A 57,671-nucleotide genomic window follows, 5' to 3' on the forward strand; every position below is an offset into this window, starting at 1 on the left:
AAAAAGTATTGTTGTCAGAAAGTTTATATAACTTGCCTGGAAACAGCCTTTGCAAGGTTTTCACCCCATCAAAAGGATCTGTTACCTGCAGTGTTCTTTTAGTACTTATGATCGTATCGTTAACATTTTTTAGCTGTACAATGTCTTGATCCTGAGCAGTACAAATAGAAGAAAATAACAAGAAAAAAATACTAAAACGAATCAGGCGCATATGCTAAGATTATAAATTTGTGTAAAAGTAAAACGAATTTACAAAGAAACTTTTAATATGAACTTATATCATTAAAATGGTTTGAAAATTAAAAGGAATTAAATTATCACAATAATTACCACTATTGTTTTAAATTATCTATAAATGAGATAAATTTGCAGCAAACAAAAATTACAAATGAAAAACTTTAAAATGAAACCATTGCTAATTGCAATATTCGCATCAGCAATTGGTTTTTTGACATTATCCTGGGGAATTGTTGGCCACGAACGTATTAATAAAGCTGCCGTTATGGCTTTGCCTCAATCACTACAGGTGTTTTTTTACAATCACATCGATTTTATTACACAGGAAGCTTCTGTACCGGATATCCGAAAGTATGCTTTAAATTACAAAGACGAAAATCCAAGGCATTATTTCGACATGGAAAATTTTGGAGCTGTAGACAGTATTCCGCAGACTTTAGAAGCAGCAAAGAAAAAATACGATGCTAAATTTCTGAACGATAATGGTATTTTACCTTGGTATATCGAAGATATGATGGTGAAATTAACCAAAGCTTTTAAAGATAAAAACAGAGCCGAAATTTTGTTTTTGGCTGCTGATTTAGGACATTATATTGGCGATGCACACATGCCATTGCACACTTCTGCCAATCATGACGGTCAATTAAGCGACCAAAAAGGAATTCACTCTCTTTGGGAAAGCAGATTACCGGAATTATTCGCTAAAAATTATAAGTTAAACGTTCCGCAGGCGCAATATTACCAAGATGTTCATAAAGCAACCTGGGATATGATCAATGATACTCATAGTTTAGCTCAGCCGCTATTAGACATCGACAAAAAACTAAGAACTACAACTCCGGAAGGTCAGGTTTTTAAAATGGATGCTGACGGAAAAGTATTGAAAAGCAAATACAACACAGCTGTTTTCTCTGATGAATATGCTAAGAAACTGCACGAACAGTTGAACGGAATGGTCGAAAGCCAAATGAAAAAAGCCATTACAGCAACTGCAAGTTTTTGGTATACTGCATGGGTAAATGCCGGAAAACCAGATTTGAGCGATTTAGATGCGCCATCAGTTACACAAAGAAACTACCAATCTTTAAGAGACGATTTAAAAATGTTCCAACAAGGAAACTTATTCGGAATGAAAAATCAAAACGACTAAGAAAATTTTTCAGTCGCAGTTTCTGTTACAGATATAAAGAAGCCTCAGATTCATTTGAATTTGAGGCTTCTTATTTTAATTAGGAGCTATTTCCTGCTATTCACTTGTATCTTTTATTTTTTTAAAGAAAAAAAATAAAAGGATACCGCTTCTATCAGGGCTATGGCATTCGTTTTCAAAAGATATTAATCTAAAAATAAAGACATAACAATTACATTATCAGAATAAAACCTGCGTAAATCAGTAATAATCCGCATGCCATTCTGCCCAAAGTTTTTGGAATTTGGAATTTAAATTTTGGATTTTCAACTTCAATCTACTTCTGATATTTCTTTCTCTTCAACATATCCGAAGCTGTTTGGTAAAAGGAGATGGTTTCATTTACCAAATCAGTTCTTTCCTTTTTCATGTATTTTTCGCTATAATCAATTTGATATTCAGGTGCAATACCGTCTTTTGGTTCTGGTTTCAACCTAAACTGTTTCACCTGTTGTTTGGGCGATAAAATTGTCAGTACATTATCTTTTATCAATCCCAGATCCTGATAAGTTGCAATAAAAGCACGTGGTTTGTAATCCGGTTTCAGCGCATCCTGACCAAAAAACTTACTTTCATAACTAAAATGCAATAATCCAAAAAGCGTTGGCATAAGATCAATTTGAGACATCAGTTTATTGCATTTTTCAGGTTGGCCTGCTGGCTCATAAATAAAAGCAGGAATTCTGTATTTGTCCAACGGAAGTTGTGTTTTTCCTGCACTCGATGCACAATGATCTGCAACAATTACAAAAACAGTATTCTTAAACCAAGGCTGTTTACTTGCCATCGCAAAGAATTTTCGCAGCGAATAATCAGTATATTTTACGCCGCCATTACGCGACTTTATATCACCCGGAATATCAATTTTATCATTAGGGTACGTAAATGGCCTGTGATTGCTTACTGTCATGATATGATTAAAGAAAGGCTTATTTTCCTTCTCTTCGGCATTCATTACTTTTATTGCTTTGTTGTACATATCTTCATCGCAAACTCCCCAAACATTCTCAAAAGTGACTTCTTCAGCAGAAAAACTGGATTTGTCTACAATATCATAACCGTTTCCGGAATAGAAATCCTGCATATTATCAAAAAAAGCATCGCCGCCATACATGAATTTTACACTGTATCCCCTTTGTTTAAAAATAGCTCCGGTCGAAAATTTATTTTTATTGTCTTCTCTTTTCAAAACACTTTCACCTGCAGTTGGCGGCAAGCATAAAGTAACCGCTTCCAGTCCGCGAACCGTTCTGTTTCCTGCCGCATAAAGATTAGTAAACACCAAACTTTTTTGAGCAAGACTGTCTAAAAAAGGAGTAATGTTTTCTTTATTTCCGTACATTTTCATGTAGTCTGCACTTAAACTTTCTATTGTAATCAATACTACATTTTTGTGATCTTCAGGCGAATCACTCGTAATTGTTCGTGTTGTGTTGTCTCCGGAAATAGCAGGTATTTGTTGTTTTAAAAGCTGAAATGCTTTTTTAGCCGGAAGTGTTTTATAAAATTTAAAATAATCTAGTTTATTGTTCTCAAAAGCAAGATAAAATTTATACAAACCATTAGCTTGTAGTTCATTAGTGAAAACATTTTTAGAGTTTTCAGTTTTTGCTAATGTAGGTATCGCTATCAAAGAGAGAATAAATAATACAAAATAGATTCCTGTAATTTTCATTTTCTCTTGTAAAGACGGAATAGCATCGATATAATTTCGTGATCTTTTTACAATGAAATAAGTAAAAATTGCCGTTACCAGAAACAATACAGAAAATATAGGAACTACAGGATATGATTGCATAATATTCCCAATCACTTCATTCGTATAAATTAAATAATTTACAGCAATAAAATTGTATTTCACACCAAATTCATTCCAGAAAAAATACTCACTTATTCCGTTTTGAAGAATGAGCAAAACATATAGAAAAATGACAAAAGCAAATAGCCAGTATCTGAGTTTGTCTCTTAGTTTTGGTAGAAAAAGCAAAAGAGCAAAAAATGCTGTTTTAATTCCAATAAAGATCAAAATAATTCTGGGTAAAGCACCGCCGTATTCATCAAAAATACTTTTTCCTGAAGCTACGTAAAGAAACAAAGCTGCAAAAGCACTCAAAATGATATAACCTGAAGGTTTGTTGTATTTAGAGTTTGAAATAAAAATAAGATAAAGCCATAAGAAAACGCTTGCCACTATAAAAGTAAATACATCTGAAATAAGTCCTAAAGCAAAGATTTTCAGATACTCAGTAATACTAAAAGAACTTTGTGTAATCGGGTGAAGTATTAAAACAATTCGGAGTAAAAAGCTAATAATACAATAAAATACAGTGAGATTATAAAATGGAGAAAGCTTCTTGTAAAAAGTCATTGGAATAATTTTTTTGCAAAATTAATTGCGATAGATGAGTTCTGCATGAAGTTATGCTTTTACCTTGCTTAGTGTAAACTTAAAGTTTTCTTAAGATCATAATGTTTTGGCTATTCTAATGGTTTTAAGCTATTTCTGAATAGTAAAATCTCTATCTTTGAATGATAAAATAAGATACAATCGTAATTAAAAAAGGACAAATGCATATTTTAATAGTCGAAGATGAGTTAGGAATTGTTCAGTTTTTGCAGCAAGGTTTGCAGGAAGAAGGCTATCAGATTACCACTGCAAATGATGGTTCTAAAGGTTTTGAATTGATTCAGAATCAGAAATTTGATTTGATTTTACTCGATTGGATGCTTCCTAAAATTAATGGTCTGGATTTGTGTAAGGCAATCAGAATAAAAGACCAAACCACGCCAATCATTTTTTTGACAGCAAAAGATACCGTTCAGGAAACAATAGAAGGTTTAAAAGCCGGAGCAAATGATTATATCAAAAAGCCTTTTAGTTTTGAAGAATTGGTAGAAAGAATAAAAATTCATTTTAGAAATCGTAAAGGTTCAGAAAGTTTAACTCTCGGAACCATCAAAATTGATTTATCAAAACATATTGTGCTTAAAAACGATGAAGAAGTAGCTTTGACGCAAAGAGAATTTGAATTATTGACTTATTTAATTCAGAACAAAGGAAAAGTTTGCACCCGAAATCAGATCTTAAAAGACGTTTGGGAGATTAATTTTGAATATGATACAGGGGTAATTGATGTTTTTATGAATGCCATTCGAAAAAAACTCAATTTAAAAATTGAAGAAGATTATATAAAAACCATTCGCGGCATTGGTTACATTGCAAACGACTTATAAATGATACAGCTTTCTTTTAAAAACAGAATTGCACTCAACTATATTATTACCACAGGTTTATTAATTGTAGTCGTTTTTTCGGTAATTTATTCTATTGTAAAACATACAGTTTACAATCATATTGATAAAAAAATAAAGGTTGAAATTGAGAATCATCTGGCTGAAATTAAAATAGTTAATGGTAAGGTAATCCTTATTGATGAAGAAGAATGGAACGAGCGTGAACACAATACAGTAGATGTAAATCCTGTATTTGTTGAATTTCTTGATGTAAATAAAAACATTATAGAAAAAGCGCCAAACCTTAAAACAAAAATACTGCCGTTTAATAATGCTGTAAAGGATTATGAATTATTTGATACTAAAATGGGCGATCATACTATCAGGCAAATTCAGGTTCCACTGCTCATTAAAAACAAAAAAATAGGATATATTATTGTAGCAATGTCTTTGGCAGATTCGAAAATGGTATTAAACAATTTGTTTGATATTATGATTTTGTCATTTTCAGCTATTTTGTTGTTGCTGTTTTTTATTGCCAGATTCTTTGCCGGCCGAAGTATAAAACCAATAAATGCCATTATAAATACTTCGAAAATTATAACGAAGGACAATTTGAAAACACGTATTGCGCTGCCTAAAACGAGAGACGAATTATACACACTTTCTAAAACAATAAACAATTTGCTTAACCGCATTGAAGATGCAATCGAACGCGAAAAACAATTCACTTCGGATGCATCGCACGAATTAAGAACGCCGCTTACAGTTATTAAAGGAACACTTGAAGTTTTAATTCGTAAACCCCGTGACAATAAAGAATATGAAGAAAAAGTAAATTATTGCATCAAAGAGGTAGATCATTTAAATATGTTGGTAGATCAGCTGCTTTTAATGGCTCGTTTCGAGAATCAAAAACAAAATGTAAATACTGAATCTGTATACTTAAATGCTTTAATTCTGGATGTTTTGACATTGAATTCTGAAAAAATAAAAAACAAAAATATCAACGTTAAATTTGATGCTGAACAAGATTATTATATTCAATCTGATAATTTTTTAGTGATTACGATTTTGAGAAATATTATTTCGAATGCAATTAAATACACCAATAATAGTGGAGAAGTTTTAATTTTACTTTCAAAACAAAACGGACAAATAATCTGTAAAATTTCAGATAGCGGAATCGGAATTGCAAAAGCAGATTTAGATTCTATTTCTAATCCTTTTTTTAGATCAAATTCTACGGATCATCCTGAAATTAAAGGAACTGGATTAGGCTTGTCTATTGTAAAAAGAACTACAGAATTACTTGGAATCAAGTTTACAATTGAAAGTGAAATTGAAGTAGGAACTACTGTCATTTTGGGTTTTAGCGAAAATATGAAAACGTTATAGTAAATTGAAAAAATGTAATAAAAAGGGAATGTGAAATATTTTTTAACAATAAACTATCGTTAAGTTAAATAAAAAATAGCGCTTTTATGAAATTAACTATTATATTTGCAACCGAATCAAAGAATTATAAAACAAACCAAACAATGATTTCAAATCAATTACATCATCATCATTTTCATTATTGCTCTCAGGCGATGTGTTAATGGTATGCATGTAAATCATCATATTTTAAAACCCGTTTGAGTACATCAAGCGGGTTTTTTAATTCCAATTCTTTGTACTCAAACTATTAATCAGCAAACAACTAAAAAATGAGTACTTTAAAAATTGCAATTCAAAAATCAGGACGTTTAAACGAAGACAGCATTCAAATTCTAAAAGATTGCGGTATTTCGATCAACAACGGAAACGATCAGTTAAAAGCAGAAGCTTCCAATTTTCCTTTAGAAGTTTTATACTTGAGAAATTCAGACATTCCTCAGTATTTAATTGACGGAGTAGTAGATTTAGCCATTGTAGGCGATAATTTATTAGTAGAAAAAGGAAAACATATCGAAGTAATTCAGAAACTTGGATTCTCTAAATGCAAAGTTTCAGTAGCTGTTCCTAAAACTTTCGAATACAATTCTATTCAGGATTTAGCAGGTTTACGAATCGCGACTTCTTATCCAAATACCGTTAACGAATATTTCAATTCTTTCGGGTTAACAGTTGATATTCACCAAATTTCAGGTTCTGTAGAAATTGCACCCAACATTGGTCTTGCCGATGCGATTGTAGATATCGTTTCAAGCGGAAGCACTTTATTCAAAAACAATTTAAGAGAAGTTGAAGTGATCTTGAAAAGTGAAGCTGTATTAGCGGTTTCACCAAAAGTTTCTCCGGAAATTCAGAAACACATCGATACTTTAAAATTCAGAATTCAATCGGTTTTAAGAGCGAGAAATTCAAAATACATTTTGATGAACGTTCCAAACGATAAAATTGATGAAATCGGAAAAATTTTACCGGTTTTAAGAAGTTTAACCGTTTTGCCATTAGCACAGGAAGGTTGGAGTAGTGTTCACTCCGTAATCGATAAAGATACTTTTTGGGATGTAATAGACAAATTAAAAGAGGCTGGAGCCGAAGGAATTTTAGTTTGCCCAATTGAGAAAATGGTTCTTTAGAAGGAAATTCCAGTTTTTTTAAATTCCAAATTCCAATTGAAATAAAATTCCAATATAAAAATTCCAAATCCCAAACTTCGACAACAGCTTTGCGAACTTAATTAACGTTTTTAAAAGTAAGAATACTAAAAAACCTTGCGCTCTTTGCGGTTAAAAAAACACAAAGCATTGGAATTTGTAATTTAAAAAATTGGAATTTATAAATTAATAACAATTATGAATAAGATAGACAATCCAAAACCAGATACCTGGTCAGAAATATTAAAAAGACCAACCAAAACGATCGATGATATCGAAGTTACGGTAAAAGAAATTTTTAAAGAAGTAAAGAAAAAAGGTGATGAGGCGGTTGCTAAATACACTTCTATTTTCGACGGAATTACTTTAGACAATTACGAAGTTACTCCACAAGAAATTGAAGATGCTATCAATTCAATTTCAGATGAATTGAAGCAGTCAATTCAATTAGCTAAATCAAATATATTAAAGTTTCACACCGCTCAAAAAACAGATCGAATTTCAGTTGAAACCATTGAAGGGGTAAATTGTTGGCAGGAAAAGAGACCAATTCAAAAAATTGGTTTATACATTCCGGGTGGAACGGCGCCTTTGTTTTCTACGGTCTTAATGCTGGCAGTTCCAGCAGAAATTGCGGGTTGCAAAGAAATAGTTTTGTGTTCACCTCCGGATAAAACAGGAAAAATAAATCCGGCGATTTTATATACCGCCAATTTGTGCGGTGTAACCAAAATATTAAAAGTAGGCGGAATTCAGGCAATTGCAGGAATGACATTTGGAACACAATCCATTCCGAAAGTGTATAAAATTTTCGGACCAGGAAACCAATTTGTAACAGTAGCAAAGCAATTAGCAACACAATTTGGAGTAGCAATCGATATGCCGGCCGGACCGTCAGAATTATTAATTGTAGCTGATGATACTGCGGTTCCGGCATTCGTAGCGTCAGATTTATTATCTCAGGCAGAACACGGAACCGACAGTCAGGTAATTTTGGTTTCAACGTCAAACAAGTTGATTGATGCTGTTGAAAAAGAAATTCAAATTCAGATTGAAGCACTTCCGAGAAAAGCAATTGCAAAAAAAGCGATTGAAAATTCGAAATTGATTTATGTTGAAAATGATCAGATTGCATTGGATTTAATCAATGAATATGGACCGGAACACTTTATAATCTGTTCAGAATTTGATGATTTTTATTGCAATGGAATCGTAAATGCTGGTTCGGTTTTTATTGGAAATTACACACCGGAAAGTGCTGGCGATTACGCTTCAGGAACGAATCATACGTTACCAACAAACGGATACGCTAAGAATTATAGCGGTGTAAATCTGGATAGTTTTATGAAATCAATGACATTTCAAAAAATATCAGAAAAAGGAATCCAAAATATAGGGAGAGCGATCGAAATTATGGCTGAAGCCGAAGGATTGCAGGCTCATAAAAATGCTGTAACGCTGAGATTAAAGAGTATAGAGTAAAGAAAATAGAGTCAAGAAGCAAGAAGCAAGAGAAAGGGAGTTAAAAGTATAGATTTAAATCTTGCTTCTTGCCTCTTGATTCTTTCTTCTCCTTAAAACAAAAAAAATGGAATTCAATATAAATACAATAACACGCGAAAACGTAAAAACATTAAAGCCCTATTCATCTGCACGAGATGAGTTTGAAGATTTTGATACTGCCGAAATGATTTTTTTGGATGCCAATGAAAATCCGTTTCAAAATGGTGTAAATCGCTATCCGGATCCGCAACAGAGTTCGGTAAAAGCGATTTTGGCGAAGAATAATAACGTAAAATCAAGTCAGATTTTACTTGGGAACGGAAGTGATGAAGTTTTAGATTTGCTATTTAGAGCTTTTTGTGAACCTAAAGTTGATAATATTATTTCATTGCCGCCCACGTACGGAATGTACAGTGTTCTGGCGAACATTAATGCAGTAGAAAATAGAGAAGTTTTGCTTTCAACAGATTTTCAGCCACAAGTGGAGAAAATTTTAGAAGCCGTAGATGAAAACACGAAAATCATTTTTTTATGTTCTCCAAATAATCCAACAGGAAATTCTTTTAGTGATGAAAGCGTGGTGAAATTACTTCAAAACTTTAAAGGTTTGGTTGTAATTGACGAAGCTTATATTGACTTTTCGGATAAAGAAAGCTGGTTGACAGAAATGGATGAATATCCAAATTTAGTAATTACACAAACGCTTTCAAAAGCGTATGGTTTAGCCGGAATTCGTTTGGGAATTTGTTATGCATCTGAAGCTGTAATTTCAGTTTTAAATAAAATAAAGCCGCCTTACAACGTAAATGAATTGACACAACAGAGAGCGATTTCTCGTTTGAATGATTCTGATAAAATTAAAAAGGAAATAGCTTCTATTATTGAGCAAAGAGAAGAATTACTTAAAGTTTTACTTGATGTAAGTTTTGTTGAAAAAGTGTATCCAACAGAAGCTAATTTTATTTTGGTTAAAGTAGATAATGCCAATAAAAGATATGATGAATTAATTGCAAAAGGAATTGTAATTCGTAACAGAACAACGCAGCCTTTATGTGAAAATTGCCTGCGTTTTACGATTGGAATTCCAGAAGAAAATGCAGTTCTGATTAAAGAATTGAAGTTATTAAAATAGAAGAAAGATTATAGAGCAAAGAAGAAAGAAAAAATTGAAAGAGCTTTTTTGGATAGAATTAAAAGTCTATTTTCTTTACTCTTTTTTCTTTATTCTCAAAAAATAAATTATGAAAAAAGTACTTTTTATCGATCGTGATGGAACGATTGTTTTAGAACCGGAAAATTTACAATTAGACAGTTTGGATAAATTAGAATTTTATCCAAAAGCGTTTCAATATTTGTCTAAAATCGCCAGTGAATTAGATTACGAATTAGCAATGGTTACCAATCAGGACGGATTGGGAACGGATAGTTTTCCGGAAGATACGTTTTGGCCTACGCAGAATTTCATTCTAAAAACCTTTGAAAATGAAGGCGTTTTATTTGATGATATTTTTGTGGACAGGTCTTTTCCTGAAGATAATGCGCCAACACGCAAGCCAAGAACGGGAATGCTGACGAAATATTTGAATAATCCGGAATATGATTTGGCAAATTCGTTTGTATTAGGAGATCGTTTGACCGATGTAGAATTGGCAAAAAATTTGGGTGCAAAAGCAATTTTCATGAATTTGACAGATGGATTTGGGACTAATGAAATTTCGTTAAAACGTGAAGAATTAAACGATACGATTATCCTGCAAACAACAGATTGGAAAAGAATTTATGAGTTTTTGAAGTTAGAAGCACGTTCGGCATCAATCACACGTAAAACCAATGAGACCGATATTTTTATTGATCTAAATCTGGACGGAACCGGAAAAAGTAAAATCGAAACCGGAATAGCATTTTTTGATCATATGTTAGACCAAATTTCACGTCACGGTCAAATGGACTTGGAAATCCTAGTTAAGGGTGATTTAGAAGTGGATGAACACCACACGATTGAAGATACTGCTATTGCTTTAGGAGAAGTTTTTGCAAAAGCACTCGGAAATAAACTAGGAATCGAGCGTTACGGATTCTGTCTTCCAATGGATGATTGCTTAGCGCAGGTTGCCATTGATTTTGGCGGAAGAAACTGGTTAGTTTGGGAAACCGAATTCAAACGCGAAATGGTAGGTAAAATGCCAACAGAAATGTTTTATCACTTTTTTAAATCCTTCTCAGATGGTGCCAAAGCGAATATCAACATAAAAGCGGAAGGCACAAACGAGCACCACAAAATCGAAGCAATTTTTAAAGCTTTCGCAAAAGCAATAAAAGTAGCAGTGAAAAGAGATACAGAAAAAATGATTTTGCCTTCGACGAAGGGAATGTTGTAAAACGCTATAAGCAATAGGCTATAGGCATTAGGCCTAAAGCTTAGAGCTTAAAGCTTAAAGCTTTTTTAATGAAAATAGTAATTATAAATTACGGCGCAGGAAATATTCAGAGCATAATGTTTGCTATTGAAAGGCTTGGTTTTAAAGCCGTTTTGAGTAATAATCCCGAAGAAATTCAACAAGCTGATAAAGTGATTTTTCCCGGAGTTGGCGAAGCAAGTTCGGCAATGAAAAAACTGAAGGAAAGTGGTTTGGATAGTTTGATTCCGAATTTAAAACAACCGGTTTTAGGAATTTGTCTGGGAATGCAATTGATGTGTAAATCATCTGAAGAAGGCGATACAAAAGGTTTGGGAATTTTTGATGTTGATGTAATTAAATTCACCTCAAAAGTAAAAGTGCCACAAATGGGATGGAATCAGATTTACGATTTAAAATCGGATTTATTTAAAGGTATTTCTGAAAATGAATTCATGTATTTGGTTCATAGTTTTTACGCTCCAAATTGCTCCGAAGCGATTGCAATAACGAATTATGAACTAGAATACGCATCAGCATTGCAAAAAGATAATTTTTACGGAACGCAATTTCATCCGGAAAAAAGTGGGGCTGTTGGTGAGAAAATACTAGAGAATTTCCTTAAATTAAATTTCAAAGAATAAATTCCAAATTCCAATAACAATATCAATTTTAGAAAATCAGGAATAAGCGATTTTTAAAATAATCTCAAATCTGAATTCTAAAATCTAAAATATCAAAAAATGAGAATAATACCAGCCATAGATATCATTGACGGAAAATGTGTTCGTTTGTCAAAAGGTGATTATGATACGAAGATAATTTACAATGAAAACCCGCTTGAAGTCGCGAAATCCTTCGAGGCGCATGGAATCGAATATTTACATTTAGTAGATCTTGACGGTGCGAAATCAAGTAAAATTGTCAATTATAAAATTCTGGAGCAAATTGCAACTCAAACGAGTTTGCAAATTGATTTTGGCGGAGGCTTAAAATCCGATGAAGATTTGAAAATTGCTTTCGAAAGTGGTGCAAGTCAGATTACCGGAGGTAGCATTGCGGTAAAAAACAGGGCAATTTTCGAAAAATGGATTTCAGAATACGGTTCTGAGAAAATTATTCTGGGTGCTGACGCAAAAGATGAAAAAATAGCAGTTTCAGGATGGTTAGAAGATTCAGATGAAGATTTAATTCCGTTTATTCAGGAATACCAGATAAAAGGAATTCAGTATGTTATTTGCACTGATATTGCCAAAGACGGAATGCTTGAAGGGCCAAGTTTTGATTTGTACGGCAAAATTTTGAAAGAAGCAAATGGAATAAAACTAATTGCCTCAGGAGGAATTTCAACTTTCGATGAATTACCAAAATTAGCACATTTAGGATGTGAAGGAACGATTATCGGAAAAGCAATTTACGAAGGCAGAATCAGTTTGAAACAACTGGAGAACTATATAATTAGGAAATAGTATAAATAAGATAATGTGCCAATTAGAAAATTAGATAATTTCTAGTATTGAGCAAAAATTATCTAATTATCTATTTCCGCATTGACACATTAAAAAAAAAGATTATGATAACTTGTCATTTAAAATACGTTATAGATCCTTATCAATTAGGGGTATTTGAAGATTATGGTAAAAGATGGATTAAGATAGTGAATCGTTTAGGAGGCCAGCATCACGGTTATTTTATGCCTTCGGAAGGAGCTAATAATATTGCTTATGCACTGTTTTCTTTTCCAAGTTTAACTGATTATGAAAATTACCGAAAACAAATGTATTCAAAAGACGATAAGGAGTGTGTAGAAGCTTTTAAAATTGCCGAAGACACAAGATGCATTATAAGTTACGAGAGAACGTTTTTAAGTCCTGTATTTGAATAATAAAATTAGAGCATTCCGCAAAGAGACGCAAAGCAAAACACAAAGATTCACTAAAAATCTTTTGTGGATCTCTGTGAAATCTTCGTGAATCTCTGTGAAACAACTAAAAAAATGCTTGCAAAAAGAATCATTCCTTGTTTGGATATAAAAAACGGAAGAACCGTAAAAGGCGTTAACTTTGTTGACTTGCGCGATGCTGGAGATCCAGTAGAATTGGCTGAGATTTACTCCGCTGAAGGTGCAGACGAATTGGTTTTTCTGGATATTTCAGCTACTGAAGAACGTCGTAAAACCTTGGTAAATATGGTGCGTAGTGTGGCTGAGAAAATCAATATTCCGTTTACGGTTGGTGGTGGAATCTCATCTGTTGAAGACGTTGAAATTCTGTTGAATAATGGAGCTGATAAAGTTTCAATTAATTCATCGGCAGTAAAAAATCCGCAATTAATTAATGATTTGGCACAGAAATTTGGAAGTCAATGTGTTGTTGTCGCAATCGATGCCAAACAAATTGATGGACAATGGATTGTGCATTTAGTTGGCGGAAAAGTACCAACTGAGTTAAATTTATTCGATTGGGCTGTAGAAGTTGCAGAACGTGGTGCGGGAGAAATTTTATTCACATCTATGGATAACGACGGAACTAAAAATGGCTTTGCGAATGAAGCTTTGGCGAAACTTTCAGAATTGATCAATATTCCTATTATTGCCTCTGGTGGAGCAGGAAATATTCAGCATTTTGTAGATTCTTTCAAAAAAGGAAAAGCAGATGCGGCTTTAGCAGCAAGTGTTTTTCACTTTAAAGAAATCGAAATCAAAGCTTTGAAGGAGGAATTGAGAAAGAATGATATTGAGGTCAGGCTTTAGATAATAGAATCAAGAGTCTAGAAGCAAGAAACTAAATAAAGAGATCAGTAATCTAAAATCTGAACTCGAAAATCTAAAATAAATATGAACATAGATATTAAAAGCTCACACGGATTAATTCCGGCAATAATTCAGGATTCAGAAACAAAAAATGTTTTGATGTTGGGATATATGAATGAAGAATCACTTCAGAAAACAATAGAAACTCAAAAAGTTACTTTTTTCAGCCGTTCAAAACAAAGACTTTGGACAAAAGGCGAGGAGAGTGGTAATTTTTTAGAATTGGTCAATATTAAAAATGATTGCGACGGCGATACACTTTTGATTCAGGCGAAACCTGTTGGACCAACTTGTCACACAGGCGCAGATACTTGCTGGCAGGAAGAAAACAAAGAAAATTACGGTTTTATCTCTAGCTTAGAAAAAACAATTGCAATACGTAGAGAAAATGCTGATTCTGAGAAGAGTTATGTAGCTTCGTTATTTGAAAAAGGAATCAACAAAATTGCACAAAAAGTTGGTGAAGAAGCTGTAGAAGTAGTTATTGAGGCCAAAGATGATAATGACGATTTATTTTTAAGTGAAAGTGCTGATTTATTGTTTCACTATTTGATTTTATTGCAGGCAAAAGGCTTTCAGTTGAATGATGTTGTGAATGTTTTGAAGAAACGCCAAAAGTAGTTTAAGGTATTTTCTATACAATCTTGTCAGACTGAGCGAAGTCGAAATCCTATTTGCTAAATCACTTTCCGGGACTTCGACTTCGCTCAGTCTGATAAAAATTATTACTTTAGCTAAAAGCAATAATTTTATGAAACTATTTTTATACCTGTTTTTATTTTTGTTTCCAACATTAAACTACGGATTCAAAAAACGTGAATTGCCCTATTCAATTGTTATTTCAAAAGCAGAGTTAATTGTGGATGGAACCATTTCTAAAGTTTCAAAAAATGAATATGAATTTACAATAAATCAGTTTGTAAAAGGAAATTCACCTTTAAAAATTAAGGTTCAAATCTGGAAGGAATGGATTTGTGATCCAAGAATTAAAGAGTTAAAATCTGGTCAAAGATTAATTTTGTTTTTAGAAAAAAGTGCTTATGGGAGTTTTAGTCCAATTAATGATAGCACTGGAGAGATATACATTGATAATGATTCTTTTATAAACATATTTCTTCCTAGAGAGTTTACTAATCCTAAAGTTTTAAAGGAAGGAATTTCTATGTTTTTACAAACTTATAAAGTTTATGGAGATTTAAATGATAGGTTCTTACAAAACATTCATATTCAATCCAATAAATCTATATTTGAAATTTATAAAATGAAAGAAGATAATAAAGTTTTTAGATTTTTAGTGGGTAACGATGTGCATTATTCTGAAGTTAAATTTAATTTGATACCACAGTTTATCAATTAAAGATTAGAAAAAAGTACTTCACAAATACAAATTCCGGTTTATTAAATCACTTTGCGGGACTTCGACTTAGCTCAGCGTGCTAAAAATTTCTATTAATAAAAAAGAATAAAAAATCCGTGTAAGATCCGCGTCTTCGCGTAGCGAATCCGTTTCATCTGTGTGCCATCTCAACGCTACTCCACAAACTCAAAAACCGCAAATTCATCCGGTTGGTGAAAACCATGTTTTGAACTTTTATAATACTGTAATGCAAGATATTCGGTTGTGTTACCGTAATCAATTCTAAAAGCATTTCCTTTCCATTTTGTTCCAACTTTTGGTGGTGTAAAATTGCCATTTTTGATGGTTTGCAAATTCGAAAAGGGAATTTTAATTTCGGTAGTATAACCTTCTGAAGTTATTATACTAATAGCTTCTAATTCTTTAATATCAAAATTCATGTTGGTATTCCAGCCGCCACAATTTGGTGATATACATTTCAGTAATAAATCATAATTAGAGGAAAAAGCATTTACTCCAATTTCTATATAATTTTGACCATCGCCATCAGGATCGATAAAAAACTCTACTAAATCATCTGAATTAAAAATTGGAGCATCTTTTTTTTGAGCTGTCCCAATTATTTTAGAATCATCAGAACGGTAGGCGATATATAAATTTTGATCATTCCACGAAAGTGAAACAAAGGTATGCTGACTGGCGCTTTCTCCGGAACTATGAACTACAAATGGTCCTGAAAAAGGCGCTTTCCAATCTGATAAATCACCATCGATAGTGATTTTTTCGGTTGTTTTGTAAATGGGGTGTGTTTGTGAATATGATAGTCCGGAACCAATTAAGCCTATAAATAAAAAAAATAAACTGTGTTTCATAAGCGAATTGTATGCTAAATTACTGAAGCTAAAATAGACAAGAATAATTGATTTCATACTAAAAAATTCCATGTTTAAATTAAACTAAAACTGTTTGAAAATGTTTAATTTTGAAAAGTTAAGTTTCTGTTTTCAGGAAATCTATTTTAAAATCATACTATACCCTATGAAAAAACTCTTCTTTGGCGTTTCTATCGCTTTTTTAATTGGTTTTACGGCCAAAGCACAAGGACTTATGAATAAGTCTGAAACAGTTTTTACACATCAGGATACTTTGCGCGGCAGCATTACAAAAGAAAGAGCGTGGTGGGATTTAAAATATTACCACTTAGATGTAAAAGTAAATCCAAAAGAGAAAACAATCACCGGTTCAAATACTGTTCGTTATACTGTTTTAACAGAGTCTGATAAAATGCAAATTGATTTGCAGGAACCAATGAAAATTACGAAAGTAACCCAGAATGGGAAAGAATTAAAATTTGAGCGGGACGGAAATGCTTTTTTTATTACTTTAAATGAAAAACAAAAAGTAGGAGAGACCAAAGATATTGTAATTTCATTTGGAGGAAAACCAAAAGAAGCTGTAAATCCACCTTGGGATGGCGGAATTACATGGAAAAAGGATAAAAACGGAAAAGATTTTATTGCTTCGTCTTGTCAGGGATTAGGTGCCAGCGTTTGGTGGCCAAACAAAGATCATATGTATGATGAAGTAGAAAATATGCTGATCAGCGTAAATGTTCCTGGAGATTTAACGGATGTTTCAAACGGAAGATTACAAAGCATTAAAAAAGAAAAAGACGGAACAAAAACTTTTAATTGGTATGTTTCTAACCCAATTAATAATTATGGCGTAAACATTAATATTGGTGATTATGTTAACTTTTCTGAGAAATTTAAAGGAGAAAAAGGAGATTTAGATTGTAGTTATTATGTTTTGAGTTATAATTTGGCTTTGGCCAAAGAACAATTCAAAGATGCTCCAAAAATGCTAAAGGCTTTTGAAAACTGGTTTGGACCTTATCCGTTTTACGAAGACAGTTATAAATTGGTCGAAGCTCCTTACTTAGGTATGGAACATCAAAGCAGTGTGACTTACGGAAATGGCTATAAAAATGGTTATTTAGGTCGTGATTTAAGTGGAACCGGTTGGGGACTAAAATTTGATTTTATCATTATTCACGAATCCGGACACGAATGGTTTGCCAATAACATCACCTATAAAGATATTGCTGATATGTGGGTACATGAAAGTTTTACCAACTATTCTGAAAGTCTTTTTCTTGAATATTATTACGGAAAAGATGCAGCTGCAGAGTATATTATTGGATGCAGAAAAGGTATTAGAAATGATAAACCTATTATTGGAAATTATGATGTAAATAATGAAGGATCAGGTGATATGTATCCAAAAGGAGCAAGTATGCTGCATATGATGCGTCAGGTTATCAATGACGATGCAAAATGGAAATCTATTTTAAGAGGTTTAAATAGTACTTTTTATCATCAAACCGTTACGGGAAAGCAAATCCAGGATTACATCAATACACAATCCGGAATTAACTTTAACAGGGTTTATGCGCAATATTTGACTACAACTCAAATTCCTGTTTTTGAATATATGTTTAAAGATGGAAGTTTTGGCTATCACTGGACAAATTGTGTTGCCAAATTTGATATGCCGGTAAAAGTAACCCTAAACGGTGAAGAGATTTGGTTAAAACCAACTACAGAATGGAAATCAGAAAAAACGTATAATGAAAACAGAAAAGTAGAAGTGAGTAAAGATTTTTATGTTACGTCTTCTAATATTGTGGAATAACTTTTTTTGAAATTCAAAAATTTTTGAAATCCCAAATTCCAATTGATTGGAGTTTGGGATTTTTTATTTGAATAACTTTACGCAAAGACCTCTGTCAAAGTTGATCACAAGCCATCTGGAATTTGGAATTTTAAAGTTTGTTTTTTTTCTATATTAGAATTGCCTGCTAATGTTAATTATATAAAATGTACGAATATTACCGTTTTAATTTTCTATTTTAGATTGTATTAATTTGATAATGAATGAGTAAAGCGTAATCCGAAAAGCTTAAGAGTAGGAAAACAAATCAAATCAAACTATTATGAAAAATTTAAAAGACCTAAAAAACGCTGAAATTCTTAGTAAAAATGCTCAAAAGTCAATTTTTGGCGGCGGACTTCCGTATGTAAATCCAACAATTGGATTATGCGACAGATTATGTGGCGAAGCCGGAGGAGTTATTTCGAATACACCGGGTAGAGGAGATGTTTGTCTGGCAGGAACTTCTACTTGTTGTTATTGTAGATAAAAAAGTATTGAAGTTAATCTAAACACGTTTATAAAACATGTAGATTTGTTGTATACAGACAATCTTGTTATTTCGACGGAAGAGAAATGACAAAAATCCTGAAAAGATTAAGATCTTTTCAGGATTTTTTATTGGAATTTGGAATTTTGAAGAATTTGGAATTTCACCTTCATCGACTATTCAGCTTTGCCTTTTCCTTAATGATATCAGCAATTTTTCGATTCTCAATTTTACTTTCAAGCCATGAAATAATATCTAAATAAAGAAAAGCTCTTTTTTCATAAGTATTCTTTTCTAATTCAATAAAACGCAAACGCATTTTGATGAATTCTTTTTTGATATCTGCAGGATATAGGTTGTTCAGATTCCTTAAAAACTTGATAATCTCCTTTTGAACCTCATGAAGGTCATTCATTTTTATTAGAAACTTATAAGTGTTTTTAAGATGATTTTCAAGGTAATAATCTTTTCCTAATTCATAATGTGCAATTAAAGACAAGAGCCTTGCAAAACACATCAAATCTTCCCGCATTGATAAGTTTTTATTATTAATGATTTTATCCAGATAAAGAATGCATTCATTATACTTTTCGCTTCCAAAATAAATAGAGGCAATTTTGTAGAAAAACAACATTTCGTGATGTTCATCCAGATGTTCGCTGTGTATTTTAATCTTCTCTAAAATCTCAGGAATCAAATATTCGCTTTCTGCAAAAGTACCTTCAAGAATATGTAGGTTTAATTTATTATTATAAACATATAAAAATGATAGCGATGCAATGTTATCGTTTACAGGAAATTTTTCATCCTGAATGGTTTCTTCTAAAAGCGATAGATATTTTTTAAAATTCGACTTGTACTTTAGCATATAAAGTGATTCCAAAAAGTAATGATTTCCTTTTAGAAAAAATACCGGATTCTGGTAAATCATATTAGGATTACCGTAAAACAATGTAACCCATTTATAGGCATATTTATAACTTGCCAGGAAGTCCTGTACCAAAAAACTACGCCATAAATTAGCGTTATAAAACCAATATTTTTCGCGAAAACCAAACTTGCTTTCGTCTAATTTGGCAATATGTTTGTTGAAATAATCGTCAATATATTTATATTCCTCATCATTCTTTACATAACCTGTCTTAAGCATGATTCCGTAAAGCTGAAGCGATAAATTGGATAGTTTACTTGAAATTGTATTTCGATAGTTTAATTCTTTGGCCTGAATAACCAATTCGTCAGCACGTCCCTGAATACTTCGGGTAATATATTGTGATTCGATCAATTTTTCGAATTCTACAATTTCATACGCCATATATTTTTCATCATTTTCCAGCGCAATGATTTTTGTTTTATCCAGAATCTTTAAACTCTGTTTATACAAACCTTTATTATATAAAATACCTGCAAAATCTATTTGTTCGCGCAATTGATAACGAATGTTCTGGCTCGGAATATTCAGTCGAATACTTACCAGAATTTGTTTGTATAAGTATGATTTTAAGTTAGATAACTGTACTTTTTTAATGATACCGCTCTTAAGAATAAGCTTTTCATCATAGTTTTCAGACTTATCTAAAATATTGAATAATTCGATGAATTTCGTATTTGAACTCGTCTCTAAACGGCTTGCAAAAATCTTAAACTGTCTTTTTTCGGATTTAGAAAGCGATTTTATTAATACAAATAAGAAATCTTTTTGATGGTTAGCCATTGTAAAATATAATAGTGTAACTTATTGGTTTTTAGTTATTTAATACGTTATAAATTGCTTTATGAACAGTATAATTTCATTAAAATGAATTTCGTACTGAAGAAGTACAATATATATTTGTTATCAAGATGTGAAATTACATTAAATAAATGAATATGAATAGAGAGAAAGTTCAAATTTTTGACACCACTTTGCGCGACGGTGAACAAGTTCCAGGATGTAAGTTAGATACTAAGCAAAAATTAGTTATCGCAGAACGACTTGATAAAATGGGAGTTGACGTTATCGAAGCAGGTTTTCCTGTCTCAAGTCCGGGCGATTTTTTATCGGTCTCTGAGATTTGTAAAATCGTAGAAAACGCCACTGTCTGCGGACTAACAAGAGCCGTAAAAAACGACATTGATGTTGCTGCAGCTGCCTTAAAGTATGCTAAAAGACCTAGAATCCACACCGGAATCGGAACATCTGAATCTCATATTCTTCATAAATTAAATACCACAAGAGAAGATATTATTGCCAGAGCAAAATTTGCCGTATCACACGCAAAATCTTATGTAGAAGACGTTGAGTTTTATGCAGAAGATGCCGGCAGAACTGATAACGCTTTCCTTGCAAAAGTTTGTGAAGAAGTGATTAAATCAGGTGCAACAGTACTAAATATCCCTGATACAACAGGATATTGCTTACCGGAAGAATACGGGGCAAAAATTAAATATCTAAAAGAAAACGTAAAAGGAATCGAAAACGTAATCCTTTCATGTCACTGTCATAATGATTTAGGAATGGCAACTGCAAACTCTATTGCAGGTGCGATAAATGGAGCAAGACAAATAGAATGTACTATTAATGGTATTGGAGAAAGAGCAGGGAACACCGCTCTTGAAGAGGTGGTAATGATTTTTAAACAACATCCTTACTTAAATCTTGACACAAACATTAATACAAGAGAATTGAATGAAATGAGCCGATTAGTTTCTGAAAGTATGGGAATGATCGTGCAGCCTAATAAAGCTATTGTTGGAGCGAATGCTTTTGCACACAGTTCCGGAATTCACCAGGATGGTGTAATCAAAAACAGAGCAACTTACGAGATTATGGATCCGCTTGACGTGGGTGTGAATGAATCATCTATTATTTTGACAGCAAGAAGCGGAAGAGCTGCTTTGGCTTACCGTGCTAAAAAAGTAGGTTACGAGCTTACAAAAGTACAATTAGACATTGTGTATATTGAATTTTTGAAGTTTGCTGATATTAAAAAAGAAGTGATAGACGCAGATATACATCAAATTATTGAGGCTTCAAAAATTGAAGGTGATTTAATCAGAAGTTAATTAAAAGAGAAAAAAAATAAGGATTTAAATACATAAAGAACGAGACGTTATGAATTTGAAAATAGCAGTTTTACCAGGAGACGGAATTGGACCAGAAGTAATTTTACAAGCCAAAAAAGCATTATATGCTATTGGTGAGGTGTACAATCATGAATTTGTATTCGAAGAGGCGCTCATGGGAGCCATTGCTATTGACAAAACAGGAAATCCATTACCGGAACAAACCCTGAATCTGTGTTTAAATACTGATGCAGTTTTGTTTGGTGCGATTGGAGATCCTAAATACGATAATAATCCAAATGCAAAAGTTCGTCCTGAGCAAGGATTATTAAGGCTTCGTAAAGAACTGGGTTTGTTTGCGAACATTCGTCCTATAAAACCTTATAAATCACTAATTGATGCTTCTCCTTTAAAAAGAGAAATTATCGACGGAGCTGATTTTACTATTTTTAGAGAATTAACAGGTGGTGCTTATTTTGGAGCTAAAACACTAAATGAAGAAGGAACACATGCTTCGGATTTATGTGAATATTCAGAAGAAGAAATTACCAGAATTGCACATTTGGCTTTTAAATCGGCACAAAACCGACGCAAAAAGCTGACAATGGTAGACAAAGCAAATGTTTTGGAAACCTCAAGATTATGGAGAAAAGTAGTTCAGAAAGTGAGTTTAAATTATCCTGATGTTGCTTTAGATTTTTTATTTGTGGATAACGCAGCAATGCAGATTATTTTAAATCCAAAACAATTCGATGTGATTTTGACAGAGAATTTGTTTGGAGATATTTTATCAGATGAAGCAAGCGTTATTACAGGTTCAATTGGTTTATTGGCATCAGCATCTTTAGGAGAAAAAAATGCTTTGTTTGAACCAATTCACGGTTCTTATCCTCAGGCAAAAGGAAAAAATATTGCCAATCCAATTGCTTCGATTTTATCAGCTGCAATGTTGTTAGAGCATTTTGGTTTATTCAAAGAAGCGAATGTAATTTATCAGGCGGTTGAAAAAGCAATCGAATATAAAGTTGTTACTGTTGATTTAAAACCAGATTCAAAATTCGGTACAAATGAAGTAGGGGAGTTTGTTTCTAATTTTATTTTCAGCAAGGATGACTTGCTATATTTTAATAATGACAATGTTCATATCGGTCAGTCGACAATTGTTTAGTTTTTTTATTAAAATAATGAAATAAATAACAAGAAGTATGTGAAATGTTGAGATTTTATTTTTTTAGTCCTGTAAGTTTTCATACTTTTGTGACACTAAAAAATAAATGATGCAAATCTCAATTATTATTACTTCTGTCGTTGTTGTCAATGTGTTTAGCACATCTGCATCGGGAATGGTATAAATATAATTGAAAAACTATATTACAAACCTTCCAAATACTGGAAGGTTTTTTTTTGAATAAAAATTAAAATAAAATAATACAATAATGGAATTAAATAAGTACAGCAAAACCATCACTCAAGATCAAACACAACCTGCCGCGCAAGCGATGTTGTACGGAATTGGTTTAACTGAAGAAGATTTGAAAAAAGCACAAGTTGGTATTGTAAGCATGGGTTACGATGGTAATACTTGCAACATGCACTTGAATGATTTAGCAAAAGATGTAAAGAAGGGTGTTTGGGATGTGGATCTGGTCGGACTTATTTTTAATACTATTGGTGTTAGTGACGGAATTTCAAACGGAACTGAAGGGATGCGTTTTTCATTGGTTTCCCGTGATGTAATTGCTGATTCTATTGAAACAGTTGTGGGGGCACAATGGTACGATGGTGTAATTGCGATTCCTGGTTGTGATAAAAATATGCCTGGTGCTTTGATTGCAATGGGAAGATTAAATCGTCCGTCGATGATGGTTTACGGAGGATCAATTCATTCAGGAAAATGGAAAGGAGAATCTCTTAATATTGTTTCTGCTTTTGAGGCACTAGGAAAAAGAGTAAAAAACGAAATTACTCCGGAAGATTTTAAAGGTGTAATTCAAAATGCGTGTCCGGGAGCGGGAGCTTGCGGGGGAATGTATACTGCAAATACTATGTCTTCAGCAATTGAAGCATTAGGAATGAGTTTGCCATATAGTTCTTCTAATCCTGCATTGAGTCAGGAAAAAAGAGACGAATGTATGGCTGCTGGAGCTGCTATTAAAATTTTATTAGAAAAAGATATTAAGCCAAGAGATATTATGACTCGCAAGGCTTTCGAAAATGCTATTACAATAGTAGCCGTTTTAGGAGGTTCTACAAATGCAGTGATGCACTTAATTGCAATGGCTCATGCGGTTGATGTCAAGATTACTTTGGATGATTTTCAGGCTATTAATGACAGAACGCCAGTATTGGCCGACATGAAGCCAAGTGGTAAATATATGATGGAAGATATTCATGAAGTTGGAGGAATTCCTTCAGTAATGAAATATTTATTGAAAGTAGGATTGATTCATGGAGATTGTTTGACAGTTACCGGGAAAACTGTAGCTGAGAACTTGGCTTCAACTCCGGATTTACAAGATGGACAAGAAGTAATTCATGAAATTCAAAAAGCATTAAAACCAACAGGAAATATTCAGGTTTTATATGGGAATCTTGCTTCTGAAGGTGCTGTTGCAAAGATCAGCGGAAAAGAAGGAGAATATTTTGAAGGTCCGGCTGTAGTTTTTGAAGGAGAATTTGAAGTAATTCCAGGCCTTGAAGCCGGAAAAATTAAACCGGGTAGTGTAGTCGTCATCAGGTATTGTGGACCAAAAGGTGGTCCAGGGATGCCTGAAATGCTGAAGCCTACATCGGCCATTATTGGGGCCGGATTAGGAAGTACTTGTGCTCTTATCACTGACGGTAGGTTCTCTGGAGGTTCACATGGCTTTGTCGTAGGACATATTACACCAGAGGCTTATGATGGTGGTGGTATTGCACTGGTAAAAGATGGAGATTTAATTGCCATTGATGCTGTAAAAAACACCATTGATCTTAAAATTTCTGACGAAGAATTTGCAGCTAGAAAAGCGGCTTGGGTACAACCACCGTTGAAAGTTACAAAAGGAGTTTTGCTTAAATACGCAAGATCGGTTTCAAGCGCTTCTACAGGTTGTGTTACCGATAACTAATTAAATAACAATATCAAAAATCAATGACAATGACAATAACAATATCAAAAATCAAATAGCAAAAAAAACAAAAAATCAATTTAGAATTTATCGTTGAAATTGATTTTTGACATTGCCATTGAATTTTGATATTGATATTGAATTTTGAAATTGATAAAACAAAATATACTATGAAAATATCAGGGGCAGAAGCCGTTATAAGATGTTTATTAGCAGAAGGAGTAGACTTGGTTTATGGGTATCCGGGAGGAGCAATCATGCCTGTTTATGACGAATTATATAAATTTCAGGACCAATTACACCATGTTTTGGTACGCCATGAACAAGGTGCAACACACGCAGCTCAGGGATACGCCAGAGCGACAGGAAAAGTTGGTGTAGCGATTGCTACTTCAGGACCTGGAGCAACAAATCTAGTTACCGGAATTGCAGATGCTCAAATCGATTCCACACCAATGGTTTGTATTACAGGCCAGGTTGGAAAACATTTATTGGGTTCTGATGCTTTTCAGGAAACGGATATTATCGGAATTTCGACTCCGGTTACCAAATGGAATTATCAGGTTACAGAAGCCTCTGAAATTCCTGAAATCATTGCAAAAGCATTTTATATTGCACGTTCCGGTCGTCCGGGGCCTGTATTGATTGATATTACTAAAAACGCTCAGTTTGATGAGTTCGAATTTAGTTACGAAAAATGTACGGCAATTAGAAGTTATGTTCCGGTTCCGAAATTAAATCTGGACAAAGTTGCCGAAGCTGCTACTTTAATTAATAGTGCTAAAAAACCTTTTATCGTTTTTGGTCAGGGAATAATTCTTGGTCAGGCCGAAGAACAGTTAAAAGCATTGATCGAAAAGTCAGGAATACCGGCAGGTTGGACAATTTTAGGACTTTCGGCTTTACCTACGGATCATCCATTAAATGTTGGGATGTTAGGGATGCATGGAAATTATGCACCAAATTTACTGACAAACGAATGTGATGTTTTAATTGCATTAGGAATGCGTTTTGATGATCGTGTTACCGGAAATCTAAAGACTTACGCAAAACAAGCAAAAGTTATTCATTTTGAAATTGATCCTGCGGAAGTTGATAAAAACGTAAAAACCGAAGTAGCTGTTTTAGGAGATGTAAAAGAAGCCCTGAATGCCTTATTGCCATTGATTGAATCAAAATCACATGATTTGTGGCATAATGAATTTAAAGAATTACTTAAGATAGAAGTAGAGACGGTTATAAATGAAGAGCTGAACCCAACGAATAATAAAGGTATTTCTATGGGCGAAACTATGGAAATGATTAACAAACACTCAAAAGGTGATGCCATTATTGTTTCAGATGTAGGACAGCACCAGATGTTTGCTTGTCGTTATGCTAAGTTTAATACCACCAAAAGTAATATTACTTCAGGAGGTTTAGGAACTATGGGATTTGCATTGCCAGCTGCAATTGGAGCTAAGATGGGAAGACCGGATCGTGAAGTAGTTGCCATTATTGGAGACGGAGGATTTCAGATGACCATTCAGGAATTAGGTACAATTTTCCAGACTAAAGTTCCTGTGAAAATTGTCATCTTAAACAACGAATTTTTAGGAATGGTGCGTCAGTGGCAGGAATTATTTTTCGATAACAGATATGCTTCGACAAATATGACCAATCCAAACTTTGTCGCCATTGCAGAAGGATATTACATTAAATCTAAAAAAGTAACACAAAGAGAAGATTTGGATGCTGCTGTAGCCGAAATGATGGCTTCAAAAGATTCGTATTTCTTAGAAGTTATGGTCGAAAAAGAGAATAATGTATTCCCAATGATTCCAACAGGAGCGTGTGTTTCTGAAATTAGATTAAGCTAGGAAAAAGTTTCAGGTTTCAGGTTTTTTTTGTTTCAGGTTGTAGGACCTGAAACCTGAAACCTGAAACAAAAAAAACTAAAAAATAACATGGAAGATAAAACATTTACCATATCGGTATACTCAGAAAATAATGTGGGTTTGTTGAATAGAATATCAGGAATATTCTTAAAGCGACACATTAATATATTAAGTCTAAACGTTTCAGAATCAGAAATAGAGAATGTTTCAAGATTTATTATTGTAGTAAATACAACTGAGAAGTGGGTTCAGAATATCGTTGGACAAATTGAAAAACAAATTGAAGTAATAAAAGCTTTTTATCACACTGATGAAGAGACTATTTACCTTGAAAATGCTTTATTCAAAATCGCTTCAAGTTTGTTGTTTGATGAAAAACAAATTCAAAATATCATTAAAGAAAGCCAGGCAACAATAGTAACCGTTTCTCGTGATTTCTTCGTGATTTCAAAATCAGGAAGACGTTCTGAAATTGAAGAATTGTATGCGAAATTTAAACCTTACGGCATTATGCAATTTGTACGTTCGGGCAGAATATCGGTTTCTAAACAAAAAATGGAAATTTCAAGTTTGTTAGAAACATTCAAATAGTATCATCTTAGTTATATATTATCAATTATTAAAATACAACATTCATTAAATATTAAAAACAAAATGGCAAATTATTTCAATACATTACCACTTAGATTACAATTAGAACAATTAGGTGTTTGCGAATTTATGGAGCAGTCAGAATTTGCAGACGGAATTGCAGCTTTAGCAGGAAAAAAAGTTGTTATTGTAGGCTGTGGTGCACAAGGTTTGAATCAGGGTTTAAATATGAGAGATTCTGGATTAGACATTTCATATGCATTACGTGCAGATGCAATAGCTGAAAAAAGAGCTTCTTATAAAAATGCTACTGAAAACGGTTTTACAGTAGGTACTTACGAAGAATTAATTCCAACTGCTGATCTAGTTTGTAACTTAACACCAGATAAACAACATACTGCTGTAGTTACTGCCATTATGCCATTAATGAAACAAGGTTCGACTTTAGCATATTCTCACGGTTTTAATATTGTTGAAGAAGGAATGCAGATTCGTAAAGATATTACAGTAATTATGTGTGCTCCTAAATGTCCTGGTTCTGAGGTTCGTGAAGAATATAAAAGAGGATTTGGTGTACCAACACTTATTGCAGTTCACCCGGAGAATGATCCAAACAATTTTGGTTTAGATCAGGCAAAAGCTTATGCTGTAGCAACCGGAGGACACAAAGCAGGAGTTTTAAAATCATCATTTGTAGCTGAAGTAAAATCAGATTTAATGGGTGAGCAAACTATCCTTTGCGGATTATTGCAAACAGGATCTATTTTATGTTTTGACAAAATGGTTGAAAAAGGAATTGATCCTGCTTATGCTTCAAAATTAATTCAATACGGGTGGGAAACAATCACTGAAGCTTTGAAACATGGTGGTATTACAAACATGATGGATCGTTTGTCTAATCCTGCAAAAATCGAAGCTTACGAAATTGCAGAAGAATTAAAAGACATCATGCGTCCTTTATTCCAAAAGCATCAGGATGATATCATTTCAGGAGAATTCTCAAGAACAATGATGATTGACTGGGCTAATGATGATAAGAATTTATTGACATGGAGAGCTGCTACAGGAGAAACTAATTTTGAGAAAACAGCTCCTACGGATGCTCCAATTTCTGAACAGGAATATTTTGATAATGGCGTTTTAATGATTGCAATGGTTAAAGCTGGTGTAGAATTGGCTTTCGAAACAATGACTGAAGCTGGAATCATTGAAGAATCAGCATATTATGAGTCCTTACACGAATTGCCATTGATTGCTAATACCATAGCAAGAAAAAAATTATTTGAAATGAACCGTGTTATCTCGGATACAGCAGAATATGGTTGTTACTTATTTGACCACGCTTGTAAACCGTTATTGGAAAATTACATGAAAACTGTTGAAACTAACATTATAGGAAAACCATTTTCAACTTCTAACGGAGTAGATAATGCTATCTTAATTGCGGTAAATAAAGAAATTCGTCAACATCCTATTGAAGAAGTAGGAGCATGGTTGAGAGAATCGATGACTGCAATGAAAAAAATTGGATAATAAATTGGGAATTACCACAGATTCGATTGTGGAATTTGCACTGTATCTTTGTTTTATATGATATTTTGAATTAGTAAGCACTTATTAAAAAAAATGGATATAGATGCATATTGCATTCACTTAGCTTCTACTAGTAAGCAAGTTAAGTGAAGCTAATCCCTAATGAAGGTGTATATTGTCAAAAAATATACTTGTTGAAGTCATTATAATTAATAAGGATGCTGCTATTTTCGAAATAGAATATTGCATTGTAATACAGAATTACAAAATTAATTGTTATTGAGATTGTTAAAATAAAGGCATGGTATTCATTTATCATGCCTTTTTTGCAACATGCTTTTTTGTTAAAAAAAGTAAAATTTTGCAGTAAACGTATAAAAAGCTTATATTTTTTTTAATATGTGTTTTTTTTAGACAAAATTTATGAATTAAATAATTTTAAGAATACGTTGATATTTAATACATTTATAAAAAAATTCCACAAACATATGAGTTATTATAAAATTGAAAATTTAGAACAATATTTTAAACATTACAATAAGTCAATAAGGGAGCCAAGGAAGTTTTGGGGAAAGATTGCTGAAGAAAATTTTACCTGGTACCAACAATGGGAGAAAGTAGTTGATTTTAATATGGCTGATGCCGAAGTGAAGTGGTTTACTGACGCAAAAGTTAACATTACCAAGAATTGCATCGATAGACACTTAAGTAAAAGAGGAGAAAAAACGGCGATTATTTTTGAACCAAATGATCCCTCAGAAAGTGCTTTACATATAACGTATAACGAACTATACGAAAGAGTTTCGAAAATGGCGAATGTTTTGCGTGAGCAGGGAGTTCGCAAAGGAGACCGAGTTTGTATTTATTTGCCAATGATTCCTGAATTAGCAGTTGCAGTATTGGCTTGTGCCAGAATAGGAGCAATTCATTCGGTTATTTTTGCTGGATTTTCAGCTTCTGCTGTTTCTGCAAGAATTAACGATTGCGAGTGTAAAATGGTAATTACTTCAGATGGAGGTTACAGAGGAAATAAGAACATTGATCTAAAAGGAATTGTAGATGAGGCATTAGATACCTGCCCAACTGTTTCTGGTGTTTTGGTTGTAAAAAGAACAAACACAGAGGTTAAAATGAAAGAAGGACGTGACCAATGGTTACAGCCTTTATTAGACGTAGCTTTAGATAATAGTGTTGCCGAAATAATGGATGCCGAAGATCCTTTGTTTATTTTGTATACTTCAGGATCTACAGGAAAGCCTAAAGGAATGGTACATACCACAGCCGGATATATGGTGTATACTGCCTATACTTTTAAAAACGTTTTTAGTCACGAAGAAAATGATATTTTCTGGTGTACTGCAGATATTGGCTGGATTACCGGTCACTCATATATATTATACGGACCATTATTAAACGGTGGAACAACCGTAATTTTTGAAGGAGTTCCTTCTTATCCGGATTTTAGCCGTTTTTGGGATATTATCGAAAAACACAAAGTAACTCAGTTTTATACAGCTCCAACCGCTATTCGTTCATTAGCAAAAGAAAGTTTAGATTATATTCAAAAATATCCTCTAAAATCGCTTAAAGTAATTGGATCAGTAGGAGAGCCAATCAACGAAGAAGCATGGCACTGGTTTAATGACCATGTTGGAGATAAAAGATGTCCGGTGGTTGATACTTGGTGGCAAACAGAAACTGGCGGAATCATGATTTCTCCAATTGCTTTTGTAACACCAACAAAACCAACTTATGCAACTTTGCCTTTACCGGGAATTCAACCCGTTTTAATGGATGAAAAACGTAATGAAATAGAAGGAAATCAGGTTGTGGGTAGTTTGTGTATCAAATTTCCATGGCCAGGAATTGCCAGAACGATTTGGGGAGATCACCAACGTTATAAAGACACTTATTTCTCGTCTTTCCCTGGAAAATATTTTACAGGAGACGGAGCTTTAAGAGACGAAGTTGGTTACTACAGAATCACTGGTAGAGTAGATGATGTTGTAATTGTTTCCGGACATAATTTAGGTACAGCTCCTATCGAAGACGCGATCAACGAGCATCCTGCTGTGGCTGAATCTGCAATTGTTGGATTTCCACATGATATTAAAGGAAATGCTTTATATGGTTTCGTAATTCTAAAAGAAACAGGAGAGTATAGAGACAGAGCAAATTTAACCAAAGAGATCAATCAATACATTTCTGATCATATTGGGCCAATTGCAAAACTGGATAAAATTCAGTTCGTGTCTGGTTTGCCAAAAACACGTTCAGGAAAAATTATGCGTAGAATTTTACGTAAGATTGCCGAAGGCGATTATTCTAATTTTGGAGATACTTCAACGTTATTGAATCCTGAAATTGTAGAAGAAATTAAGAACGAAAGAATTTCTTAATTTTAAAAATAAATAGATAAATAAAAATGCCTCTTAAAAAATTAAGAGGCATTTTTTATATGTGTAAATTAACGAAGTTTAATATTGTCAGACTTAGTGAAGTCGAAGTCCCGCAAAATGATTCAGCTCAATTTTGTCATTCCGAGGAACGAGGAATCTCCGCAAGTAATTCCGCAAACAAAATTGCCAATCTTTGTAGAGTCTCTTACGGAGATTCCTCGTTCCTCGGAATGACAAAATTTCACTACAAAAATTTTGACAATTTAAAACTTAAATTTCCTTATATAACTTATATGGTTTATTTTTTTTACTTAATCCCTAATCTAGATTTCAACTTCAAAAACAACAGTGCAATTTTATACGCATCTTCAGAAGAGGAATTTCGATCACTTTTTGGAATTTTGTAAATTTCACTTAAATCATCCAAAGAAAACTGCTTGTCATTGATATCCATTAATTTTCTGTACATCATGTCGATATCCAATGCTTCATTTTTCAATCTTCCACAATCCAGACGCTCTAAAGCCGAATTTAGCATTTCGATATCAAAATTAATATGATGCCCTACTAAAATAGAATTGCCTATAAAGTTAACAAATGCTTCAATAGCATCTGGTTCAGGCATTTTAAGCATTTTGCTTTCAATAATAAACTCATTCGAAAGTCCGTTATCCTGCAAAAATTTGTATTGAAGCAGAACAGCTTCGAAATTGTCTTTTATTACAATTCCATCATCAATTACTGAAAAAGCACCCAAAGATAAGATAACATCTTTATTGGGGTTTAACCCGGAAGTCTCAGTAGATAAAACTACAAATCTGTTTGGTTTTGTTTCGAATTTAGTCAGGTAGTCTTTCCAGAAGTCCGGATAGTCTTTATTGATATTTTTAATCCAGTCTAGCATACTTATGAGAATTGTGTAAGTTGAAATTTACTCTTAATCAGTTCCTCAAGGTCTTTCATTGGGGTTAAGGCATTTTTTAACTTTTCTTTGTCTGTTTTAGACATTTCTCGCAAATTTATATATTGTCCTGAGTCATCATTCTTTAATCCTTCAATAGTTCTAAATTTTGATAACGTTAAAAAAGCTTCGGCGCAGCTTAAATAAATTTCAGCATTTTTAGAATCTGTTATAGCCAATTGTTTGAATCGTAAATAGGTGTTCTTAATTCCTTTGATATTGGCATTTAAAATTAACAAACGTGCAGCATCAATTAAGGGCATCAATGCGCGTGTTTTGATATCAAATTTTGTTTTATGCGGGCCTTCTTCTTCCACGATAAATTTCTTGAAGAAACTCAAAGGAGAATTTTTCTTTAAGGCGTCATTACCTAAAAAGTCGAAGAATAACGTATTGTTGACAGCATTCTTAAAAATAACATTTTCTATCACTTCTTCGATTTTCGGTTCTCCAAAAACAATTTCATAGTCAAAGAAAATACTGCTTAAATCGTTGCTGTTTTCACCTGGAGTATTCATCCAGCTATTGTATTGCTTTGTCCAGTCTGTCAGTGATTTACACCATAACATATTGCTGGCCATATGTCCGTTTGGACAATATTCGTAACCTACTTTTTCTAAGATAGAAGTTGTTCTTTTGGCTAGTCTTAAAAAGTAATCTTTTACTTCTCTGTATTTTTCTGGCGAAACATCTTCAAAAATAAGAATACTATCCTGATCGGTTAATAATAATTGTTCTTTACGACCCTGGCTACCAATGCTTAACCAGGCAAAACGGGCAGGAGGTGAGCCTAAATCCAGAATAGATAATTCGACAGCACGTTTTATTATTGCCAGATTAATTTCACTTGCAATATTGCTAATATGTGAAATCGGAATGTTCTTTTGAATTGAATTCTGAATCAAATCAGACAAGCGATCACGTATTTGTTTTAAGTCTTTAGGAAGCTGAGAACGTTTGATTTCTTTAATTAAAACACCAGGATTACTAGCTTGAGCCACAATTAAATCATGTTCAGAAATAATTCCTTTTACAGCAGATTTGCTTGTACCGTCTTTGGTAACACATAAATGCGTTACATTATTTTTAAGCATAAGCAATTGCGCTTCAGCCAGAGAAACATTTTCGATTACCGTGACAACCGGAGAAGACATGATCTTGTCAATTGTTTCTGTAATAGGATAACGGCCAGTTGCAATTTTAGAGGATAAATCGGCATTGGTTACAATACCAATCGGATTGTTGTTTTCGCAAATAACGATATTATCTACCATAGATTCTGTCATCAGGATCGCAACATCTTTAATGATACGATTAGACTCAGTTGTTAATGGTGAATTATTGTATGCAAGTGACTGAATATATTGCATTTCTGATTGCTGATCTACATAGAAAGCAGTGTCAGATATCAGTTTTCCATTAGAGTTTACATTGTCTTTTGCATGTCTTGAATTGATGGCGAAATTCTCCAGCAAAAAGTTTAATACATCAGAGTTATTGGCTACAAAAGGTCTGAAAACAGCGATAGGAATAGCGTATATAATGCTTTCTTCGCGTGCTTTTGCAGTCATCATATAATTATTTTTGGCAAAAAACGGACGTAAACCAAAAATATCACCTTCATGACATTTGTTTATAATAGTTTCTTCGGCATCAGCAATTGTGGTTAAATTTATGACACCCGAAGCCACAACATAAAAACTATCATGAAGTAAGTCGTTTATTTGAAAAAGTACAGCGTGTTTTTCTAAATTGATTACACGAATGTTTGTAGCAATATCAGATAATTCCTGAAAAGTTAAGTTATCAAATGGCGGGTATTCTTTTAAAAAATCTGCAATATGCTCAGCAATTGTATTCATACGTTTGATAATTTTTTTAAAGTATCGAATGTAAAAATAATAAAATAAACTCTTACAATGAAAGCATCTTTGAGAGAATGTAATTATTTTAAGAAAATGTTAAAATTAACTGATTTCTAGACTTTAAAAAATGCTTTTTAGGATTTTAAAAACATTATTATCATTTGAACTTTTGAGTGTGTTTCAAAATAGAGGCATAATTAATTCTAAAGAATTCGCTGATGGCTAAGCAATCTGTTTTTATAAGCGAAAAAAGAATGAAGAAAGAAATGTAAGTAGAAGGTTTTTAAAATATTCTATTTTACATAATATAAATTATAGTTCATTTGTGGTATAACTTATTAACTATACCAAATGGCTTTAAAACGATCTTCTTTAGAGAATTACACTCTATTACTTGTAGAATTAAACAAGATGCGTCACACAAATTTCAATGCAAAAACATTTTTAAAAAAAATGCGCCCATTTTGCAAAACCTCTCATTTAAAGTTTAAAACATTATTTCTAAGAATCCGTGGTTCAAATATAGGAATTACAATTAAAGTTTGTACGGATTGCTTTATAGTAACACAATCTTTTTGTGTTCATGAATTTATTTTTTACTGCAATTCTCAGAAAACGCTTATTACAAAACTTCTTAAACATAATCTTTTAACACCTTAATATATGTCAACAATTATACTTTTAATTCAAAAACGAGAAAATTTACTCTTGGAATTAGCTGGTTTAAATCATGATTTAAACGAGTATTCAAAATATCCTGTAGAAACTGTCGACTTACTTGGTCTTAAACATCAGCATGATTTTACAATTAGAGAAATTAAAAAAATTGGTCAGCAGATAAATGTTTTTTTTAATTCTGAGATTTCAAACTATAAAAACAAATTTTGTTAAGTTGAAAAGAAAATAACCGAAGCTATATCAAAGAAAGAATTTACAATAAATGATTTACCTAAAAATCATTATTCACTTTGGCAGGATTCGGAAAATTAATTTTTTGCTACTCCCCTTTCGATTTTTCAATTGTTGCCGTAGGGTATAACGGCAACTAACTCACTCAAACCTACTAAAAAACAATGATTTCATATAAAGAAAGGCATCAAGCCCAAACTAAATTCAAAAACAATAATTTAAAACCTACTCTTATAAATATAGACTACTTAATTATCAATCTAGAGGGTCAGCCGTTTGGAGAATTTCCCGAACATTCAAAGTTTCGCCTAAAACCTTATGAATACGGAACTAAGATTTTTGAGCTTAGAGCAGATTTATATTATGAAGATTTAAAAATTGGAATTTATACAGCAATACCACGCTCGGCAATTATGAGCGAACAATTTGCACAACTACAATTCGAAAACAATCTATTTTACACATTGTCTAACGATGCCTTAAGAGGTGTCATAAATGCTTTTTGCGATGAAACAAACTACATATTTAAGTCTGTTAATAGACTGGATATCTGCCTTGATAAGTCTGATATCAACAATTCTTACCGTAATTTATATAGTAATGTTGTTGCAGGTAACTACCTTATTTCGGGGCGTCCTAAAAATTTACAAAGCTATTTTGAAACCTATAAAGGAAAATCAATACTTAACGGTTTCCAAATTGGGAAAAGAACATCTGACAAAATAATACGATGCTATAACAAAACGCTGTCGTTGCAACTGACTGAAAAACCATATATAAACGAATATTACGCAAATAATGGTTTGAAAAATGACAATGTTTGGCGTTTTGAATATCAGTTAAATTCAGCGTTTTTTAGAGGTTTAAATGAATATTCAAAATTAGATTTAAATATCAGTCAGACAATGACTTGGGGTATTTTTGATAAAGCAAACCTTTATGAATTATTAAAAATTGCAAATAAAGGTTTTTTTGAACTTCGTGAGAATACTGGTAAAAGTCAAATCAATAAAGAAAAGCTTATCGTTTTGTTCGACTTTGATTTTTTACAATCTCAAATAACAAAATTCAATCCTATAATCAAACGTTTAAAAAAGGTTGTTCTTTCTTCGACAACAATTAAAAAACGTCTTGCAAAATCTCTATTTAGAGAATATTACGCAAACAATCAGGATATATCTTATATCGTTGCTCTAAATCTTTTACTTGAAGATTTAGATATGATTACAGAAAAACCACTTATGAATTGGTTTCAAAACAAATTACATTTCTATCTGCACGAATTTAGAACAAAGGAAAAATTAGTAAATGATTTTGATTCTGAATTATTCCACGAACATCAACTTTTATTTCTATAAGCCATGAAAACACAGAATACAAGCCAAAAAGTAACTAAAACCCAGTTAATGCATATTCTTGAATTAAGCTATAAAACTGCTTGTAAAGAATATCAAACAATTATTGATTCTCTTGCTTTAAAAAGGAACTATTTAACCGTTCAAGACTTAATAAACTACGGCATATTATAGGGAAAATTAGGAAAAAATAGGGAATTATAGGGAATTTTAGGGAACGTCGAATAATAGTTGCAATAACCTTTGTGAAAGAAATTAAACAAATAAAATTTATAACAAATGAAAATTGCAACTATTACAGGCGTTACAAAATCGCCAGAATTACAAGTAACAAAAGCAATCGGTGCTTTAATTCTTTCAAGTGATTTGGCTTTATCAGCCTTAACAACTGAAAAAATTAGTATTTACATTGAGCGTGGAAACGGTTCGAATGTCATTTTAGCAAACAAAGTGTTGCTTAAAGATTTCATTTTAGCAAGTACCTACGGAACTGAAAACACTCAATCCGATGCTGATAATGCCCTGATTGCATTATGCGAATTGGCAGACGAAGGTTCAATTTATCTTGCAGATAAAGAGAGTATTAAAATTACTCTTGAAGATTTAATTGCAGATAAACGTTACGATTTACACGGTATTGAAGAGCCACAACAAACCAACAATTTATTTTTCTTCGAACAAAAATCTGTTGCATCAGAGGAGTTCAACAAAAAAATAGATGTTCAGGGATTTGATTTGGCTGTTATGACTGTTGACGATTCAGTAAGTGATTTGTCTTATCAGTACTCAAATGGTCAGGTTGTAAAATATCTTCCATTTGAATTGCAAACTTTAAGCCGTGATATTGACCCAGTTCAAGCTGTTTTGGCAGATGGAAAAGTCCTTCAAGGTTTGACGGATAGATTAACCTTGCCTTTAGTGGCTGTGGTTGGTATTGAAATCAATAAGTCGCAAGGCTCAATTATTAATTTCGTCGTAAGATGTTTAAAAACTGTGTAAGCTATGGGATTTTTCAAAAAAATTGGAACAGCGATTAAGAAAAATGTTTCGTTCAAAAATTTGGTAAAGGTCGCTACTCCTATTATGGGCGCAATACCTTTCGTTGGTGGAGCGGTTCAAAACATCTCGCAGAATTTGCAAGATGCCCACGAAGCAAAAAAAGCAAACAATGCGGCGCAAGCTGAATATAATAATCAGCAAGCTTTAGCTGTAGCAAGTCAAACGGCTGGTGCTGTAGCAAATGCAGGTTCTCAGATTTTCGCAAAAGCCGTAACAACTGGGATTAATGACGGTTTAAGTACTGGATTTGTTCAGGGAAGCGGTCAGGTTGGTGCTACTGTAGTAAGTTCAACTATTAAGGTTTGGTTTCAAAGAAACTGGAAAATTGTTTTAGGTGCTGTCGCTGGTCTTATTGCATTGATTTGGTTTTTAAGACGTGACCGCAATAATTCAGGAAGAAGAGTTGCAAGAAAAAGATAGCAAGCCGAAAAATTACTATCGAATCTATCTTATTGTATTTCTGATAGATTCGGCAGTAATCATAATTAAAAAACTTGCTGAAATCATATTATTAATTAAACACATTATAAAGTAATGGCACAAAATAAAAAGAATTATAATTCTAATAATCAGAATTATAATAACAATAATAACCAACAAAAAGTTAAACATTCAGGTGCTAAGTCTACTACTTATATGCCTGTTTCAGGACCAAATAAAGGTGTTGAACAGCATTTAACAACTGGTTGGAGATTGTCTAAGGGAGAATTGATTGCAATTAAATGTGTAACAACTACTAAATCAAATCTTTCAGAAAAAGGTTGGTTTGGTTCTGTAGCATGCACTTTTACTAACACTAAAACGGGTGTTCAATCTTTCCACTGGGGTACAATGCAGAAAAATGGCGGTAAAGTTGTAATTGACAGCATGGCTTTTGTCATTAACCCACGTGCAAAAAACGGAGGTTACGCAGGTACATTTATTCGCTCGAACTAATGTTTAAGGTCATATTAAAATTCCTCCCTCTTATACTCCATGAGGGGGTGGATTTACTCAAAGAGTATTTAGAAAAAAGAAAACAATTAAAACAAAATAAGTAATGAAAAATTTGAAGGGAATTGTTTCGATAATTGGTATTATCGTTAAATATGGTGCTGTTGTAACAGCTATTTTAAAAGGTATTCAGGTAGTTTCTGACGAATTAGGCAAACTTGATTTCGGAAAGGATGAACCGCAAACAGGTGCTAAACCTTTAATTACAGAAGAAAATGAGTAATTATTTAGGCAGAAAAGAATTAACTCGAGGTATTCGAAATAATAATCCGGGTAACTTGGTTTTGACCAATATTGCTTGGCAGGGAAAAATTCCAAATGCTCAAAATACCGATAAACATTTTGAACAGTTTACAGAAGTGAAATTTGGTATCCGTGCCATGTTACGAGATTTGACAAATGACATTGATAAAGGAAAGAATACAGTAAGAAAGCTTATAACTGAATATGCACCGCCATTTGAAAATGATACACAAAAGTATATTGAAGTTATTTCAAAAGCTGTAGGCTTAGACCCTGACCAAACAATCAAAATTGTAGATGCAAAGTTTTACTTAGTCATTGCAAGGGCAATTATTAAACATGAATGCTCGCCTGATCATAATTTAATTTACGATTCGGACATTCAGGATGCTATTGATATTATGGGAGATTACAATCTTGCAACCGTTACGGTAACGGCTAAAAAGAAATTCAAATTCAATTATTTGATTATTCCTGTACTGCTTTTTTTTTATACTGTTTACAGCGTTACAGTCTAAACAAACGCCCAAAAAGATAAAAATTATTAATTCAAAATTTAAACAAGATGTTAGATAAAATCAAACTTTTTTACGCAAACAATAAAGCTATAGCAAATGTTGTATTAGTAGCTGTAGCAGGACTTTTAGCTTATAAATTATTTAAGAAAAAATAATTATGGCTCAAAGAGAGATAGTTAATAGAACAAAGAGCCAAGCCAATACTGTTTGGCTCTTTGATTTTCTGCAAAAATACTGGCTTTTATGCGTGGGTATAATTGTGTGTTATCCATTGTTAAAAAAATGGTATGCTAAATTCACACAAGACGCTGAGGAAAAAGCTTTGGAAGATGCAGAAAAAGATTTAAAAATTGCGGTTTCTAATCCAATGACAAAAGAAATTGAATTGAACAAAATTACACCTCGTAAAGAAGTTCACGACATTGCAGAATCATTGGCGGTATGGTTGGGAACAAATAAGCAAACGAAAGATTCACCTTGGTACACTTGGATAACTGAGCCGTTTTCTAATTTCGAAAATGAAAAGGAAACAATTAACGAGTTATTGAAAGTAAAACAAGTTACAACTGTTCCTTTAGTAATTGGCTGTTATTATGTTATTACAAGACGTGATTTAAAGGCTGATTTGAAAAAATATTTATCAACCTCGGACTTGAAAAAAGTTCCGTTATTTAATTAATCAGATATGAACTTTATTCAATATATAGATGATACTTATGCGGTTAAAGTAAAAGAACTTGAAGCATTTGAGGGATATTCTGTAAGAGGTATTCAGACGCCATTTTTTATATTATCAGTATTCATTGATAATAAACGTGTTCAAGGTGTTGATTTTATAAATTACGATAGTTTACCTATGCTTTCGGTTATTAATGATTTAGGGAATGTTGATTTAAATGTAATTCCAGAGAATTATTTTGCTACTGCATTTACGGAAATTTATTTAAGTGTTCCTTATTCAAGTGGTTCAAGTAGTGTTGAGATTTCAAACTTTAGCGATTTTCAGAAAAAACCATTAAGATATCTTAAAGAATATAAATTACCTCAATTTCGTTTAGATGGTCGATTTACTGCGGGTTCAGGTTATCAAGTAGATACAAGGGTTTACTCATTTATGAGATTGGGAACAATTCAGGGAGATAATAAATTTTACACTCTCGGAATTGACACTTATAGAAACTCTACCCATTTGGATAGTGTGGACTTTCAGGGAGAAAGCCCAAATTACATTAGAAATGGTTATGATTTAGTTAGTTCTTTTCCTGTTCAGAATAATGGTGGTATTGTTCAGTTTGGCGATTATTACATAAAAATGACTACTACAAAAACGTCATATCCTTATGGCTTGGCAGTTTGGATTTTTACAGATATTCGAACCAATGAATTTTGGGTATTAGTCAATTACATAGAAGTTGGTACAAGTATCATTAAAAAAGGTGAATTTGATATGTCAACGTTTGTTTGTGTAAACGGTGGTTTTAAGATTAAAAACCTGCTTCATGAAGTAGAGATACAAATCAGCAATATTTATGGCTAATAATACTCCAACGCCTTACAGCTGTACAATCTTTAATAAAGATAAAAATATTAGACCTATAAAAGTTGAGTTTTGTAAATCAATATTTTACCTACATAATTGGTGTAAACATGTCGGATTTGATTATCACTACATTAATATTTACAATCGAAAAACTGGTAAATATATTTCTCGACAATATTATAATGAATATGTAATAGATAAGCCTTTGTATTAATTTACAAAGGCTTAATTTATTTTTATAAAGTAATATTCAATTCATTTCTAAAATAATCTTTCCAAAAGTCAACTACTTTTGTTATCTCTTCATCAAAGTAAAGTTTGCTATTGTCTGTTAAAATGATTTCGAGTCTGCTAACTTCAAATTCTTCCATAGAAAAATCAGATGGGTCAAAATCTCCCTCATATAAATATGCAGATTGTATTCCAGCTTTTGGACGACTTGTATCTCCATGTTTGCTAGAATTTGCTAAATCATGCATTATTTTTAATGAATTGCAATAAGGATAAAGAGTTTCACGAAAATCACCTAAAATATCTATATTATGAGTTGTTTGAAATTCTTTATGAACCCAGTCTGTTAAATGCCACGCTTCGGTAGCAATTTGTAAGGCTTTCTCTGAAGAATCAGGGTCTTCCATAAACTTATCATATAGCACGATTAATTGTTTTAATTTTTTCTCGGAAGAATCTTGGTCAAAAAGGTATGCTGGCATAATTATTATTTTTTTGCAATTTATAACTTTTTAATGGTATAATTATTTATTCTTTTATAGCAATTGACAAAGTGAAATTAAAATTATTGGCACTATATTTGAAAATCTTTAGTAATTATAAACTCACAAAAAAAATACCATATGAAAAAAATTACCTTATTACTTTTTATAGTGTTTTCTATTCCTGCTTTTGCTCAGGATTCTGATATGAAGATATATTTAGAAAAAAAAGAAACTATTAGCTTGGAGCAATACGATTTAATTAAGCAGGTAAATATTTTTTATCCTGACATTATGATTTCTAAGGAGGTCAAAAGCAATTATAAGAATAATTTAAAAGTAAATGAATTTCTATCTTCGGAATTAATTTATCAAAATACAAATAAGTTTAAACTCTATAATGTGACAATTATGGATAAAAGACATTTAACCTATACGTTTTTATCAAATGATGATATTTTGACTTATGGAGATGTGCGAATATTTGATGGTAAGACTGTAAGAACATTGTATCGTTTAGTGGGTGCAAATTCTTTAATGCAGTATTTTGTAGATGGTAAATTAATCAATGAAGTAAAAGGTTAATTTTATTATATTTGAAAAACTCTTAAAAAAAAACTATGTACACTCATTCAGATGCTGTAAAAATTTTTAAATATTATTCTGACAAAGTAATTGGCTTTCCTTTAGATGAATCAAAAGGAAAATCTTTACTTATTAATAATTTAAGGATAGATGAACTTGGTAACAATCAATTTGATGTAATATGTATAGGAATAGGTAGTGCAAGTATACATTTCTTTCGAGATATTCATTCCGTAGCTAAGGATTTAGGCTTACCATTACCCAAAGATATTTTAGAAGAATAAATAAATGAACCCCAATAAAACGGGGTTTTTTTATGTCCACATTTTTTTTATATCTTTAAATTTCCACAAATTAGGGGTAAAAAATTCTGTTAATAAAGTTGTTAACATCTTCTTGGACATACTGCAAATCATACTATAAATTATAGTTCAAATGCAATACTGAATATAGCAGTGGTAAGGCTTAGTCAATTCTGTGTTTTATAAAGTGTTTCATATTTGATACTTTAAAGTCTCACTCTCATTCACAGCTTGTTTAGCTTATCTTTGATTCAATATTTTAATCGTAAAGTTTCGTTAGAATCGTTTCTTTGGGAACTAAATCAGAACCGCCTCGTTTAGTAAATTGTATTACGCCTTCATTTGCGTACAGTACTGCGCTTACCGAACCATTTTTAGATTTCATGCTGATTTGAGCTTTTTCACCAAGTACATAAACATATCCGGTAACTTCCATAACGCCGGTAACGAATTTTTCATGAGCACTCGTAATTTCTGCAGTTCCGAATATTTTACTGTTTGATTGCGCTATGTTTAAAGTCAAAACATATTCCTTGCTGCAATCCTTGCAATTTTCAGTGCTCCAGGTTCCTGTAAATCGATTTGTTTGTGAATGTGCTGAAAAAGAAATGAATAGCAACAAAAGGATGATTTTTTTCATTGGAATTGTCTTTGTTTTTTTAATTTGTTTCAAATATAAACCAAAAAAGCATTCACCGTGGTGAATGCTTTTCTTTTCAATATAAAAATGAATTATTTTATTTTTTTTAAATAAACAGATTTTCCGTTTAATGCTACGTTAATTTCATTGTTTTTCTCTGAAAAAGTGGTTCTCAAAGCATTTCCTTTAAAAATGGTAACATCGCCATAAACTTTCCCGGTTTCAGTAGAAACATATTCAAACAATAATTTTTTGTTATCTGGCTCAATTCCAATCTTGTAACTTGAAAATTTCGATGTATCTAAGTTAAATTCCTGCTGAGTATCAATGATTTTGCCATCTGCGTAAAAGTTGGTAACTGATTTGTTTAAAGTGATATCAGGATAATACTCATTCACTTTTTGAAGAAGTGCGTATTGTTCAGCAGTTGCATCTTCTTTCTTAGATGTAATTGTTTGTGCGAAGGAAAGCGTTGTAAAAATAAGAGCGAATAGTAAAGAGAAATTTTTCATAAATTTTAATTTTTAGGATTAGTTTGAAAATCAATTATTGAAGTTCAATTTTAGATTTAAAATCAATACACTTTTTATATAAAAATGCATAAGATTATATAACAAGGTACTAAATATTTACCTTTGCAGGAAATTAAAAGCAATTATTTAAGAAAATGACAACAAAAAAATATATTAAACTCATTCTGATTTTAGGTTCTTTAACAGCACTTGGTCCTTTTTCGATCGACATGTATTTACCTGGCTTCTCTGGTATTGCCAAAGATCTAAATACCACTGTTGCAAAAGTATCGATGAGTCTATCCAGTTATTTTATCGGAATTTCTGCAGGACAATTGCTTTACGGTCCTTTATTGGATCGTTTTGGACGTAAAAAACCTTTATTTATTGGTCTTCTAGTTTACATATTAGCTTCATTAGGTTGTGTTTATGTAGCCGATATTGATTCTTTTATCCTTTTACGATTTGTTCAGGCAATTGGCAGCTGTGCGGCAACAGTAGCTTCTGTGGCAATGGTTAGGGATTTATTTCCGGTAAAAGATATACCAAAAGTTTTTTCTTTATTAATGCTGGTTCTTGGGCTTTCGCCGATGTTGGCGCCAACAATTGGTGGTTATGTTACAGAAGATTATGGATGGCATACTGTATTTTTTATCCTAATGTGTATGGGAATCGCTATTTTAATTGCTGCTCAGGTTGGTTTGCCAAACAGCTATAAACCTGATACTTCGATCTCATTAAAACCAAAACCAATCATTTCGAACTTTTTAAAAGTATTAAAAGAACCTCAGTTTTTTACGTATGCATTTACAGGTTCAATTTCTTTTTCGGGCTTATTTACTTATGTAGCGGCCTCGCCTATCATTTTTATGGATATTTACCATGTAGATGCAAAAACCTATGGATGGATTTTTGCTTTTATGTCGGTAAGTTTTATTGGTTCGAGTCAGTTGAATTCAGTTTTATTGAAGAAATTTTCAAGCCAGCAAATGATTTTTGGAGCATTGATTACACAATCTGTCATTGCCATCATTTTTCTGCTACTTGCTGCAAATAATTTACTTGGATTATACGAAACCATAGCAATGCTTTTCTTGTTTTTGGGATGTTTAGGAATTTCAAACCCAAATACTGCGGGACTTACTATGGCACCGTTTGCTAAAAACGCAGGAAGTGCTTCTGCTCTTATGGGTGCAATTCAGCTTGGTTTGGGAGCATTGGCTTCGTTTGCTGTTGGTGTTTTTGTAAAAGATTCAGTAGCGCCAATGGTTCTTATTATGACATCAACAACGATTATCGCGTTTATAGTTTTAAATATCGGAAAACGTTTTATTAAAGAAAAAATTGAAGTTTCTAAGGATGATGATGTTTTGGTAGGACATTAAATTAAAAAATCCAAATTTTTGAAATTCCAAATTCCAATAAATTGTGTGGAATAAATCCAGTTTTAATGTAATATTGTCATTTTGAGGAATGACAATATACGAGCATAAAAAAAGCCAGAATTTAATAATTCTGGCTTTTTGCATTTATTGATATTGGAATTTGGAATTTAAAAAAAATTGAAAGTTTAAAATTCATCTATTCGCTTTGTTGTCTTTTATCTGGTCTGATAATCATTCTCAATGATTGATCACTTGCAAAATAAGCGACCATCCAGTTCCAAAATGTATTTAATCTGTTTCTGTAAGTGATTAAAGATATTAAGTGGATAAACAGCCAGATAACCCATGCAAAGAAGCCTTTAAAATGCCATTTTGGACTTGGTAAATCTACAACGGCTTTATTTTTACCAATGATAGCCATAGAGCCTTTGTCGTTATAAGCAAAAGGTTTTAAAGGTTTGTTCTGTACCAATGCTTTAAAGTTTTTGGCTAAATTTAATCCTTGCTGAATGGCAACCTGAGCCACTTGCGGATGCCCATCAGGAAAATTTTTATCGCCCGCTGTAATGGCCGTATCGCCAATAGCATAAATGTTTATTAATCCATCTACTTTATTATACTGATCTGTTGCCATACGTCTTCCGCGGCCATAACTTTCCTTTGGAATTCCGTCAAAAAGTTTCGCAGAAACTCCGGCAGCCCAAATTAAGTTTTTTGTTTTGATGGTTTCTCCGTTTTCAAAATGTACGGTATCATCAACATAATCGACTACGCGGGTATGTAGCTTAACCACAACTCCTAATTTAGTTAGGGCATCTAATGTGTCTTCTTGCGAAGCTTTGCTCATTGGAGCGAGTAGTGCGTCTCCCCCATCGACCAAATACACATTACTGGCTGATGTTTCTAATTCCGGATATTCCTTAAGGAGTATATTTTTTCTCATTTCGGCAAACATTCCTGAAACCTCTACTCCTGTTGGTCCTCCTCCGGCAACCACAATCGTTAACAATTTACGGCGTTTACGAATATCTTTGGTAATAGCGGCTTTCTCCAGGTTTTTAAGCAATGTATTACGCATTTCGATGGCATCATTTAACGTTTTCATCGGAATGGCGTTTTTCATTACGTTTTCCATGCCAAAATAGCTGGTTTCGGCTCCGGTAGCAAAAACTAAATGATCGTATGTTAATTCGCCGTTATTAAGGATTATTTTATTTTCGGCAGGAACTACAGAAAGTAATTCGCCTAAACGAAATTGAAGATTTTTTTTGCCTGCAAAGAATTTTCGAAAAGGATAACTGATACTTGATGGTTCTAAAAAAGCGGTAGCAACCTGGTATATAAGTGGCGGAAAGAAATTATAATTGTTTTTGTCTACAAGTGTTACTTGTATTTGAGGATGGTCTACAAGCTCTTTTGCGAGATTTATTCCTGCAAAACCACCTCCTATAATTACTATATTCATATGTGTTGTCTTTTAAGTAGGATTCATGAGTAAAACTTTTCTGCCTGAGCAGTTCTATAAATTTAACATTATAATTTCATATATAAAACCTCATTTGAGTTTTCTTTTATATTCTTACGGAATTAATTTGCCAATTTAAGCTTCATCATAATGTCTGTTTGCTCATCATTTCCTAATTTAAAAATGTGTTTGTCAAATTCAATAAAACCATTTTTTGTGTAGAAACTGATCGCTCTGAGGTTTTCTTCCCAGACCCCTAACCATACATAGTCAACATTTTTGTCCTTTGCTACCTGGATAGCTTTTTCATATAGTAATTGTCCAACTTTTTTTCCGTGAAATTCTTTCGAAACATAGATTCGCTCGATTTCAAGGGATTTTTCGCCTTTTAATTCTGTTTGAGATTCTCCGAAATTTACTTTTAAGTAACCAATTACTTCGTTTTCTAATGTGGCAAAATAAAACTGAGAATCTTTATTGGTGAGTTCTTTCGTTAATTTTTCTGAAGAAAAACCTTCTTCCAGATAATTCTTCATGTTTTCTTCAGAATTTGATTCTGAAAATGTCTCCTGAAAAGTCTGTCTTCCAATTTTTTGTAATTGGTCAATATCGTTTAACGAAATTTCTTTTATTTGGATAGTAGTCATGCGTATGTGGTATTTTTAAGATAATATTACCTTATAAAAATACAACATAAATTCGCAAATTCTGGAGATTAAGTGGCTACTTTTTGAATTTTTTAACAGGTTTTTCAGTTACTTCAACCTTGTTTTGCAAAACATAATTGGCCAACAATTTTTCAATTAATTCGTCTTTAGTAAGATGATGAAAAACAGTTTTTACCTTTGTTTTTAAATCGTTCGAAATGTCGTGATTAGGTTTTGTTTTGAAGATTTGTTTTGCCCACAAAAGCGTGTTGTTTTCTTCTAAACTTACTACAGAAGGTTTTTGAAACTGACTAAATTTAATACCTAATTCTTTTTCGAATTCCGGAATTTCAGCTGTTTCTTCTTCTTGTAAAACGGTTAAAGAAAGCCCCTTTGCTCCTGCCCTTGCGGTTCTTCCGCTACGGTGAACATAGTTTTCGTAGGTGTCCGGCAAATGATAATTTACGACATAAGAAATTTCTTTTACATCGATTCCTCTTGCAGCTAAATCGGTTGCAACTAGAATATTGATATGTCCTTCACGGAATTGCTCCATGATTCTGTCACGAATTCCCTGAGATAAACTTCCGTGAAGCGCTCCTGAAGAAAAACGATTAATTGCTAAGTTTTTAGCTAATTTGTTTACTGCAGCTTTGGTTTTACAGAAAATGATTCCGCGTTCTCCGTCTTTTGAGTTTAGGAAATGCATTAAAACATCCAGTTTTTCGATTGGATCTACTACAATGTATTCGTGATCAATTCCTTGGTTACCAACTGTTTCCATATTGGCGCTGACCTGAACTACGTTTTTGTTTAAGTAATTCTGGATCAGTTGTTTGATTGTTCCCGGTAAAGTTGCTGAGAATAATAAAGTCCTGTGCTTTTTAGGAAGTTCGGCTACGATTTCGTCCAAACTTTCTTTTAGGATTGAAACCATTTCATCGGCTTCATCTAATACTAAATATTGTGCTTGTTTTAAGTCGATTGCCTTGCGCTGAATCAAATCGATTAAACGTCCCGGAGTTGCTACAACTATATGTGTGGGTTGTGATAAACGCTCAATTTGAGGTTTTATTGGGATTCCGCCACAAGTTGAAGCTATTGAGATATTTGGAATATGTTTTCCAAAATCTTCTAAGTTTCTGAATATTTGTTGTCCAAGTTCTCTGGTTGGTACCAAAATTACTGCTTGTACAATTGAAGATTCAGTATCTATTAATTGCAATAATGGTAATCCGAAAGCGGCTGTTTTACCGGTTCCTGTTTTGGCTAAACCTACAACATCATGGCTTTCAGAAAGCAATAACGGAATTGTTTTTTGTTGAATTTCTGTTGGTTCAACAATGTTCAATTCGCTTAAAGCTTTTAAAATTGGTGCTGAAATTCCTAATGATGAGAATTGTTTAGACATTGTTTTTATTATTGTAGAGTTCTGATTTTAGATTTTAGATTCTGCCACAGATTACTCAGATTAAAATGATTTTTTAGAACCTTTGGTTCTGTTTTTTCTCTCAATTTTGTCATCCCGAGGAACGTGGGATGACATATATGTGTGTAAATGTTTACTATTACTTCTTATGAAACCTAAAGCCCCAGCCCTGATGGGAGCGGCATCCTTTTGTGCCGGTGTTCGGCATAAAAGATACAGTGGACAGCAGGAAACAGCTCCTAATTCTTGAAATTCCAATAAAGTCAATAATGGAAATTGCAATTTCTTTAAATCCCAAATTCCAATTGGAATGCGCGCTTCGACTTCGCTCAGCGTGACAACCTGAAACTTGAAACCGAAAAATGTTCAGAATAAAAACCTGAAACAAATTTTCTAATCTTCGTCTGGTTCGTTCATGATTTTTTCGCGATACTTTTTACCTATTAATAGTACCAGTTTAAGCTTATAATCGTCAACCAGCCATTCGCGGTAGTTTTTACTGCACTGGCTTAAACATTTAGAATAGCGTTTGATACGACAATCGATATCGTCATCAAGTTCTCTTCCTAATGATTTTGCTTCTTGCAGCGTTTCTGTATTGTCTACACACATTGCCGCGTGTTGTTCTAATGACTTGTCTAAGACTACTTTGGAACGTAAATTTTGTTTGATGATTAATTTATGTTCTTCATCAACATCAAAAGTAACATCGGCAGTTTTGGCGAATTTGGCGCGCAATTCCGGTGGCATACTGTATTTGAAATACAATTCGATCTCGGTATCATCACGTAGATTTTCTAAATAAAATTCTGGTGATTTAAAGATGTGCTGCCAGTTTACCGGCTCACTCCATAAACCAAAACGTGCTGCATTATTACCCAAATCAATAACTGTAAACTCGTCTTTACCAGGTAATTTACGAGATCCACGACCAATCATTTGGTAGTATAATGTTAGCGATTTTGTTGCTCTGTTCAGGATAATAGTCTCTACTGTTGGCTCATCAAAACCTGTGGTTAAGATTCCTACAGAGGTTAGAATAGCATCCGGAGTCTTTTTGAACCAGGCCAGGATATCTTTACGTTCTTCTGAACTACTTGTGTTATCAAGGTGTCTGATGTCGTAACCGGCTTCTCTAAACGTTTCATATACATATAATGAGGTATGAATACCGTTGTTGAAAATCAGGGTTTTTTTGCCAAGAGAACGTTCTGTATACGCATGCAGTAATTTTTCCTGCATGATGGTGTTGGTATAAAGATCATCTGATGATTTTACGGTGTAATCTCCGTTGATACCTACTTTTAATGATGTTAATCCCACATCATAACTATAGGTTGTTGCACGGGCAAGGAAACCTTTGTCTATCAATGAACTAATGGTGTCTCCCACAATAAGTTCATCGTAACTCTGGTGCATTGGTAATTTTATATTCGAACTCAAAGGTGTTGCTGTTACCCCAAGAATAAAAGCATTTTTGAATGAGTTTAATAATTTTCTGAATGAATTGTAGTGCGCCTCATCGATAATAACCAAACCAATGTTATCAAGGTGTAATTTTTCGTCATTGATACGGTTTTTCAAAGTCTCCACCATGGCAACAAAGCAAGAAAATTCGTTTTGATCCGGTAATTCTTTTACTTTACTGTTAATGATTTTGTTCGAAACACCAAAACCTTTTAGCATTTTTGAGGTTTGTTTACAAAGTTCGATACGATGCGTTAAAACCACCACTTTTTTATCATTATTAGCTAAATAACGACGTACTATTTCAGAAAAAATCACTGTTTTCCCTCCACCAGTAGGCAATTGATATAATAAATGATGTTTCGAAGGAGCATTGTCTAAACGTTCAAAAATGGCATCAATATCGCCTTTTTGGTATGCATAAAGTTCTTTTTTCTCTTCTCTTTCTATTTCTAAAGTGTTTTGAGACATTGTTTATTTTTGGATTTTTGCAAAAATACACCGAAAAAACAGTTATTCATCTTATTTTAACGTAAAATAAATGATTTTTTTAAATAAGATTTTTTATGAGAAAAGCCTTTAAAAGTCAATTTTTTCTAAAATCGCCTCAAAATCATACTTGTTTTTCCATTTTTGTTGAATAGTTTCTTGTTTGACTGCCAGAATTCGATCTTTAAAATCATATAAAATTCCGTTAGAAATGACAAAATTTACTGCCTGCTCGAAAGAATTTAAAATACTTTTGTAAAATAATTCCTGTTTAATAAAATTATTTGACGAATAAGTTTGCGCTATTTCGATGTTATAGAGCATAATATCGGCAATCACAAAAGGATCAACTCCTATCATTATAAAATGTTTTATAATTTTTTGAGCTACAGAACGTCGCATCTTGGCTTTTGGACGCCATTTTGCATTGGGTTTCTTTATAGGGAAATATTCGTGCGAAATTTTGACTTTTGATTCCTGCAAAAGTTTATCCTCCTTTGGATTAAAAACAAAATCATAATACACTTTTACGGGGGCGAATTTTTCGTACAGCTCGATAATTTGTTCTTCGAGTTGTTCCTTGTTTAATTCGGCCAAATATTTTTTTAAATCGCGCTTACTCATTATCAAAGTTTAAGATTACAAAAATAAATTACTTTCCTGATTCATACCGCAAAAACCAACGATAATACTTAATTTTGCGCAAACAAATTTAAAATATCACATAGATGCTCAGGATTTTCAAAGTTACCGCAATTTTAGAAGGGATTTCTTATTTAGTATTATTTGCTAATATGCTTGTTATTAAAAACAGTAATCCGGAATTATATCATACTTTTTTACGTCCGTTAGGAATGACTCACGGAGTATTATTTATAGGATACATTATATTGGCTGTGTTACTTAGAAAATCTCAAAATTGGGATCTCAAAACTTTTGGAATCATTCTTATTGCTTCTCTTATTCCGTTTGGAACTTTTTACATAGAGAAGAAATACTTAGAAAATAATGCATAAACTTTTGGATAAAATATTTAATTTTTTATATCCGCTTTTTAGGGATTGGGGAATGAGCCGCAACTTTGCGTCTTATATTAGCCTTGCCCTTAATATCGCTGTCATGATAGCTTTGGCATTTGCCATTTATTATGTAGCAAAATTTGTTTTGGTGACCTTAACGGCCATTTTTGCCCAGAAAACCAAAACTAAATTTGATGATTACCTTATTCATAACAAAACAACGAAATACACGGCGTATTTAATTCCGTTTTTCTTTATCTATAAAGCCGTTCCTATTATTCTGGATAAATACGAATATTGGGAATCGCTGTTTGGAAAAATAGTGGGTATTTATATTGTTTTGATTAGTTTATGGATCATCAGAACCATTTTTAATGCTTTACGCGATTATCTAAAACAAAAACCCGAATACAGCGACAAACCTATTGACAGCTTTGTTCAGGTTATTATGATTGTGCTCTGGATTTTTGGTGTAGCGATGATTATTTCGACGCTTTTCGGAATCAAAAAAGGGGAACTTTTAACAATTCTGGGAACACTTTCGGCTATTATTATATTGATTTTCAGGGATACTATTTTAGGATTTGTTTCGAGTGTTCAGGTGGCTATAAACGATATGGTGCGCATTGGGGACTGGATTACAATGGATAAATTTGGTGCAGATGGTGATGTGATCGAAATAAACCTGACTACGGTAAAGGTTCGAAATTTTGATAATACCATTACCACTATTCCTACTTATGCCTTGAGTTCAGACTCGTTCCAGAACTGGCGCGGGATGCAAAAATCTGACGGAAGACGTATAAAAAGACATATTCTCATAAAAAGCAGCAGCATTCGTTTTCTGAATAATGATGATTTGAATCATATGAAACGCGTGCAACTTATAAGTTCTTATATCGAAACCAGACAAGCTGAAATTGAAAAATACAACGATTTACGTGGCGTTGACAAATCGCTTTCGCTGAATGGCCGAAATATGACGAACTTAGGTTTGTTCCGTAAATATATCATGCAATATTTAATAACACATCCGGGACTGAATAAAGATATGCATATCATGTGCCGTCAGCTACAATCGACTGCGCACGGAGTTCCGTTAGAGATTTATGCTTTTTCGAGCGATAAACGCTGGGCGAATTACGAATATATTATGGCGGATATTTTTGATCACGTTATGGCTTCGGTGATTTATTTTGATCTTGAAATATTCGAATTACCTTCTACAATTGGACCACTTAATTAGTTTCAGATTTCAGATTGCTTTGCTTTGAGTATAATTTTTTACCGCAAAGAACGCTAAGGTTTTAATCTATTTTATGTTTTAGAAAAAGTAAAGTTCGCAAAGCTTTGTGTCTTTTTATTTTTTTAAATCTCGCAAAGGCGCAAAGACGCAAAGTTTTTTAAGCTTTATGTGCTTATTTTGGGATTAATTTAAGATGGCGAATTCTATAAATACTATAAACTTAGCGTCTTTGCGCCTTGCGCCTTTGCGAGATTATTTAAGCCCAGTAAAAAAATCTTAGCGTTCCTTGCGGTTAAAAAAAATTAAACTGAAAACTGCCACTGAGACTGAAAACTATTTTCTAACCTCTTCAAAAACAAACTTCGAATTCTCATATTCTATTGGAGTTCCCGGCATGAAACAAGGAAGATTGAAATACGTGGTTATGATGCCGCTTCCTAAATACAATTTGTTTTCTTTTTTTAGTAAAGCCAGAGGAATTCGTTTCCAGCTTCCACCGTTTGATATAAAATGAAAATCGCCCCTTAAAGTATCTCCTTTAATATCTCCTCTTACATCTCCGGAATCTTTGCCTTGTTGATAATATGATCTTTCATAATGTCCGAAAAATCTTTTGTCATTTACATTTATCGATAAAATAGCCGTGTCTTTATCATTTATAGCCTGATAAACTATACGATTGTACTTGCTTTTTTCGTCTTTGGAATTGCAAGACATTAAAAAAACAAAACACAGACAAATAATGATACTGTTTTTAAGCATAGCGTGATTTATTATCAAATTATAAATTGAAATTTATATACGATCTTTTACGAATTCGATTTGCGTTTTACCATGAGCTTTTGGTTTTCCGTTTTCATCCAGATTAACCATTGTGGTTTGATCAATTGTAATGATAATTTCACGGGTCATCATATTTCTTACAGCGCAAGTTAAAACTAACGAAGTGTTTCCGAATTTTACAACATCAATTCCAATTTCTACAATGTCTCCTTAGTCTGGCAGAACTCTTAAAATTGATTTCCGACATGTATTTTGTAACCACTCGGGTATTTTCCAGTTGAATAATGGTATATAAAGCCAGTTCTTCGTCAATCCATGCTAATAATTTTCCTCCAAATAAAGTTCCGTTTGGATTTAAATCTTCTGGTTTAACCCATTTTCTGGTATGAAATCGCATAATTTTAATTTGGATAAAAGTTTTTGTATTGGAATTTTTTCTAAATTTAAAGAAAAAACATGGAAGATAGAGACGCTTTTTTAAGAGAATTCAGAGGAGAGACTTTAGGAACTGTAAGTGCTCAATCTTCAGCCGAAGAGCTATTTCAAAATCAGACGATTAGGCCGATTTTAAAATTACAAAATGATTTATTTATTGCGGTTTTTATTAATTACGTCAATAAAAACAAAGCTGATTTTTATTCCTATACGGTCGAAAAGAAATTACAAACGATTGAAAATTCCATCCAAAAAGATATTAAGTTTCGTAATTCTTTAAAAGGAATTATAATGGCGTTTTTTACTATTGAAGAATATGACACTTATATTCAGAACTCTTCCAGTTTAAACAAACGAATGATGAATTTGTTAGTTGATCGTTTGAAAAGTCAGGTGCAGTTGTTTGAATTGGAAACTAATAATTAAATATAAATAATGTCTATTAGAACTTTTTGGAATATCATAATTAAAATTTTAGGTTTGTTTTTAATTTCTGGAGCTTTAGTTCTGGTCCCACAATCAATTTCCTATTCATATTATGCTTTTAAAAGCGGAGATCTAATAGATGTATTATCTCTCGCCGCTTTAAATTTAATTTTGCTTTCGATTTATTTTGTGATAATCAGACTTTGTATTTATAAAACAAACTGGATTACTGATAAATTAAAACTGGATAAAGGCTTTGAAACAGAAAATATTGAACTAAATTTTGACTCAACTAAAATAATTTCTATCGCCCTAATTGTGATTGGAGGTTTACTATTTATTGATAATATTCCAGTTTTATTTCGAGAAATTATGGTTTTCTTTCAGGATAAAAGTCTATTCAAAGACTATCCGAAATCTGGTTGGCTTATCTTTTATTTTTGTAAAACTATAATTGGTTATTTATTAATGACAAACAGTTTTCGAATTGCAAAGCTATTAAGTGATAAAAAAGAAAAGAATGAAATTTGATTTGAATTTTATAACTGATTATGGTCAGTTTTATATTAATGATATAAAGGCTACCGGAGATACTAGTTCTGATGATTTTTGGTCAAACCAAGCTTTTGCAGATAAATTGGCTGTTGAAAAGGAAATTCTAGGAATTTCGATTGCAAATGATCAAGGAATAGTAAATTGTGAGTTAGAAATATTAGATTCTAAAAGCCAAATTTCTGATTTTAGTAAATTTGATCATGTTGTAGAAGCAAGTATCGAAATCAAATCTGGTATTTTACAGGTTATTGATTGTCCTTTTTCTGAAATTATACTTGAAACAAAGATTGAAAACGCAAATTATAGAGCCCGTGTTTATTCAAGTAATTTAGAATCTGCCTACTCCGAAGAACCAAAAGATCATTATAAAATAGAAATTTGGAAAGAAACTTATTCAGATAGAGATGTTCTTAAGCGATATTTTGAATAATATATTTAAATAATATTTTACTAAAGAGAAACAACCAATGTTTGACCAATTCCGAAATAAATTTCCTTTAACCGATGAAAAATGGATGGAATATACCAACTATTTCAATCGCATGGAAGTTCCTGCTAAAACAATTCTTTTAGAAGAAGGCGAGATCTCCAAAAAGCTTTTTATTATTGAAAAAGGCTGTATCAGAGTTTGGTTTAACAATAACGGAAAAGATTTGACAACTCAGTTTTTTTTCGAAAATCAGAGTGTGGCTTCGATCGAAAGTTTTATGAAGAAATTTCCAAGTCAGGCGGCTGTTGAAACTATTGAACCTTCAGTTTTATGGTGGATTTCGAAAAATGATTTGGATAAAATTCTGGAAGAGATCAAAGAAATTCCGGAATTAAGAGATCGTTTAATTAATATGCTTTTTCAACGTACATTCGATTATATGAAGTATTTTGTTTCTTTTATAAAGGACTCTCCTACTCAGCGTTATCTTAATTTAATTGAAGAAAGACCTCAAATCATTCAGCGCGTTCCTCAGCATTATATTGCCTCTTATCTTGGCGTAACTACAGTTCATTTAAGCCGAATCAAAAGTAAATTACTACATAGTAAATAGTTGAAATTTTATCATAAACAAGATAAATCCATTTGTTATAATTACTCAAATTAAGCTTTTACTTTTTATATCGATTTATCATTCCATAGGAATGTTTCATCGGTAGAAAAATGTTTGCTGGTGAAGTTTACGTTCCCTAGGAACGTTTGATATGTTAGATGGTTAAAAAAAATGATGATGTCAAACAAACGTTCTTACGGAACGTAAAATAACGAGAACAATATGATTTTCTACCGACGAAATGTTCCCAAGGAACAAAAAAATATTTGATAACAAATGTTATCGCCTTCCCATAAACGGCTGCCTAATTTTGCTTCATAAAATTTAATAATTATGAAAGCAGCAGTTATTTATAAAAAAGGCGAATTGCCAAAATATGCAGAGTTTGCAGATCCAATTGTACAAAACGAAAATGAAGTTTTAATTTCAGTTAAAGCCGTTGCGATTACCAATCTCGATAAAGGAAAATCAAGCGGTAAACATTATTCATCTGAAGAAAATAATCAAAATGGTTTTGTAATAGGCAGCGATGGCGTAGGTTTATTACAAGATGGAACCAGAGTTTATGCTCGCGGAATTAACGGTACAATTGCAGAAAAAGCGATTATCGATAAAAATATAGCAGTTCCATTACCTGACGGAATCAGTGATGCCGTTGCAGCTTCATTACCAAATGCAGTTGCGGGTTCAGCTATGGCACTTAAATTTAGGGCCGGAATACAAGCCGGAGAAACTGTTCTAATTAATGGTGCAACCGGATTTACGGGGCAAATGGCAATTCAGATTGCGAAACATTACGGCGCAAAGAAAATAATTGTGACCGGAAGAAACGAAAAAACACTTCAAAGTCTTTTGTTATTAGGAGCTGACGAAATTATTTCTTTAAAACAAGATGATGAAGCGATTATTACGCAGCTTAAAGCAATTCATAATAATACTCCTATAGATATTGTTTTAGATTACTTATGGGGACATCCCGCAGAGTTAATTCTTACAGCTTTAAAAGGAAACGGATCGTTTACGAACAAAATACGATATGTTACTATTGGTGGAATGGCTGGTGATAACATTCAACTGTCGTCAGGAATTTTAAGAAGTGTTAATCTTCAATTATCTGGTTCCGGTTTAGGAAGCTGGACTAAAAATGAAGTAAAATTATTATTCTCGGAAATTCTGCCGGAAATGTTTCTTTTGGCTGCACAAAATCAATTAAAAGTAAATATTGAAACCGTTTCTCTAGCTGATATTGAAGAAGCCTGGGCAAGAGAAGTTTCTGATGGTAAACGATTGGTTGTCATTGTTTAGAAATGTTGTTGAATAGCGCGCCGTTGAAACGGATTGCTAAAGCAAAACGCGGATAAAAACGGATTTTTTTTGATTAGTAAATAGACAGAAAGTACCCGAAAAGTTTGTCATCTCGACGAAGGAGAGATCACACTAGGATTTCCATTCAGATATTCACCAATCTTTGTCGACTAATTACACTAAAACATTCTTATGAAAATGATTGCATTAGCCCCGATAGAAGTGAAAATCCTTTTGTGCCGGGGTTCGGCGCAAAAGATTGAAACGTATAGCGGGATTAGCTCCTTAAAAAAAAACTAAAATCCTATAAAATCTTTAAAAGAAAAAAGGTTTGATAAGAAATCATTCTCATCAAACCTTTTTAAATTAAATATCTTAAAAAAAATTACTCTTTAGACAATATCAATTCCTTGATGTATTTTACCGGAGCACTTCCAAAACTTAGGAATTTTTCGTGGAATTTTTTCAGGTTGAATTTATCTCCTTCTTTCTTTTTAAGTTCTTCTCTTAGGTTGTAAATTTCAGTATATCCTGTAAAATAAGAACATAATTGTACTTGAGATAAAGTAACACGTCTCCATTTCCCATCTGCTTCTGCTTGTTGCTGAAAAGCTTCTTTGGTCAATAGATCGATTGCAGCTTCTTTAGACATGTTTTTAGTGTGAACACTAATGTCAAGAATGGTGTTGCAAGTGGCTCTTAAATTCCATTT

The 57,671-nt window shown here is 32.7% G+C and carries 57 protein-coding genes and 1 pseudogene (2 of these 58 only partly in view); 41 read left to right on the forward strand and 17 right to left on the reverse strand.

Annotated features, from left to right (window positions below):
* Positions 1–211, reverse strand: partial view of a hypothetical protein gene (locus FLP_RS14115; protein WP_065450117.1) — the 5' portion only. It extends 746 nt beyond the left edge of the window; the window shows 211 of its 957 coding nt (coding positions 1–211); the start codon lies at positions 209–211; its stop codon lies off the left edge, out of view.
* Positions 212–388: 177 nt separating this feature from the next.
* Here FLP_RS14115 and FLP_RS14120 point away from each other — a divergent pair, with 177 nt between their 5' ends.
* Positions 389–1,387, forward strand: coding sequence for a zinc dependent phospholipase C family protein (locus tag FLP_RS14120; protein WP_065450118.1), 999 nt, complete (start codon positions 389–391; stop codon positions 1,385–1,387).
* Positions 1,388–1,703: 316 nt separating this feature from the next.
* Here the strand turns inward: FLP_RS14120 and FLP_RS14125 are convergent, their stop codons facing one another.
* Positions 1,704–3,794, reverse strand: coding sequence for an LTA synthase family protein (locus tag FLP_RS14125; protein ID WP_065450119.1), 2,091 nt, complete (start codon positions 3,792–3,794; stop codon positions 1,704–1,706).
* A gap of 200 nt (positions 3,795–3,994) precedes the next feature.
* Between FLP_RS14125 and FLP_RS14130 the strand changes: the two genes are divergently transcribed.
* From FLP_RS14130 to FLP_RS14185, 12 genes are all read left to right on the forward strand, one after another.
* Complete coding sequence (locus tag FLP_RS14130; protein ID WP_065450120.1) at positions 3,995–4,660, forward strand: response regulator transcription factor; 666 nt, start codon at positions 3,995–3,997, stop codon at positions 4,658–4,660.
* Positions 4,661–6,058, forward strand: a complete 1,398-nt coding sequence (locus FLP_RS14135; protein ID WP_065450121.1) for a sensor histidine kinase — start codon at positions 4,661–4,663, stop codon at positions 6,056–6,058.
* 311 nt (positions 6,059–6,369) lie between these two features.
* Complete coding sequence (hisG, locus tag FLP_RS14140; protein WP_065450122.1) at positions 6,370–7,227, forward strand: ATP phosphoribosyltransferase; 858 nt, start codon at positions 6,370–6,372, stop codon at positions 7,225–7,227.
* A gap of 216 nt (positions 7,228–7,443) precedes the next feature.
* Positions 7,444–8,727, forward strand: a complete 1,284-nt coding sequence (gene hisD, locus FLP_RS14145; RefSeq protein WP_065450123.1) for a histidinol dehydrogenase — start codon at positions 7,444–7,446, stop codon at positions 8,725–8,727.
* A gap of 106 nt (positions 8,728–8,833) precedes the next feature.
* Entirely contained in the window at positions 8,834–9,880 is a 1,047-nt protein-coding gene (hisC, locus tag FLP_RS14150; RefSeq protein WP_065450124.1) for a histidinol-phosphate transaminase, read from the forward strand.
* 109 nt (positions 9,881–9,989) lie between these two features.
* Positions 9,990–11,126, forward strand: a complete 1,137-nt coding sequence (gene hisB, locus FLP_RS14155) for a bifunctional histidinol-phosphatase/imidazoleglycerol-phosphate dehydratase HisB (RefSeq protein ID WP_065450125.1) — start codon at positions 9,990–9,992, stop codon at positions 11,124–11,126.
* 68 nt (positions 11,127–11,194) lie between these two features.
* The gene (gene hisH, locus FLP_RS14160; protein WP_065450126.1) at positions 11,195–11,788 is read left to right on the forward strand and encodes an imidazole glycerol phosphate synthase subunit HisH; all 594 of its coding nucleotides are present in this window, start codon (positions 11,195–11,197) and stop codon (positions 11,786–11,788) included.
* Positions 11,789–11,887: 99 nt separating this feature from the next.
* Complete coding sequence (gene hisA, locus FLP_RS14165; protein WP_065450127.1) at positions 11,888–12,613, forward strand: 1-(5-phosphoribosyl)-5-[(5-phosphoribosylamino)methylideneamino]imidazole-4-carboxamide isomerase; 726 nt, start codon at positions 11,888–11,890, stop codon at positions 12,611–12,613.
* Positions 12,614–12,717: 104 nt separating this feature from the next.
* Positions 12,718–13,029 (forward strand): NIPSNAP family protein, encoded by a 312-nt coding sequence (locus FLP_RS14170; RefSeq protein WP_065450128.1) that lies wholly within the window; start codon positions 12,718–12,720, stop codon positions 13,027–13,029.
* 111 nt (positions 13,030–13,140) lie between these two features.
* Positions 13,141–13,896 (forward strand): imidazole glycerol phosphate synthase subunit HisF, encoded by a 756-nt coding sequence (gene hisF, locus FLP_RS14175; protein ID WP_065450129.1) that lies wholly within the window; start codon positions 13,141–13,143, stop codon positions 13,894–13,896.
* An 84-nt stretch (positions 13,897–13,980) separates the two neighbouring features.
* Positions 13,981–14,577: a bifunctional phosphoribosyl-AMP cyclohydrolase/phosphoribosyl-ATP diphosphatase HisIE gene (gene hisIE / locus FLP_RS14180; protein WP_065450130.1), complete on the forward strand. Its 597-nt coding sequence runs from the start codon at positions 13,981–13,983 to the stop codon at positions 14,575–14,577.
* A gap of 130 nt (positions 14,578–14,707) precedes the next feature.
* Positions 14,708–15,313 carry a hypothetical protein gene (locus FLP_RS14185; protein ID WP_065450131.1) on the forward strand — a complete coding sequence of 202 codons (606 nt, stop codon included), beginning with the start codon at positions 14,708–14,710 and terminating at the stop codon, positions 15,311–15,313.
* A gap of 173 nt (positions 15,314–15,486) precedes the next feature.
* Here the strand turns inward: FLP_RS14185 and FLP_RS14190 are convergent, their stop codons facing one another.
* A complete protein-coding gene (locus tag FLP_RS14190; protein WP_065450305.1) occupies positions 15,487–16,185 on the reverse strand; it encodes a carbohydrate-binding family 9-like protein in 699 nt (232 codons plus the stop codon).
* A 166-nt stretch (positions 16,186–16,351) separates the two neighbouring features.
* Between FLP_RS14190 and FLP_RS14195 the strand changes: the two genes are divergently transcribed.
* On the forward strand, positions 16,352–18,007 hold the full coding sequence (locus FLP_RS14195; RefSeq protein WP_065450132.1) for a M1 family metallopeptidase: 1,656 nt from the start codon (positions 16,352–16,354) through the stop codon (positions 18,005–18,007).
* Between the two features lie 301 nt (positions 18,008–18,308).
* Positions 18,309–18,515, forward strand: a complete 207-nt coding sequence (locus FLP_RS14200; protein ID WP_065450133.1) for a hypothetical protein — start codon at positions 18,309–18,311, stop codon at positions 18,513–18,515.
* Between the two features lie 169 nt (positions 18,516–18,684).
* On the opposite strand, the gene FLP_RS14205 is transcribed toward FLP_RS14200, so the two are convergent.
* On the reverse strand, positions 18,685–20,229 hold the full coding sequence (locus FLP_RS14205; protein WP_065450134.1) for a hypothetical protein: 1,545 nt from the start codon (positions 20,227–20,229) through the stop codon (positions 18,685–18,687).
* Between the two features lie 155 nt (positions 20,230–20,384).
* Here FLP_RS14205 and FLP_RS14210 point away from each other — a divergent pair, with 155 nt between their 5' ends.
* From FLP_RS14210 to acs, 7 genes are all read left to right on the forward strand, one after another.
* Positions 20,385–21,560: a 2-isopropylmalate synthase gene (locus tag FLP_RS14210; protein ID WP_065450135.1), complete on the forward strand. Its 1,176-nt coding sequence runs from the start codon at positions 20,385–20,387 to the stop codon at positions 21,558–21,560.
* A 49-nt stretch (positions 21,561–21,609) separates the two neighbouring features.
* Positions 21,610–22,728: a 3-isopropylmalate dehydrogenase gene (leuB, locus tag FLP_RS14215; RefSeq protein ID WP_065450136.1), complete on the forward strand. Its 1,119-nt coding sequence runs from the start codon at positions 21,610–21,612 to the stop codon at positions 22,726–22,728.
* A 268-nt stretch (positions 22,729–22,996) separates the two neighbouring features.
* A complete protein-coding gene (gene ilvD, locus FLP_RS14220) occupies positions 22,997–24,670 on the forward strand; it encodes a dihydroxy-acid dehydratase (RefSeq protein ID WP_065450137.1) in 1,674 nt (557 codons plus the stop codon).
* Between the two features lie 170 nt (positions 24,671–24,840).
* On the forward strand, positions 24,841–26,529 hold the full coding sequence (gene ilvB, locus FLP_RS14225; protein WP_065450138.1) for a biosynthetic-type acetolactate synthase large subunit: 1,689 nt from the start codon (positions 24,841–24,843) through the stop codon (positions 26,527–26,529).
* Between the two features lie 87 nt (positions 26,530–26,616).
* Positions 26,617–27,138 carry an acetolactate synthase small subunit gene (gene ilvN / locus FLP_RS14230; RefSeq protein WP_065450139.1) on the forward strand — a complete coding sequence of 174 codons (522 nt, stop codon included), beginning with the start codon at positions 26,617–26,619 and terminating at the stop codon, positions 27,136–27,138.
* A gap of 63 nt (positions 27,139–27,201) precedes the next feature.
* Entirely contained in the window at positions 27,202–28,671 is a 1,470-nt protein-coding gene (gene ilvC, locus FLP_RS14235) for a ketol-acid reductoisomerase (RefSeq protein ID WP_065450140.1), read from the forward strand.
* 488 nt (positions 28,672–29,159) lie between these two features.
* The gene (gene acs / locus FLP_RS14240) at positions 29,160–31,070 is read left to right on the forward strand and encodes an acetate--CoA ligase (RefSeq protein WP_065450141.1); all 1,911 of its coding nucleotides are present in this window, start codon (positions 29,160–29,162) and stop codon (positions 31,068–31,070) included.
* A 307-nt stretch (positions 31,071–31,377) separates the two neighbouring features.
* On the opposite strand, the gene FLP_RS14245 is transcribed toward acs, so the two are convergent.
* Both FLP_RS14245 and FLP_RS14250 read right to left on the reverse strand, forming a co-directional pair.
* On the reverse strand, positions 31,378–31,974 hold the full coding sequence (locus FLP_RS14245) for a 3'-5' exonuclease (protein ID WP_065450142.1): 597 nt from the start codon (positions 31,972–31,974) through the stop codon (positions 31,378–31,380).
* A 2-nt stretch (positions 31,975–31,976) separates the two neighbouring features.
* Positions 31,977–33,893 carry a DUF294 nucleotidyltransferase-like domain-containing protein gene (locus tag FLP_RS14250; RefSeq protein WP_065450143.1) on the reverse strand — a complete coding sequence of 639 codons (1,917 nt, stop codon included), beginning with the start codon at positions 33,891–33,893 and terminating at the stop codon, positions 31,977–31,979.
* Between the two features lie 666 nt (positions 33,894–34,559).
* On the opposite strand from FLP_RS14250, the gene FLP_RS14260 reads away from it, so the two are divergent.
* The 9 genes from FLP_RS14260 (at position 34,560) to FLP_RS14295 (ending at position 40,510) form a co-directional block, all read left to right on the forward strand.
* Positions 34,560–34,787 (forward strand): hypothetical protein, encoded by a 228-nt coding sequence (locus FLP_RS14260; protein WP_065450145.1) that lies wholly within the window; start codon positions 34,560–34,562, stop codon positions 34,785–34,787.
* 182 nt (positions 34,788–34,969) lie between these two features.
* A complete protein-coding gene (locus FLP_RS14265) occupies positions 34,970–36,163 on the forward strand; it encodes a hypothetical protein (protein ID WP_065450146.1) in 1,194 nt (397 codons plus the stop codon).
* Positions 36,164–36,439: 276 nt separating this feature from the next.
* Positions 36,440–37,159, forward strand: coding sequence for a hypothetical protein (locus FLP_RS14270; RefSeq protein ID WP_065450147.1), 720 nt, complete (start codon positions 36,440–36,442; stop codon positions 37,157–37,159).
* A 3-nt stretch (positions 37,160–37,162) separates the two neighbouring features.
* Positions 37,163–37,639: a hypothetical protein gene (locus tag FLP_RS14275; protein WP_065450148.1), complete on the forward strand. Its 477-nt coding sequence runs from the start codon at positions 37,163–37,165 to the stop codon at positions 37,637–37,639.
* Between the two features lie 114 nt (positions 37,640–37,753).
* The gene (locus tag FLP_RS14280) at positions 37,754–38,155 is read left to right on the forward strand and encodes a hypothetical protein (protein ID WP_065450149.1); all 402 of its coding nucleotides are present in this window, start codon (positions 37,754–37,756) and stop codon (positions 38,153–38,155) included.
* Between the two features lie 103 nt (positions 38,156–38,258).
* Positions 38,259–38,435: a hypothetical protein gene (locus FLP_RS25525; RefSeq protein WP_165606681.1), complete on the forward strand. Its 177-nt coding sequence runs from the start codon at positions 38,259–38,261 to the stop codon at positions 38,433–38,435.
* Positions 38,428–38,973: a hypothetical protein gene (locus FLP_RS14285; RefSeq protein ID WP_065450150.1), complete on the forward strand. Its 546-nt coding sequence runs from the start codon at positions 38,428–38,430 to the stop codon at positions 38,971–38,973. Before FLP_RS25525 ends, FLP_RS14285 begins: the two co-directional genes overlap by 8 nt.
* A gap of 157 nt (positions 38,974–39,130) precedes the next feature.
* Positions 39,131–39,652 (forward strand): hypothetical protein, encoded by a 522-nt coding sequence (locus tag FLP_RS14290; protein ID WP_065450151.1) that lies wholly within the window; start codon positions 39,131–39,133, stop codon positions 39,650–39,652.
* A 6-nt stretch (positions 39,653–39,658) separates the two neighbouring features.
* A complete protein-coding gene (locus FLP_RS14295) occupies positions 39,659–40,510 on the forward strand; it encodes a hypothetical protein (protein ID WP_065450152.1) in 852 nt (283 codons plus the stop codon).
* A 239-nt stretch (positions 40,511–40,749) separates the two neighbouring features.
* On the opposite strand, the gene FLP_RS14300 is transcribed toward FLP_RS14295, so the two are convergent.
* The gene (locus FLP_RS14300) at positions 40,750–41,226 is read right to left on the reverse strand and encodes a hypothetical protein (RefSeq protein WP_065450153.1); all 477 of its coding nucleotides are present in this window, start codon (positions 41,224–41,226) and stop codon (positions 40,750–40,752) included.
* A gap of 141 nt (positions 41,227–41,367) precedes the next feature.
* Between FLP_RS14300 and FLP_RS14305 the strand changes: the two genes are divergently transcribed.
* On the forward strand, positions 41,368–41,811 hold the full coding sequence (locus tag FLP_RS14305) for a hypothetical protein (protein ID WP_065450154.1): 444 nt from the start codon (positions 41,368–41,370) through the stop codon (positions 41,809–41,811).
* 35 nt (positions 41,812–41,846) lie between these two features.
* A complete protein-coding gene (locus tag FLP_RS14310) occupies positions 41,847–42,095 on the forward strand; it encodes a hypothetical protein (protein WP_065450155.1) in 249 nt (82 codons plus the stop codon).
* 277 nt (positions 42,096–42,372) lie between these two features.
* Here the strand turns inward: FLP_RS14310 and FLP_RS14315 are convergent, their stop codons facing one another.
* Both FLP_RS14315 and FLP_RS14320 read right to left on the reverse strand, forming a co-directional pair.
* A complete protein-coding gene (locus tag FLP_RS14315; RefSeq protein WP_065450156.1) occupies positions 42,373–42,753 on the reverse strand; it encodes a hypothetical protein in 381 nt (126 codons plus the stop codon).
* A gap of 92 nt (positions 42,754–42,845) precedes the next feature.
* Positions 42,846–43,265: a hypothetical protein gene (locus FLP_RS14320; RefSeq protein WP_065450157.1), complete on the reverse strand. Its 420-nt coding sequence runs from the start codon at positions 43,263–43,265 to the stop codon at positions 42,846–42,848.
* 155 nt (positions 43,266–43,420) lie between these two features.
* Here FLP_RS14320 and FLP_RS14325 point away from each other — a divergent pair, with 155 nt between their 5' ends.
* Positions 43,421–44,650, forward strand: coding sequence for a multidrug effflux MFS transporter (locus FLP_RS14325; protein WP_065450158.1), 1,230 nt, complete (start codon positions 43,421–43,423; stop codon positions 44,648–44,650).
* 196 nt (positions 44,651–44,846) lie between these two features.
* On the opposite strand, the gene FLP_RS14330 is transcribed toward FLP_RS14325, so the two are convergent.
* From FLP_RS14330 to FLP_RS14350, 5 genes are all read right to left on the reverse strand, one after another.
* Positions 44,847–46,115 (reverse strand): NAD(P)/FAD-dependent oxidoreductase, encoded by a 1,269-nt coding sequence (locus FLP_RS14330; protein WP_065450159.1) that lies wholly within the window; start codon positions 46,113–46,115, stop codon positions 44,847–44,849.
* A 122-nt stretch (positions 46,116–46,237) separates the two neighbouring features.
* A complete protein-coding gene (locus FLP_RS14335) occupies positions 46,238–46,762 on the reverse strand; it encodes a GNAT family N-acetyltransferase (RefSeq protein WP_065450160.1) in 525 nt (174 codons plus the stop codon).
* Positions 46,763–46,838: 76 nt separating this feature from the next.
* Positions 46,839–48,173, reverse strand: coding sequence for a DEAD/DEAH box helicase (locus FLP_RS14340; protein ID WP_065450161.1), 1,335 nt, complete (start codon positions 48,171–48,173; stop codon positions 46,839–46,841).
* A 411-nt stretch (positions 48,174–48,584) separates the two neighbouring features.
* Complete coding sequence (locus tag FLP_RS14345) at positions 48,585–50,129, reverse strand: DEAD/DEAH box helicase (RefSeq protein ID WP_065450162.1); 1,545 nt, start codon at positions 50,127–50,129, stop codon at positions 48,585–48,587.
* Between the two features lie 108 nt (positions 50,130–50,237).
* Positions 50,238–50,771, reverse strand: coding sequence for a DUF6155 family protein (locus FLP_RS14350; protein WP_065450163.1), 534 nt, complete (start codon positions 50,769–50,771; stop codon positions 50,238–50,240).
* A 104-nt stretch (positions 50,772–50,875) separates the two neighbouring features.
* On the opposite strand from FLP_RS14350, the gene FLP_RS14355 reads away from it, so the two are divergent.
* Together FLP_RS14355 and FLP_RS14360 are read left to right on the forward strand one after the other, a co-directional pair.
* A complete protein-coding gene (locus FLP_RS14355) occupies positions 50,876–51,163 on the forward strand; it encodes a DUF3817 domain-containing protein (RefSeq protein WP_065450164.1) in 288 nt (95 codons plus the stop codon).
* The gene (locus FLP_RS14360; RefSeq protein ID WP_065450165.1) at positions 51,156–52,412 is read left to right on the forward strand and encodes a mechanosensitive ion channel family protein; all 1,257 of its coding nucleotides are present in this window, start codon (positions 51,156–51,158) and stop codon (positions 52,410–52,412) included. Before FLP_RS14355 ends, FLP_RS14360 begins: the two co-directional genes overlap by 8 nt.
* Positions 52,413–52,745: 333 nt before the next feature.
* Here FLP_RS14360 and FLP_RS14365 read toward each other — a convergent pair whose 3' ends face one another.
* Together FLP_RS14365 and FLP_RS14370 are read right to left on the reverse strand one after the other, a co-directional pair.
* Positions 52,746–53,174 (reverse strand): hypothetical protein, encoded by a 429-nt coding sequence (locus FLP_RS14365; RefSeq protein WP_065450166.1) that lies wholly within the window; start codon positions 53,172–53,174, stop codon positions 52,746–52,748.
* A 33-nt stretch (positions 53,175–53,207) separates the two neighbouring features.
* Positions 53,208–53,592, reverse strand: a pseudogene (locus FLP_RS14370) (acyl-CoA thioesterase).
* A gap of 59 nt (positions 53,593–53,651) precedes the next feature.
* Between FLP_RS14370 and FLP_RS14375 the strand changes: the two are divergent.
* The 5 genes from FLP_RS14375 to FLP_RS14395 all read left to right on the forward strand — a co-directional run bounded on the left by FLP_RS14375 (position 53,652) and on the right by FLP_RS14395 (position 56,959).
* Positions 53,652–54,056, forward strand: a complete 405-nt coding sequence (locus FLP_RS14375; protein ID WP_065450167.1) for a glyoxalase — start codon at positions 53,652–53,654, stop codon at positions 54,054–54,056.
* A 9-nt stretch (positions 54,057–54,065) separates the two neighbouring features.
* Positions 54,066–54,587, forward strand: a complete 522-nt coding sequence (locus tag FLP_RS14380; protein ID WP_065450168.1) for a hypothetical protein — start codon at positions 54,066–54,068, stop codon at positions 54,585–54,587.
* Complete coding sequence (locus FLP_RS14385) at positions 54,577–55,041, forward strand: hypothetical protein (RefSeq protein WP_065450169.1); 465 nt, start codon at positions 54,577–54,579, stop codon at positions 55,039–55,041. The genes FLP_RS14380 and FLP_RS14385 overlap by 11 nt, the downstream gene beginning before the upstream one ends.
* Positions 55,042–55,078: 37 nt before the next feature.
* The gene (locus FLP_RS14390; RefSeq protein ID WP_065450170.1) at positions 55,079–55,654 is read left to right on the forward strand and encodes a Crp/Fnr family transcriptional regulator; all 576 of its coding nucleotides are present in this window, start codon (positions 55,079–55,081) and stop codon (positions 55,652–55,654) included.
* A 333-nt stretch (positions 55,655–55,987) separates the two neighbouring features.
* On the forward strand, positions 55,988–56,959 hold the full coding sequence (locus tag FLP_RS14395) for a quinone oxidoreductase family protein (protein WP_065450171.1): 972 nt from the start codon (positions 55,988–55,990) through the stop codon (positions 56,957–56,959).
* 385 nt (positions 56,960–57,344) lie between these two features.
* Here the strand turns inward: FLP_RS14395 and FLP_RS14400 are convergent, their stop codons facing one another.
* Positions 57,345–57,671, reverse strand: the final stretch of a protein-coding gene (locus FLP_RS14400) for a DUF885 domain-containing protein (protein WP_065450172.1). 1,416 nt of this gene lie beyond the right edge of the window; only the last 327 of its 1,743 coding nucleotides appear in the window; its start codon lies off the right edge, out of view; its stop codon occupies positions 57,345–57,347.

It is taken from the genome of Flavobacterium piscis (assembly GCF_001686925.1).
In the GTDB taxonomy this organism is placed as follows: Bacteria; Bacteroidota; Bacteroidia; order Flavobacteriales; family Flavobacteriaceae; genus Flavobacterium; species Flavobacterium piscis.

Coding starts and splice junctions, on each gene's coding strand:
- FLP_RS14135 (WP_065450121.1), top strand. CDS start 4,661: ATGATACAGCTTTCTTTTAAAAACAGAATTGCACTCAACTATATTATT.
- FLP_RS14275 (WP_065450148.1), top strand. CDS start 37,163: ATGGGATTTTTCAAAAAAATTGGAACAGCGATTAAGAAAAATGTTTCG.
- FLP_RS14375 (WP_065450167.1), top strand. CDS start 53,652: ATGGAAGATAGAGACGCTTTTTTAAGAGAATTCAGAGGAGAGACTTTA.
- FLP_RS14210 (WP_065450135.1), top strand. CDS start 20,385: ATGAATAGAGAGAAAGTTCAAATTTTTGACACCACTTTGCGCGACGGT.
- FLP_RS14360 (WP_065450165.1), top strand. CDS start 51,156: ATGCATAAACTTTTGGATAAAATATTTAATTTTTTATATCCGCTTTTT.
- FLP_RS14265 (WP_065450146.1), top strand. CDS start 34,970: ATGATTTCATATAAAGAAAGGCATCAAGCCCAAACTAAATTCAAAAAC.
- hisD (WP_065450123.1), top strand. CDS start 7,444: ATGAATAAGATAGACAATCCAAAACCAGATACCTGGTCAGAAATATTA.
- FLP_RS14190 (WP_065450305.1), bottom strand. CDS start 16,185: ATGAAACACAGTTTATTTTTTTTATTTATAGGCTTAATTGGTTCCGGA.
- FLP_RS14130 (WP_065450120.1), top strand. CDS start 3,995: ATGCATATTTTAATAGTCGAAGATGAGTTAGGAATTGTTCAGTTTTTG.
- FLP_RS14355 (WP_065450164.1), top strand. CDS start 50,876: ATGCTCAGGATTTTCAAAGTTACCGCAATTTTAGAAGGGATTTCTTAT.
- acs (WP_065450141.1), top strand. CDS start 29,160: ATGAGTTATTATAAAATTGAAAATTTAGAACAATATTTTAAACATTAC.
- FLP_RS14250 (WP_065450143.1), bottom strand. CDS start 33,893: ATGAATACAATTGCTGAGCATATTGCAGATTTTTTAAAAGAATACCCG.
- FLP_RS14270 (WP_065450147.1), top strand. CDS start 36,440: ATGAAAATTGCAACTATTACAGGCGTTACAAAATCGCCAGAATTACAA.
- ilvB (WP_065450138.1), top strand. CDS start 24,841: ATGAAAATATCAGGGGCAGAAGCCGTTATAAGATGTTTATTAGCAGAA.
- FLP_RS14195 (WP_065450132.1), top strand. CDS start 16,352: ATGAAAAAACTCTTCTTTGGCGTTTCTATCGCTTTTTTAATTGGTTTT.
- FLP_RS14315 (WP_065450156.1), bottom strand. CDS start 42,753: ATGAAAAAAATCATCCTTTTGTTGCTATTCATTTCTTTTTCAGCACAT.
- FLP_RS14390 (WP_065450170.1), top strand. CDS start 55,079: ATGTTTGACCAATTCCGAAATAAATTTCCTTTAACCGATGAAAAATGG.
- FLP_RS14125 (WP_065450119.1), bottom strand. CDS start 3,794: ATGACTTTTTACAAGAAGCTTTCTCCATTTTATAATCTCACTGTATTT.
- hisC (WP_065450124.1), top strand. CDS start 8,834: ATGGAATTCAATATAAATACAATAACACGCGAAAACGTAAAAACATTA.
- ilvN (WP_065450139.1), top strand. CDS start 26,617: ATGGAAGATAAAACATTTACCATATCGGTATACTCAGAAAATAATGTG.
- FLP_RS14245 (WP_065450142.1), bottom strand. CDS start 31,974: ATGCTAGACTGGATTAAAAATATCAATAAAGACTATCCGGACTTCTGG.
- FLP_RS14120 (WP_065450118.1), top strand. CDS start 389: ATGAAAAACTTTAAAATGAAACCATTGCTAATTGCAATATTCGCATCA.
- FLP_RS14385 (WP_065450169.1), top strand. CDS start 54,577: ATGAAATTTGATTTGAATTTTATAACTGATTATGGTCAGTTTTATATT.
- ilvD (WP_065450137.1), top strand. CDS start 22,997: ATGGAATTAAATAAGTACAGCAAAACCATCACTCAAGATCAAACACAA.
- FLP_RS14310 (WP_065450155.1), top strand. CDS start 41,847: ATGTACACTCATTCAGATGCTGTAAAAATTTTTAAATATTATTCTGAC.
- FLP_RS14285 (WP_065450150.1), top strand. CDS start 38,428: ATGAGTAATTATTTAGGCAGAAAAGAATTAACTCGAGGTATTCGAAAT.
- FLP_RS14350 (WP_065450163.1), bottom strand. CDS start 50,771: ATGAGTAAGCGCGATTTAAAAAAATATTTGGCCGAATTAAACAAGGAA.
- FLP_RS14205 (WP_065450134.1), bottom strand. CDS start 20,229: ATGGCTAACCATCAAAAAGATTTCTTATTTGTATTAATAAAATCGCTT.
- hisF (WP_065450129.1), top strand. CDS start 13,141: ATGCTTGCAAAAAGAATCATTCCTTGTTTGGATATAAAAAACGGAAGA.
- FLP_RS14260 (WP_065450145.1), top strand. CDS start 34,560: ATGTCAACAATTATACTTTTAATTCAAAAACGAGAAAATTTACTCTTG.
- FLP_RS14185 (WP_065450131.1), top strand. CDS start 14,708: ATGAAACTATTTTTATACCTGTTTTTATTTTTGTTTCCAACATTAAAC.
- FLP_RS14345 (WP_065450162.1), bottom strand. CDS start 50,129: ATGTCTCAAAACACTTTAGAAATAGAAAGAGAAGAGAAAAAAGAACTT.
- FLP_RS14395 (WP_065450171.1), top strand. CDS start 55,988: ATGAAAGCAGCAGTTATTTATAAAAAAGGCGAATTGCCAAAATATGCA.
- FLP_RS14320 (WP_065450157.1), bottom strand. CDS start 43,265: ATGAAAAATTTCTCTTTACTATTCGCTCTTATTTTTACAACGCTTTCC.
- FLP_RS14280 (WP_065450149.1), top strand. CDS start 37,754: ATGGCACAAAATAAAAAGAATTATAATTCTAATAATCAGAATTATAAT.
- FLP_RS14380 (WP_065450168.1), top strand. CDS start 54,066: ATGTCTATTAGAACTTTTTGGAATATCATAATTAAAATTTTAGGTTTG.
- hisA (WP_065450127.1), top strand. CDS start 11,888: ATGAGAATAATACCAGCCATAGATATCATTGACGGAAAATGTGTTCGT.
- ilvC (WP_065450140.1), top strand. CDS start 27,202: ATGGCAAATTATTTCAATACATTACCACTTAGATTACAATTAGAACAA.
- FLP_RS14290 (WP_065450151.1), top strand. CDS start 39,131: ATGGCTCAAAGAGAGATAGTTAATAGAACAAAGAGCCAAGCCAATACT.
- hisIE (WP_065450130.1), top strand. CDS start 13,981: ATGAACATAGATATTAAAAGCTCACACGGATTAATTCCGGCAATAATT.
- leuB (WP_065450136.1), top strand. CDS start 21,610: ATGAATTTGAAAATAGCAGTTTTACCAGGAGACGGAATTGGACCAGAA.
- FLP_RS14330 (WP_065450159.1), bottom strand. CDS start 46,115: ATGAATATAGTAATTATAGGAGGTGGTTTTGCAGGAATAAATCTCGCA.
- FLP_RS14365 (WP_065450166.1), bottom strand. CDS start 53,174: ATGCTTAAAAACAGTATCATTATTTGTCTGTGTTTTGTTTTTTTAATG.
- hisG (WP_065450122.1), top strand. CDS start 6,370: ATGAGTACTTTAAAAATTGCAATTCAAAAATCAGGACGTTTAAACGAA.
- FLP_RS14300 (WP_065450153.1), bottom strand. CDS start 41,226: ATGCCAGCATACCTTTTTGACCAAGATTCTTCCGAGAAAAAATTAAAA.
- FLP_RS14340 (WP_065450161.1), bottom strand. CDS start 48,173: ATGTCTAAACAATTCTCATCATTAGGAATTTCAGCACCAATTTTAAAA.
- hisH (WP_065450126.1), top strand. CDS start 11,195: ATGAAAATAGTAATTATAAATTACGGCGCAGGAAATATTCAGAGCATA.
- FLP_RS14295 (WP_065450152.1), top strand. CDS start 39,659: ATGAACTTTATTCAATATATAGATGATACTTATGCGGTTAAAGTAAAA.
- FLP_RS14325 (WP_065450158.1), top strand. CDS start 43,421: ATGACAACAAAAAAATATATTAAACTCATTCTGATTTTAGGTTCTTTA.
- FLP_RS25525 (WP_165606681.1), top strand. CDS start 38,259: ATGAAAAATTTGAAGGGAATTGTTTCGATAATTGGTATTATCGTTAAA.
- FLP_RS14170 (WP_065450128.1), top strand. CDS start 12,718: ATGATAACTTGTCATTTAAAATACGTTATAGATCCTTATCAATTAGGG.
- FLP_RS14335 (WP_065450160.1), bottom strand. CDS start 46,762: ATGACTACTATCCAAATAAAAGAAATTTCGTTAAACGATATTGACCAA.
- FLP_RS14200 (WP_065450133.1), top strand. CDS start 18,309: ATGAAAAATTTAAAAGACCTAAAAAACGCTGAAATTCTTAGTAAAAAT.
- FLP_RS14305 (WP_065450154.1), top strand. CDS start 41,368: ATGAAAAAAATTACCTTATTACTTTTTATAGTGTTTTCTATTCCTGCT.
- hisB (WP_065450125.1), top strand. CDS start 9,990: ATGAAAAAAGTACTTTTTATCGATCGTGATGGAACGATTGTTTTAGAA.